Annotated in this window: 60 protein-coding genes, 2 tRNA genes and 1 pseudogene (2 of these 63 running past the window's edge); 32 read left to right on the forward strand and 31 right to left on the reverse strand. The window is 56.2% G+C overall.

Annotated features, from left to right (window positions below; translation table 11 throughout):
• Window positions 1-645, reverse strand: partial view of a hypothetical protein gene (locus DHV10_RS21150; protein WP_109488411.1) — the 5' portion only. 114 nt of this gene lie to the left of the window's left edge; 645 of the gene's 759 nt are visible here — the first part of the coding sequence; the start codon lies at window positions 643-645; its stop codon lies off the left edge, out of view.
• A gap of 120 nt (window positions 646-765) precedes the next feature.
• On the opposite strand from DHV10_RS21150, the gene DHV10_RS21155 reads away from it, so the two are divergent.
• Window positions 766-2223: a hemolysin family protein gene (locus DHV10_RS21155; protein ID WP_109488412.1), complete on the forward strand. Its 1458-nt coding sequence runs from the start codon at window positions 766-768 to the stop codon at window positions 2221-2223.
• 175 nt (window positions 2224-2398) lie between these two features.
• Here DHV10_RS21155 and DHV10_RS21160 read toward each other — a convergent pair whose 3' ends face one another.
• Window positions 2399-2920, reverse strand: a complete 522-nt coding sequence (locus tag DHV10_RS21160) for a hypothetical protein (protein WP_109488413.1) — start codon at window positions 2918-2920, stop codon at window positions 2399-2401.
• Between the two features lie 453 nt (window positions 2921-3373).
• On the reverse strand, window positions 3374-3988 hold the full coding sequence (locus DHV10_RS21165; protein WP_162601733.1) for a hypothetical protein: 615 nt from the start codon (window positions 3986-3988) through the stop codon (window positions 3374-3376).
• 33 nt (window positions 3989-4021) lie between these two features.
• On the opposite strand from DHV10_RS21165, the gene DHV10_RS21170 reads away from it, so the two are divergent.
• Window positions 4022-4957 carry a hypothetical protein gene (locus DHV10_RS21170; RefSeq protein ID WP_162601734.1) on the forward strand — a complete coding sequence of 312 codons (936 nt, stop codon included), beginning with the start codon at window positions 4022-4024 and terminating at the stop codon, window positions 4955-4957.
• An 862-nt stretch (window positions 4958-5819) separates the two neighbouring features.
• Here the strand turns inward: DHV10_RS21170 and DHV10_RS21180 are convergent.
• From DHV10_RS21180 to DHV10_RS21190, 3 genes are read right to left on the reverse strand one after another with little or no spacing between them, the layout of a single operon-like run.
• A complete protein-coding gene (locus DHV10_RS21180) occupies window positions 5820-6482 on the reverse strand; it encodes a hypothetical protein (RefSeq protein WP_109488417.1) in 663 nt (220 codons plus the stop codon).
• 19 nt (window positions 6483-6501) lie between these two features.
• A complete protein-coding gene (locus DHV10_RS21185; RefSeq protein ID WP_109488418.1) occupies window positions 6502-6984 on the reverse strand; it encodes an FG-GAP repeat domain-containing protein in 483 nt (160 codons plus the stop codon).
• A complete protein-coding gene (locus DHV10_RS21190; protein ID WP_109488419.1) occupies window positions 6984-7361 on the reverse strand; it encodes an FG-GAP repeat domain-containing protein in 378 nt (125 codons plus the stop codon). The genes DHV10_RS21185 and DHV10_RS21190 overlap by 1 nt, the downstream gene beginning before the upstream one ends.
• A gap of 388 nt (window positions 7362-7749) precedes the next feature.
• Between DHV10_RS21190 and DHV10_RS21195 the strand changes: the two genes are divergently transcribed.
• From DHV10_RS21195 to DHV10_RS21210, 4 genes are all read left to right on the forward strand, one after another.
• Window positions 7750-8127, forward strand: coding sequence for a hypothetical protein (locus DHV10_RS21195; RefSeq protein WP_109488420.1), 378 nt, complete (start codon window positions 7750-7752; stop codon window positions 8125-8127).
• 6 nt (window positions 8128-8133) lie between these two features.
• The gene (locus DHV10_RS21200) at window positions 8134-8694 is read left to right on the forward strand and encodes an RNA polymerase sigma factor (RefSeq protein ID WP_109488421.1); all 561 of its coding nucleotides are present in this window, start codon (window positions 8134-8136) and stop codon (window positions 8692-8694) included.
• 31 nt (window positions 8695-8725) lie between these two features.
• Window positions 8726-9019: a hypothetical protein gene (locus tag DHV10_RS21205; RefSeq protein ID WP_162601735.1), complete on the forward strand. Its 294-nt coding sequence runs from the start codon at window positions 8726-8728 to the stop codon at window positions 9017-9019.
• Window positions 9020-9132: 113 nt separating this feature from the next.
• On the forward strand, window positions 9133-9738 hold the full coding sequence (locus DHV10_RS21210) for a hypothetical protein (RefSeq protein ID WP_109488423.1): 606 nt from the start codon (window positions 9133-9135) through the stop codon (window positions 9736-9738).
• A 12-nt stretch (window positions 9739-9750) separates the two neighbouring features.
• Here the strand turns inward: DHV10_RS21210 and DHV10_RS21215 are convergent, their stop codons facing one another.
• Both DHV10_RS21215 and trxA read right to left on the reverse strand, forming a co-directional pair.
• Window positions 9751-10122 carry a PilZ domain-containing protein gene (locus tag DHV10_RS21215; protein ID WP_109488424.1) on the reverse strand — a complete coding sequence of 124 codons (372 nt, stop codon included), beginning with the start codon at window positions 10120-10122 and terminating at the stop codon, window positions 9751-9753.
• A 247-nt stretch (window positions 10123-10369) separates the two neighbouring features.
• Window positions 10370-10804, reverse strand: coding sequence for a thioredoxin (trxA, locus tag DHV10_RS21220; RefSeq protein ID WP_109488425.1), 435 nt, complete (start codon window positions 10802-10804; stop codon window positions 10370-10372).
• A 369-nt stretch (window positions 10805-11173) separates the two neighbouring features.
• On the opposite strand from trxA, the gene DHV10_RS21225 reads away from it, so the two are divergent.
• The 3 genes from DHV10_RS21225 to DHV10_RS21235 all read left to right on the forward strand — a co-directional run bounded on the left by DHV10_RS21225 (window position 11174) and on the right by DHV10_RS21235 (window position 12739).
• Window positions 11174-11653: a hypothetical protein gene (locus DHV10_RS21225; protein ID WP_109488426.1), complete on the forward strand. Its 480-nt coding sequence runs from the start codon at window positions 11174-11176 to the stop codon at window positions 11651-11653.
• A 225-nt stretch (window positions 11654-11878) separates the two neighbouring features.
• Entirely contained in the window at window positions 11879-12223 is a 345-nt protein-coding gene (locus DHV10_RS21230; protein ID WP_109488427.1) for a hypothetical protein, read from the forward strand.
• Between the two features lie 171 nt (window positions 12224-12394).
• Window positions 12395-12739: a hypothetical protein gene (locus DHV10_RS21235; RefSeq protein WP_109488428.1), complete on the forward strand. Its 345-nt coding sequence runs from the start codon at window positions 12395-12397 to the stop codon at window positions 12737-12739.
• A gap of 252 nt (window positions 12740-12991) precedes the next feature.
• Here DHV10_RS21235 and DHV10_RS21240 read toward each other — a convergent pair whose 3' ends face one another.
• Together DHV10_RS21240 and DHV10_RS21245 are read right to left on the reverse strand one after the other, a co-directional pair.
• The gene (locus DHV10_RS21240) at window positions 12992-13462 is read right to left on the reverse strand and encodes a metallophosphoesterase family protein (RefSeq protein ID WP_109488429.1); all 471 of its coding nucleotides are present in this window, start codon (window positions 13460-13462) and stop codon (window positions 12992-12994) included.
• A gap of 12 nt (window positions 13463-13474) precedes the next feature.
• Window positions 13475-13966: a hypothetical protein gene (locus tag DHV10_RS21245; RefSeq protein ID WP_109488430.1), complete on the reverse strand. Its 492-nt coding sequence runs from the start codon at window positions 13964-13966 to the stop codon at window positions 13475-13477.
• Between the two features lie 133 nt (window positions 13967-14099).
• Here DHV10_RS21245 and DHV10_RS21250 point away from each other — a divergent pair, with 133 nt between their 5' ends.
• Together DHV10_RS21250 and DHV10_RS21255 are read left to right on the forward strand one after the other, a co-directional pair.
• A complete protein-coding gene (locus DHV10_RS21250) occupies window positions 14100-15569 on the forward strand; it encodes an AmpG family muropeptide MFS transporter (protein WP_204101494.1) in 1470 nt (489 codons plus the stop codon).
• Window positions 15570-15641: 72 nt separating this feature from the next.
• Window positions 15642-16433, forward strand: coding sequence for a CAP domain-containing protein (locus DHV10_RS21255; protein ID WP_162601736.1), 792 nt, complete (start codon window positions 15642-15644; stop codon window positions 16431-16433).
• Here DHV10_RS21255 and DHV10_RS21260 read toward each other — a convergent pair.
• The 4 genes from DHV10_RS21260 to DHV10_RS21275 form a co-directional block, all read right to left on the reverse strand.
• The gene (locus DHV10_RS21260; RefSeq protein WP_162601737.1) at window positions 16430-17374 is read right to left on the reverse strand and encodes a tetratricopeptide repeat protein; all 945 of its coding nucleotides are present in this window, start codon (window positions 17372-17374) and stop codon (window positions 16430-16432) included. The two genes, DHV10_RS21255 and DHV10_RS21260, sit on opposite strands and share 4 nt — an antisense overlap.
• Window positions 17375-17479: 105 nt before the next feature.
• Window positions 17480-18067, reverse strand: coding sequence for an HAD family hydrolase (locus DHV10_RS21265; RefSeq protein ID WP_109488433.1), 588 nt, complete (start codon window positions 18065-18067; stop codon window positions 17480-17482).
• A gap of 57 nt (window positions 18068-18124) precedes the next feature.
• Window positions 18125-18532 carry an OsmC family protein gene (locus DHV10_RS21270; protein WP_109488434.1) on the reverse strand — a complete coding sequence of 136 codons (408 nt, stop codon included), beginning with the start codon at window positions 18530-18532 and terminating at the stop codon, window positions 18125-18127.
• Between the two features lie 78 nt (window positions 18533-18610).
• A complete protein-coding gene (locus DHV10_RS21275; RefSeq protein ID WP_109488435.1) occupies window positions 18611-19675 on the reverse strand; it encodes an SDR family NAD(P)-dependent oxidoreductase in 1065 nt (354 codons plus the stop codon).
• 145 nt (window positions 19676-19820) lie between these two features.
• Here DHV10_RS21275 and DHV10_RS21280 point away from each other — a divergent pair.
• A tRNA-Asn gene (locus DHV10_RS21280) sits at window positions 19821-19895 on the forward strand.
• A gap of 39 nt (window positions 19896-19934) precedes the next feature.
• On the opposite strand, the gene DHV10_RS21285 is transcribed toward DHV10_RS21280, so the two are convergent.
• The 5 genes from DHV10_RS21285 to DHV10_RS21310 form a co-directional block, all read right to left on the reverse strand.
• Window positions 19935-21140 carry a tyrosine-type recombinase/integrase gene (locus tag DHV10_RS21285; RefSeq protein ID WP_162601738.1) on the reverse strand — a complete coding sequence of 402 codons (1206 nt, stop codon included), beginning with the start codon at window positions 21138-21140 and terminating at the stop codon, window positions 19935-19937.
• Complete coding sequence (locus DHV10_RS21290) at window positions 21115-21846, reverse strand: recombinase family protein (protein WP_239461969.1); 732 nt, start codon at window positions 21844-21846, stop codon at window positions 21115-21117. The genes DHV10_RS21285 and DHV10_RS21290 overlap by 26 nt, the downstream gene beginning before the upstream one ends.
• 722 nt (window positions 21847-22568) lie before the next feature.
• Window positions 22569-22829 (reverse strand): hypothetical protein, encoded by a 261-nt coding sequence (locus tag DHV10_RS21300; protein WP_109488438.1) that lies wholly within the window; start codon window positions 22827-22829, stop codon window positions 22569-22571.
• 316 nt (window positions 22830-23145) lie between these two features.
• Window positions 23146-23640, reverse strand: coding sequence for a hypothetical protein (locus tag DHV10_RS21305; protein WP_109488439.1), 495 nt, complete (start codon window positions 23638-23640; stop codon window positions 23146-23148).
• 223 nt (window positions 23641-23863) lie between these two features.
• Window positions 23864-25216, reverse strand: a complete 1353-nt coding sequence (locus DHV10_RS21310; protein ID WP_239461970.1) for a primase-helicase family protein — start codon at window positions 25214-25216, stop codon at window positions 23864-23866.
• 3 nt (window positions 25217-25219) lie between these two features.
• On the opposite strand from DHV10_RS21310, the gene DHV10_RS27855 reads away from it, so the two are divergent.
• On the forward strand, window positions 25220-25438 hold the full coding sequence (locus DHV10_RS27855; RefSeq protein WP_239461971.1) for a hypothetical protein: 219 nt from the start codon (window positions 25220-25222) through the stop codon (window positions 25436-25438).
• Here DHV10_RS27855 and DHV10_RS28370 read toward each other — a convergent pair.
• A pseudogene (locus DHV10_RS28370) lies at window positions 25334-25930 on the reverse strand (DUF3854 domain-containing protein); the annotation flags it as partial. The gene DHV10_RS27855 and the pseudogene DHV10_RS28370 overlap by 105 nt on opposite strands.
• Before the next feature lie 105 nt (window positions 25931-26035).
• Window positions 26036-26299: a helix-turn-helix domain-containing protein gene (locus DHV10_RS28375; RefSeq protein ID WP_109488441.1), complete on the reverse strand. Its 264-nt coding sequence runs from the start codon at window positions 26297-26299 to the stop codon at window positions 26036-26038.
• A gap of 230 nt (window positions 26300-26529) precedes the next feature.
• Here DHV10_RS28375 and DHV10_RS21320 point away from each other — a divergent pair, with 230 nt between their 5' ends.
• Window positions 26530-27021, forward strand: a complete 492-nt coding sequence (locus DHV10_RS21320; protein ID WP_109488442.1) for a hypothetical protein — start codon at window positions 26530-26532, stop codon at window positions 27019-27021.
• A 5-nt stretch (window positions 27022-27026) separates the two neighbouring features.
• On the opposite strand, the gene DHV10_RS21325 is transcribed toward DHV10_RS21320, so the two are convergent.
• Window positions 27027-27731, reverse strand: coding sequence for a HEPN domain-containing protein (locus tag DHV10_RS21325; protein ID WP_109488443.1), 705 nt, complete (start codon window positions 27729-27731; stop codon window positions 27027-27029).
• 3 nt (window positions 27732-27734) lie between these two features.
• Window positions 27735-28847 (reverse strand): DUF262 domain-containing protein, encoded by a 1113-nt coding sequence (locus tag DHV10_RS21330; RefSeq protein ID WP_109488444.1) that lies wholly within the window; start codon window positions 28845-28847, stop codon window positions 27735-27737.
• 193 nt (window positions 28848-29040) lie between these two features.
• On the opposite strand from DHV10_RS21330, the gene DHV10_RS21335 reads away from it, so the two are divergent.
• The 3 genes from DHV10_RS21335 (at window position 29041) to DHV10_RS21340 (ending at window position 30834) form a co-directional block, all read left to right on the forward strand.
• Entirely contained in the window at window positions 29041-29499 is a 459-nt protein-coding gene (locus DHV10_RS21335) for a hypothetical protein (RefSeq protein WP_109488445.1), read from the forward strand.
• A 201-nt stretch (window positions 29500-29700) separates the two neighbouring features.
• Window positions 29701-29768: transfer RNA gene (locus DHV10_RS27325), tRNA-OTHER, on the forward strand.
• Between the two features lie 625 nt (window positions 29769-30393).
• A complete protein-coding gene (locus DHV10_RS21340; protein ID WP_109488446.1) occupies window positions 30394-30834 on the forward strand; it encodes an MGMT family protein in 441 nt (146 codons plus the stop codon).
• Window positions 30835-30880: 46 nt separating this feature from the next.
• On the opposite strand, the gene DHV10_RS21345 is transcribed toward DHV10_RS21340, so the two are convergent.
• Window positions 30881-32380 carry an MFS transporter gene (locus DHV10_RS21345; protein ID WP_109488447.1) on the reverse strand — a complete coding sequence of 500 codons (1500 nt, stop codon included), beginning with the start codon at window positions 32378-32380 and terminating at the stop codon, window positions 30881-30883.
• Window positions 32381-32499: 119 nt separating this feature from the next.
• Here DHV10_RS21345 and DHV10_RS21355 point away from each other — a divergent pair, with 119 nt between their 5' ends.
• The 3 genes from DHV10_RS21355 (at window position 32500) to DHV10_RS28380 (ending at window position 35603) form a co-directional block, all read left to right on the forward strand.
• On the forward strand, window positions 32500-33168 hold the full coding sequence (locus DHV10_RS21355; protein WP_239461972.1) for a methylated-DNA--[protein]-cysteine S-methyltransferase: 669 nt from the start codon (window positions 32500-32502) through the stop codon (window positions 33166-33168).
• 197 nt (window positions 33169-33365) lie between these two features.
• Complete coding sequence (locus DHV10_RS21360) at window positions 33366-34550, forward strand: MFS transporter (RefSeq protein WP_109488450.1); 1185 nt, start codon at window positions 33366-33368, stop codon at window positions 34548-34550.
• Between the two features lie 426 nt (window positions 34551-34976).
• Window positions 34977-35603 (forward strand): RNA polymerase sigma factor, encoded by a 627-nt coding sequence (locus DHV10_RS28380; protein WP_162601740.1) that lies wholly within the window; start codon window positions 34977-34979, stop codon window positions 35601-35603.
• Between the two features lies 1 nt (window position 35604).
• Here the strand turns inward: DHV10_RS28380 and DHV10_RS21370 are convergent, their stop codons facing one another.
• The 3 genes from DHV10_RS21370 to DHV10_RS28390 form a co-directional block, all read right to left on the reverse strand.
• On the reverse strand, window positions 35605-36507 hold the full coding sequence (locus DHV10_RS21370; RefSeq protein WP_109488452.1) for a DNA-3-methyladenine glycosylase family protein: 903 nt from the start codon (window positions 36505-36507) through the stop codon (window positions 35605-35607).
• A 16-nt stretch (window positions 36508-36523) separates the two neighbouring features.
• Window positions 36524-36706, reverse strand: a complete 183-nt coding sequence (locus tag DHV10_RS28385; RefSeq protein WP_109488453.1) for a DUF1272 domain-containing protein — start codon at window positions 36704-36706, stop codon at window positions 36524-36526.
• A gap of 138 nt (window positions 36707-36844) precedes the next feature.
• Entirely contained in the window at window positions 36845-37240 is a 396-nt protein-coding gene (locus DHV10_RS28390; RefSeq protein WP_109488454.1) for an ArsR/SmtB family transcription factor, read from the reverse strand.
• A gap of 149 nt (window positions 37241-37389) precedes the next feature.
• On the opposite strand from DHV10_RS28390, the gene DHV10_RS21385 reads away from it, so the two are divergent.
• The 9 genes from DHV10_RS21385 to DHV10_RS21425 all read left to right on the forward strand — a co-directional run bounded on the left by DHV10_RS21385 (window position 37390) and on the right by DHV10_RS21425 (window position 49512).
• The gene (locus tag DHV10_RS21385) at window positions 37390-38085 is read left to right on the forward strand and encodes a cysteine hydrolase family protein (protein ID WP_109488455.1); all 696 of its coding nucleotides are present in this window, start codon (window positions 37390-37392) and stop codon (window positions 38083-38085) included.
• A gap of 138 nt (window positions 38086-38223) precedes the next feature.
• On the forward strand, window positions 38224-39096 hold the full coding sequence (locus DHV10_RS21390; RefSeq protein WP_109488456.1) for an SDR family oxidoreductase: 873 nt from the start codon (window positions 38224-38226) through the stop codon (window positions 39094-39096).
• 79 nt (window positions 39097-39175) lie between these two features.
• Window positions 39176-39886 carry an SDR family NAD(P)-dependent oxidoreductase gene (locus DHV10_RS21395; protein WP_109488457.1) on the forward strand — a complete coding sequence of 237 codons (711 nt, stop codon included), beginning with the start codon at window positions 39176-39178 and terminating at the stop codon, window positions 39884-39886.
• A gap of 76 nt (window positions 39887-39962) precedes the next feature.
• Window positions 39963-40952 (forward strand): zinc-dependent alcohol dehydrogenase family protein, encoded by a 990-nt coding sequence (locus DHV10_RS21400; RefSeq protein WP_109488458.1) that lies wholly within the window; start codon window positions 39963-39965, stop codon window positions 40950-40952.
• 137 nt (window positions 40953-41089) lie between these two features.
• On the forward strand, window positions 41090-41473 hold the full coding sequence (locus DHV10_RS21405; protein WP_162601742.1) for a putative quinol monooxygenase: 384 nt from the start codon (window positions 41090-41092) through the stop codon (window positions 41471-41473).
• Window positions 41474-41698: 225 nt separating this feature from the next.
• Window positions 41699-42478 (forward strand): isocitrate lyase/PEP mutase family protein, encoded by a 780-nt coding sequence (locus DHV10_RS21410; protein ID WP_109488460.1) that lies wholly within the window; start codon window positions 41699-41701, stop codon window positions 42476-42478.
• A 97-nt stretch (window positions 42479-42575) separates the two neighbouring features.
• Window positions 42576-43808: an efflux RND transporter periplasmic adaptor subunit gene (locus tag DHV10_RS21415; protein WP_109488461.1), complete on the forward strand. Its 1233-nt coding sequence runs from the start codon at window positions 42576-42578 to the stop codon at window positions 43806-43808.
• An 8-nt stretch (window positions 43809-43816) separates the two neighbouring features.
• On the forward strand, window positions 43817-48412 hold the full coding sequence (locus DHV10_RS21420; RefSeq protein WP_109488462.1) for an efflux RND transporter permease subunit: 4596 nt from the start codon (window positions 43817-43819) through the stop codon (window positions 48410-48412).
• Window positions 48413-48483: 71 nt separating this feature from the next.
• Window positions 48484-49512 carry a GlxA family transcriptional regulator gene (locus tag DHV10_RS21425; protein WP_239461985.1) on the forward strand — a complete coding sequence of 343 codons (1029 nt, stop codon included), beginning with the start codon at window positions 48484-48486 and terminating at the stop codon, window positions 49510-49512.
• Window positions 49513-50810: 1298 nt separating this feature from the next.
• On the opposite strand, the gene DHV10_RS21430 is transcribed toward DHV10_RS21425, so the two are convergent.
• From DHV10_RS21430 to DHV10_RS28050, 3 genes are all read right to left on the reverse strand, one after another.
• A complete protein-coding gene (locus DHV10_RS21430; RefSeq protein ID WP_109488464.1) occupies window positions 50811-51407 on the reverse strand; it encodes a YceI family protein in 597 nt (198 codons plus the stop codon).
• Window positions 51407-51892, reverse strand: coding sequence for a dioxygenase family protein (locus DHV10_RS21435; RefSeq protein WP_162601744.1), 486 nt, complete (start codon window positions 51890-51892; stop codon window positions 51407-51409). Before DHV10_RS21435 ends, DHV10_RS21430 begins: the two co-directional genes overlap by 1 nt.
• Window positions 51893-52196: 304 nt before the next feature.
• A complete protein-coding gene (locus tag DHV10_RS28050; RefSeq protein WP_275425934.1) occupies window positions 52197-52328 on the reverse strand; it encodes a hypothetical protein in 132 nt (43 codons plus the stop codon).
• On the opposite strand from DHV10_RS28050, the gene DHV10_RS28395 reads away from it, so the two are divergent.
• The 3 genes from DHV10_RS28395 (at window position 52272) to DHV10_RS21450 (ending at window position 54322) form a co-directional block, all read left to right on the forward strand.
• The gene (locus tag DHV10_RS28395; RefSeq protein WP_420818757.1) at window positions 52272-52673 is read left to right on the forward strand and encodes an RNA polymerase sigma factor; all 402 of its coding nucleotides are present in this window, start codon (window positions 52272-52274) and stop codon (window positions 52671-52673) included. The two genes, DHV10_RS28050 and DHV10_RS28395, sit on opposite strands and share 57 nt — an antisense overlap.
• Window positions 52670-53683 (forward strand): FecR domain-containing protein, encoded by a 1014-nt coding sequence (locus DHV10_RS21445; RefSeq protein ID WP_109488467.1) that lies wholly within the window; start codon window positions 52670-52672, stop codon window positions 53681-53683. Before DHV10_RS28395 ends, DHV10_RS21445 begins: the two co-directional genes overlap by 4 nt.
• 243 nt (window positions 53684-53926) lie before the next feature.
• Complete coding sequence (locus DHV10_RS21450; RefSeq protein WP_162601745.1) at window positions 53927-54322, forward strand: hypothetical protein; 396 nt, start codon at window positions 53927-53929, stop codon at window positions 54320-54322.
• Between the two features lie 82 nt (window positions 54323-54404).
• Here DHV10_RS21450 and DHV10_RS21455 read toward each other — a convergent pair whose 3' ends face one another.
• Window positions 54405-54945, reverse strand: the 3' portion of a protein-coding gene (locus tag DHV10_RS21455) for a methyltransferase (protein ID WP_162601746.1). 497 nt of this gene lie beyond the right edge of the window; 541 of the gene's 1038 nt are visible here — the last part of the coding sequence; its start codon lies off the right edge, out of view — the gene reads right to left on this strand; its stop codon occupies window positions 54405-54407.

Below are 54945 nucleotides of genomic sequence, written 5' to 3' on the forward strand. Positions count from 1 at the left end.
AACGGTGGCCCGAACCTGATAGGGATGATTGAGCTGTAACTCGGGGAATCGCGCCCGGATTTCCGACTGGCGCACGAATATGCGAAGGATGGGGTTCTGGTCCAGGTAGTATCCGTCCGAGTGCAGCAGGATCGGGTCCTTGCGGGCGCCGATGATTTCGAAGCTCAGCGTGTATCCGTGCGAGTAACCGGGTGCGAACTCGGGAAGAATATCGAAGTCGCGACCGTTTCCGTTGCGCTCGATGCGGAAACTGAGGAGCCGCGGTGGACCGGGGAGGTAGGAGCGCCTTTCGGCCTCGATTTCTGCGCGGTCGGTTGCGATGCCCTGGGCAACCAGCTTGCGACATTGTGCGGTGGAGACTCCCCAACTGGAAGAGAGCAGCGAGAAGCGGCGCCGGACGCGGTCGCACATGGAGGCGTCGCGGAACTGTATCGCAGCGTTCTGAAAGCATTCCGACTGTACGTAGAAGGATCTGTACCCGTCCGGGTTAAATGCGAGGCCGGTTTCATACTCGCTGGGGTTGATCGACTCGCAATGCAGAGATGCGGCAGCCTTTCGCTGCGCATAGTCGCTGGCAGCACAATGCGGCAGCGCCCCGAGCAGGGCTGCAAGGCAGACGAAAGATTGGAGCAGTCGGGTCTTCATACGCTTGAGCTTTGATTGATTGTGTACCACAGCGACGATCGCTGGGATCGGGTTTGTGAGAGGTGTTCGCGGGTTGAGCGGTCAGTGGGGGGCAGGGGCGTTTGCTATTCTCACACCGGGATGCACGGTCTGCCCCTTCTCCAGGTTGTCGCGGTCGGGATGCTGATTCTGGCGAACGCCTTTTTTGTGGCTGCGGAGTTCGCGATGGTGAGCACGCGCGACACGCGGATCGAACAGCTGCTTGCGAACAAGGTTCCGGGCGCGCGGGCGGTGCGGCGGCTTCAGCTTGACATCGAATACTTTCTGCCCGCTGTCCAGCTTGGCGTGACGCTTTGTTCGCTGGCGATCGGCTGGATTGGCGAACCGATGGCGGCGGGTGTGGTGCTGGGCTGGATCAACATGCTGCCGCATCCTGTTGCGTACGCGCAGGTGTACGCGCACGCGGCATCGCTGACCGCGGTGGCCCTGGGGTTCTGCGTCATTACGTACTTTCACGTAACGATCGGCGAGCTGGTGCCGAAGTCGCTGGCTCTGCGGCGTGCGGAGGCGCTCGCGGTGGCGGTGGCTCCGCCGATGCTGATGTTCATGAAGATGGCGCGGCCGGCGGTGCGCATGCTGAAAGCTTCGGCTGCGGTGCTGCTGCGCGGGTTCGACATTCCGATGACGGAGCGCGCTGCTGTGCACTCGCCGGAGGAGTTGAAGCTGATTACGACTGCGGCGCGACGGCTGGGGCTGTTTCCCAAGTTCCAGGAGATGCTGATCCATCGCGCGATTGAGCTGGACGATGTGCCGGTGCGGGAGATCATGACGCCGCGGCAGCGCATCTTTTCGCTTCCTTCGAACATGCCTCTGGAAGAGGCCAGCGCGCAGGTGATCGAACATATGAACTCGCGCGTGCCGGTGTACGACGAGACGCGCGGGCCGGAACACATCATTGGCGTGATTTACTCGAAAGATCTTTCGCGGCTGATGTTCTTCCGGCGAAGAGGACAACAGCGCGCTGTTGCGACCGCGCCGACTCAGACTGCGCCGGCGGAAGGAGCGGCTGAATCTACGGCTGGTGCTCAGCGCGCTGGGAATCAACAGCTCGGGCTGCCTTTCATGGAGCTGAGGCTGCGGCAGGTGATGCGCGACGTGCTGGTGGTGCCGGAGACGAAGTCGGCGCTGGCGCTGCTGCGGGAGTTTCAGCAGCGAAGACGGCAGATGGCGATTGTGGTCGACGAGTATGGATCGATTGTCGGGCTGGTGACGGCTGAGGACGCGATCGAGCAGCTTACGGGAGAGCTGGAGGACGAGTTCGACGATCCGGCGCGGCCCGTGCTGGCCAATGCGCAGGGCACGCTGGTGCTGGAAGGCAGCGCGAACCTGCGCGACCTGGAGACGCAGATGCAGTGGAGCCTGCCGCGCGATGGCGGCGTGGAGACGCTGGCGGGATTCATGCTGACGCGGCTGGGGCATATTCCGCGATCGGGCGAGTCGATTGAGTTCGACAATCGCCGGTTAACGGTGCTGGAGATGGAAGGGCGGCGGATCGCGAAGATCCAGGTGGAACCAATCAACCCGGAACCAGCGGGTTGAGGTTCTTTCGCTTCTTAGCTCCCAGCTTCTAGCTTCTAGCGGTTTCATGCGCCATGCGATGGGTACTCCCTTATCCCTGCCTGCGATTTTTATCCGTATGTGTTTTTGTCATGTTCCTCTGCAGGAGCGGCTTGGATATGGATTGATGCTGTTTCCTGCTTGAAGTTCGATCAGTTCATTGCTTCCTCGTCGGGGTGGATGCAGGCGATGATGCCGCGAAGATCCTGCGGTCCATGATGAATTGTGCCGCGTCGGGACGGGTGCAGGTTTCTTGCTGCCGGCACTCGGCGCAGTCGTGCGGGGGTTCGCAGACGGTGTTTTCGGGAGCGAGCATGGTTGCGGCTGAGACGTATGCTTCGTGGAAGTCGAGCGGTTCGCCGTCAACGTTGTGTACGGAGCGAACGGGTACGGCGGGTTTAGCGTGTTCGCGCTGTTTGACCACGGATGCGGCGATCTGAAGGGCGTAGAGCATGCGGCCGGCGTTCCTGGAGCTGATGGTTTCGTCGCGAAGGGCGCGGATGACCTGGCCGAGGGCGAGGAGGATGGAGGTGGAGTCCTCGATGGGCAGGATCTGCGGCGATGGAACCCGGTTAACGCCTTCGAACTTCATATGGAAGTAGCAGTATGGTTTGCCCTTGAGGGCCGGGGAGCCGCAGCGGGCTCCATCGTTCTTGATGTGACGGCATTCGTTGAACATGATTCTCCTATTGCCGCAACTGCCCGCGAGAGGGCTACCCCCCTCCCGGGGTGGATAGTGTTTTCAATGGCTTACGCGAGCAAGCGGCTGTAAATACGTAAATCTGGGAAACTTAGGTACTAAAATCCTTCAAATGAGGGGTTTAGGGTGACTTGGCCGCGCGTGTCCTGACATGCGCAGGGCCGCGTGGCTTGGGCTGTTTTGGATGTGGTGTCGATCTACGTACCTAGTATGCGCCGGGAGAGGTTTATTGACTGCAAAGCCGGGCGGGGAGATTGGCGAGTGGAATCAGGGCTTTAGGGGAGCGGGACGATGAAGGGGGTTGACGGAGGAAGAACATCGTTCAGGGGAGATGCATGGAAGGAGGGTGCAAGAATGTGCTCTCAAGTGTCGCATGGCCGGTAATCCGCCCAGAGTGCTGCATCCAAAGGCCCGTGGACGGTTTTTGGGTGGCTAATGCTGCGACTGACTCTCGCTAGGGAAGGTCGTTGAGGGGTCAAGTTCGACGCGGACAAAAGGGTCGACGCGCTTGATTTCGATGGGCTTCATGTGGGCGGCTTCGCGCTGCGCTTGTTGACAAGGAACTTCTTCCATTTGGCTGTTGAGCCGTTCAAACGGAATCAATTCGAAGTTTGTCATGATTGCGTATAACCGAACGCAGTACTGACCGCCGCCTTCAACGTTGATCAAGAGCTGGTCCTTACCGGGCTTGGTCGAGTGCCACGGGACGGTGAAGGTGTGTGCTCCCGGATCGAGATGAAAGGTCATAAATCGTCCGGGGCTGACGTGGGCTAGGCGCTGTGTGCCGTCAAAGAGCCAACCAGTGAAAGGCTGCTGGCTTCTTGGAAGAAGACCTGCCGACACGCTCTTTACTGAATTGCCCGGAGTGTAGAAAATCACTGTGCCTGTCTGGGCAACACAGGATGCGATAGAGAGCATTGCGACCATAGCAACGCCGAGAAGTGTCTTCATGGCTGAATGATCCCAATATACAAGCTGCTCTAGCCGTATCGTCGGCAATACGGAAACTAGGTTTTGCGACGGAAAAAACAACTGCAGGTTCTCCACTCCGCTACGCTCCGGTCGGAATGACACTCTGTATTGGAGAAGCGAGCTGTTGAGCGCAACTGTCCTATCGTCGGCGATGCTGACATTGGCAACTTCTTGCTCTTAACGCGATGTTTGCCGGTCATCGGCCAGGAATGTACGTCCTGCTATTATCGGCGCGTGGAAGAGCAAGCGCTCAAGTGGTGGCACGTGCGGTGGGGGTTGGCTTGTCGCACGATCGCCAGGTCTGCAATTGTTACTGGAAAGATCATCGGACTGCTGTGTGTGATCGCAGCCGTTGGATGTGGCGTTCTTTACCTGCTTCAGCCTTGGCTGTCCTCGAATCATCTCGGCAAATTTGATCCCCAACTGAGCATTATTCCCGTAAGCCTCTCCAACAAGACTGAAGGTCCTTTGTCCAACTCGAGCGTTGAGCAATTTGGCTTCGAGTTCCGGCTGCCGAATACGGGGATCGCGAGAAGATTCGATAAAACAGGGCTCGTGGTATTCCCCAATGGCTGGCTGGAATTTCCTCGCACATTGAACGACGGGGATTCAGTCATATTCGGACCAGTTCACAGCGACAAAGATGCGAAGAAATTGCTTGACCCGGAGTTGCTCCAGACAAAGTTCAAACTGATACAGGCGGCGATGTCTGTTAAGCCGGAACAGGTGAAATGGTGGAGGTTGCGCTCCTCACAAAACAGGAGAGCAGCACTCTTGCTCTTTTTGAAATTCGTTGCCCTCACGGAATCGGACTCGATGCACTCCTTAACGGTTCGTCCCATCTATATGATTTCCTCCGGTGAGTTTCGCGGGTTTCAACTCGGAAACCCGGACGCTCCGCCCTACAACACGCATATCGATCTGTTCGATGGATCTGATCACCATCTTGCATTTGATATAGGGGGGAGCGAAGGGCATGGACAAGTGCTCACTCAGGAACAACTCAATGCGATGGTGGGATCGATCCGGCCGATCTCGAAGTAATGATCCACTGGCAAATCGACATTCACTGGCAAAGTGCAGGTTGTTGCTTTGAGGCAAAGATCCGGCAAAGTTCCGGGTTGCCGGTTATTCGATCCTAGTGACGGAAGATGTTTCTCGCAAAACGAATGCTGAATACAGCACCAACAGCGCCCATGAAGACCGCAAACGCTCGTATGATCCAATAGTCATTCTTGATCCACACCACTATGGACAAGAACACTACGAACAAGAACATGAGGCTATAGAGAACGAGCGCGGCTCTCTGTATCGGGGTCGCTCTCCGATCTCCGTTCCAGAGGAGCTCGTCAACTGAACGGCTTTTGGGAAGCAGATCGGGTCGCATTGCGTCTCGTTCTTGAGCCTAGCATCTGTCCTTAAGGTCGAGCGGTCGGCCACTCGGAAGTTGAGGAATTTGGTTTGCGACGGAAAAACAACTGCAGGTTCCTCCACTCCGCTACGCTCCGGTCGGAATGACACTCTGTGTCGCAGAAGCGAGCTGTTGAGCGCAACTGTCCTATGGTCGGCCACTCGGAAGTTGAGGAATGTGGTTTTGCTACTGAAAAAAACAACTGCAGGTTCCTCCACTCCGCTGCGCTCCGGTCGGAATGACACTTTGTAATGGAGAAGCGAGCTGTTGAGCGCAACTGTCCTATCGTCGGCAATGTGGACACTGAGGCCAACAACTTGGCCTTAGAGCGACAATCGCTGGTGCTCTCCCGATACGCAAAGAACGCATTCACTCGAGTCGCTTTAATTCGCAGGTGCGGATTTAACCTGTCGCACCAGTCTTGATAACGCCGTCAGCTCACGCACAAGAGGGACCATTCGCAAGGATGGTCCCTCTTTCAGGTAAGAGCGATCGCTACTGCACTGTGACGGTGAAGGATGTGTGCAGCTTCATGGACTCATCCATCGCGACCGCATAGACGGCCACCGTGTGTTTGCCCGCCGACAGGCTCAATGTTGCGTGATCATAACCCTGAGTACCGAAGACGTGATAAGTCTCTCTCTTCTTTACGCCGTCTACCCAGATCTCCAACTTGCGCAACCTGTAAAAGGACGTCGCACTGACAGTGAACGCCACGCTTGTTGTTGCGGCGCTTGTACCGGGCGAACAAACATGAATGCCGAGAGATGGCGGAGAACAGGTTCCAAATGCCTTGGTCCCGGTGTTGAGCACCATAGCAAGACTTTCGGGGTGCTTGACCGCGTTGTCCGTCAACAAGAACCCGGCATCCGGCTTCATATCGCGATTGTAGTCACCGATCATGTCTGCAGTGAAAGGATTCTCTCCAATACTGTCGATGGTGAAATCGTCCAGCTTGTTGTAACCGCCGAGCGTAAACGTGCCCGACGAACTCCGATAGAGCACCCGGACGCCGGTCGAGCCGGTATTGCTCGCTGGATCGAAGGCTGCAAACAGGATGTCCTTTGTGCCGTTTCCATCGAAGTCAGCAACGCGTGGAGGAACGGTCTCGAGCGCGGTCCCGGCGGTAGCGCTGGATGAGATCGTTTGCTCGGACATCACACGATTCGCATGTCCGCTAGAAGATGTGGATCGAATGGTCCAGATCGACGCCCACCAGGTCAGTGCGCCCGTCGTCGTTCAAGTCGGCGGAGTCGAACTGAAGAAAGCTCTCGCGATTTGCAAATACCGTTGTGGGAGTGAACTTGCCGGCGCCGTTTCCATAGAGGATAACGAGGTTCGCATCAGCGGTAGTCGGGTCATTCGCAATGAGGTATCGCAACGCCAGGTCAGCGTGTCCATCCGCGTCGTAGTCTCCGACAAGCAGATCAAATTCCGGCGTCGAATGATAGTTGACACCGCCCTGGGAGCCAGCCAGCATCGCGAACTTCCACACCGTTCCGGCATTCGTGAAACCATTGCCATTATTCAGGTAGAGCACCACGTTGATGCTCACCGGTTGGAAATTCAGGTTTTGCTGATAGGCCATTGCGAGATCCGGCCTGCCATCGCCGTTGAAGTCTCCGGTTTCGGCAACAATCGTCGCGGTCTCTCCGGTCACTATTCCGGGTAGATTCGGCGCCTGCTGAAGGGAACTGAAGCCGCCTTTCCCGTTTCCGTACCAACCACAAATAGCTTGCTTCCACCGGTAGCATCGTAGAAGAACACATCGTTCTTGCCGTCTCCGTTGAAGTCTCCTGACGCCAGAGGCGTGTAGGCGGATTCAGGGGCCGATGGAGTGACTGCGGTGTACGAGGCATTCCCATTCGACAGCAATTCTTTGAGCTGACCGTTGTTTTCAGAAATAAGCACGTCTGGAATTCCGTCGCCGTTGAGATCGGCCTGGAGCCGATGCTGGGGATATTGATTGATAGCGACATACTTTGGGGAGAAGGTGGTTTGTGCTGCAGCCGCGCAGCAAATGGCGCCTAGCCGCAAGCGCGGTGAGTGCTTTCAGGGATCGATACATGGCTGGACCTCGAGCCGATTGGAAGACAGATGGCCGCTAAGGGTTGCATTCTGCTCTCGACGGACGAGCGAGAACACGACTTGTGAACGAAAGCGGCGAATTTAACGTGGTTTGTTGACTCCCCAAGTCTCCAAAGACGGGAGACACATGGACAAGCTCACGGCGGCCTCGGGATCTCCCAGGTCTCAAAATCGAGACCTGGGGCACCCGGCACCCGGATTTGATTCAGGGATCAGAGCTTTCCCCGGTCCCCAAGTGCGAGGGACCGGGGGCACCCGGCTCGGGGCACACCGGCTCTTCTGGCCCGGTGGCTGCAACCGGATCGGGAGTCGCCCTGTCCTAAGGCTGAGGTGGAAGATGAGTGTGACGACGATTGGGGATGGACTGGTTGCGCTGGCGCTGTCGGGCGGCATTGTGAGTTATCTGTTCATCAAGCACGCAACCCGGAAGCAGAGGATGGAGATTATCCATCAGGAACGAATGGCAGCGCTGGAGAAGGGAATACCGCTTCCCGAGTTTCCGCTGGATCTGATGGAGGAGAAGCCGCATGCTCCGGATGTGCCGGTGCTGCCCGTGCTCGGCATCATCCTATCTACGTTGTCGATTGGAACGATGGTCGTGCTTTACTTGACCATGCCTCCGACTTCGCATGCGTGGTGGATTTCGCCGCTGCCGTTTGTGTTCATGGGGGCCGGCCTCATCCTCTTTCATGTTCTGGGAATGGTCAGGCGCTAGCTCCCCGTGCACGACGACGCTCAACTCGTTGCCAGCGCGCAGGACGGAGACCAGAAAGCGTTCGCCGAACTGGTTCGGCGGTACAGGGACCGGGTCTTTCGGCTGGCTGTTTCAATTCTCGGCAGGGAGTTCATTCCTGAAGCCGAGGATGTTGCGCAAGAGGTGTTTCTGAAGATTCACCACTCGCTCAAAACGTTTCGCGGTGAAGCGCAGTTCGGCTCCTGGATCTATCGCGTGACGTTCAACCACGCCGTGAATGTGAAGGAGCGCGCACGCTTTCGGCGTCCACACGAGGACGACACTGCGCTTCACCGGCTTGCGGGCTCGGGGCCTGGGTTGGAGAAGCAGATGGAGTCAGCTCAGCGGGACAAGGCGCTTGAAGAGTGCATTGAGACGCTGCCGGAGTTGTATCAGTCGGCTCTGCGTCAGTACTACTGGTTCGGATCGGCGGTGGGCGAGATTGCAGAGTCGCTGGGCGTACCCGAAAACACGGTCAAGTCGTATCTGCATCGCGCCCGGAAAATGCTTCACGGAATGCTGAAAGAGAGGGGACTCTCCTGTGACTGAAACGGAACATCACGACGCAGAAGATCTGGAGATGGATCGCTTGCTGATGGATCGGATGAGGGCTCCGGTTCCCGCGCTTTCATCAAATTTTGAGCGGAAGATTGTGCGAGCTGCGAAGCGCGACTCCGACCTGCTGGGGCGATACCGCTGGATTGTGTTCGCCGCTTACGTTGTGGCGTCGGCGCTGACATCGCTGGCGATCATGCATAACGCGGGCCTGGGGTGGCTGCCGATTGTGGGCATTCTGGCAGCCGCTACTGTGGGTTCAGCGGCGTTTGTGGCGTGGAAGACGGGACGAGCAGCGGTCGCGCGTTCCGAGGCGTGATCGCATTTCTGAGTTGTTTGGGATGTGGGCTGAGGCCGGCTTGCTTCTCGCGAAATAAAGCAGAGCCGGGCGTATGCTTGATCCGTCAAACGATGCAGGACGGAGGCACCCGGATGAAGCTGGTAACGCCCGTAGTTCTCGCCCTCGCGCTAGCCGCGCCGCTGGCGCTGGCTAAAGATAAGAAGAAGACTGTGCCGGAGATTCTGAATACCGCGCGGTTCGTTTATGTTGCGGCGGAGGATGGGGACATCATGAATCCGCGGCTGTTTCCCGAGGATCGCGAGGCGATCGCGGACGTGCAGGATGAGGTGAAGGACTGGAACAAGTATGCGGTGACGCTGAATCAGCATGAGGCGGAGCTGATGATGGTGGTGCGCAAGGGCCGGCTGGTGGGAGCGCAGGCGCACGGGGGAGTAGGGATCGGGACGGGGCCGGAGCTTGGAGCGGGGTATCCGGGGAGCCGGAGTCCGGCGGACCCGAACAGCCGGTCCGGCGGTGTATCGACGGAGATTGGCGGGCGTGCGGAGGCGGGGCCGGTAGAGGACCTGCTGCGCGTGTATGCCGTGAATCCGGATGGCTCGCGGGGCGGGCTGCTGTGGACGGGCGCGATGCAGGACGGGTTGAGCGCACCGCAGGTTCTGCTGGTGAAGCAGTTGAAGCAGCAGGTGGAGAAGGCGTATCCGCCACAGACGGCGAGCCAGCCGGCAAAGAAGCCGTAGCGATCAGGTTTTTCAGGGCAGGTCTGGAGCTGCGGGCCGGCGGTCTGGACGGACGATCTGGCGGATGCGGTCGATGAAGGCCGGGTCGGTGGCGATGAAGTGCAGGCGGAGCCCGGAGGAGGGCAGGGTTTCGATGACGCGGGCTACGGCATTGTATTCTGCGCGGCCGAGACGGAAGCGGAGTTGAACGCAGGCGCCTGGGGGCAGCCGCAGTGATGCTCTGACGGAAATGAAGCAGCCGGTTTCGCTGATGTTGCGAAGTTCGCCGCGAAAGAGATGGCCGGGCTGATCGGAGACGCCCTCGGCCGCGCCCGAACAGCAGATGCGGATGCTGCGGCGACGGTCGGGGCGGGAGTTGGTGTTGGGTGGCGGCGGGTCGGGCATGGGTGTGCAGGTCTGAAGAACACATCGGCGGAGAGGCTGAGGGGCTTGAGGGTCAGTTGGTCCCCGGTCTCCCAAAAGGCGAGATCTTTCGGCTCGGCTCAGGTATGCTCGTTACTCACTTTTCTCTCCCCGGTCCCCAAATGCGAGGGATCCTTCGGCTCCGCTCAGGAAGGGCACCCGCAGTCGTCAGGTGAGCTTTCTTCTTTCCCATGTCTCTAAAGACGGGAGACATGGGGCACCCGGAGTTTCAGAGGCTGAGTTTGGCGATCCAGCTTTTCATTACGTCGGCGGTGACGAGGCCGGCTTGCTGGAACTGGAGATTTCCTTTGGAGAAGACTGCGAAGTTGGGGATGCTCTGGACGCGAAAGCGCGCGGCGAGGTCGGGGTGAGCCTCGGTGTCGACTTTGAGGACGACGGCGCGTCCGGCGAGATCGCGGGCGGTTTGCGCGACGTGGGGAGCGGCCATGCGGCAGGGGCCGCACCATGAGGCCCAGAAGTCGACGAGCACGGGGACCTTGCTGTCGCGGACGATTTCGTCGAACTCGGCGGTGGTGACTTCGACGGGCTCGGCCATGGCGGTGAGAGGAGCTTTGCATGCGCCGCATCGGCCGACATCGGAGAGGTGTTTTGCGGGGATGCGATTGGGTTTGCCGCAGGCGGGACAGGGTCGGACGATGGGCATGATGGGCTCCTGAAGAGGTGATATCAGAAGTGATTCATTCTGAGCGAGTGCGATGCGAGGTCGGAGGGAAAAGTGGGTCGACCCCGGGAGTGGAGTTTGTCGCTTCCCACCCTAAATCGGCCTGAAGGCCAATTTAGGATGGGGCACCCGCCTTCTAAACATGTCGAGCTTTCTCTACCCGGTCCCCGAAAGCGAGGGATCCTTCGACTTCGCTCAGGACGGGCACCCCGCGAGGCGGTTCCGGAAGGGGAGGGGGACCCGAAAGGGAAATGGCGCATGTTACTTGCGTTACAGGAGTAATTCGACCTTGAGTTACTTAGCTCTTGTTTCGTAACACCTACGTGGGACAGAATCACCCAAGGGTTGACTATGAGACAAGAAACTTACCGATTCGCACTGGATGAAGCCACCAAGGAACTTCACGACATTGTTGCGCAGTTCGACGCTCTCCGCTCGCGCAAGGAGCAGATTGAGGCTGTTGTCGAGGCGCTAAGGCCGTTTATTGGTCTCCACGCGGAGACCGCAACCCCAACCATCGAGGCGAGCGCCCCCATCGCCGAGTTTGTTGCGCCCGCGATCGAGCAACCCGCACCTGAACCCGAACCGCAATTCACTTTCATGCAGGTCTCCGGACCGGGCATGGAGGTTGTCGCAACCGAGCCGGTGCCGGTGGCAGTGGAGCCTGAGCCGGAGCCGGTTCTTGAAACCGTTGCGGTGCACGCGGACGACGCGACTGCGGAACAGATTGCGTATTTCCGGCAGCCGTCGGCGGATCCGTTCCAGCGCCGCATCGACGATGCACTGTGGGGCTGGCAGCAGAGGCCCGAGGGGCTTCTGTCGCCCATCTAGTCTGAGGCGCTGGATTGATTCCGGCGCAGACGAAAACCGAGTCCTTCCCGCTCAAAACGGAGCGGGATAGGTCAACCCAAATCAGGCGCTCCCGGTACGTTTGACGGGAGCGCCTGAGTGCGTCTAAGTAGCAATATAATGTTCTACTTACGTCACCTATTAGTTGCAGAAGGAAGTTGTTGGGGCGCCCGGAAATCGTGCTAAATTCGCGGAGTGGAGATCGATATGAAGCCCAACATCGGAGAAGTCTATCGCGTAGCGTTTGACTCCGCGAGCAGCGAGCTGAAGGACATTGTCGGCGCGTTCGAGGAGCTTCGGGCGCGCAAGGAGCGCATAGAGAAGGTGGTCATGGCGCTCAAACCACTGCTGGGAGCAGAAGAGGCGGCGGCTGCCGCGGCGGCGATGCAGAGCGCGTCGGATGCCGCGGAACAGGCGAGCCAGGCTCTGGAAGAAGCGCCAAGCTACCAGTACCAGAGCACGAATGGCGCAGGTTCGGGAGATCCGTTTGCGAGCCGGTTGAATAGCGCGCTGGGACACGGAGTGGGGCGGAAGTTCAACCGCCAGTTCTGATCGCTGAGGAGTTTTGAAAGTGAGTCGGTGCGCGATGCAACGGAGGCGCGCCGACAATCTTTTGCCAATCCGGTTTCAGTCGATCTCTATGCCGCAGCGCGCGCCGCGATTGCGGTAACTCTTACTATTGACTCTTACTGCTGCCGATTGCGTACGTGCTAGACTCGCGGCATGAAAACGCATGGGGAGATCTATCGCGTCGCGTTCGACGCAGCACAGGCAGAGCTGGCCGAAATCACTGCGGAGTTCGAGCGGCTTCGTGTTCGCAAGGGGCATGTGGAGCAGCTGATCCTGGTGCTGAAACCGATTCTAGGCGAGATTGAAGCGCCGGCTCCTGCACCTGTGAAGGACGAGCCGATGGGCAGGGCTGAGGCGACGCCGTCAAGAGAGGCCGCGAGCGAAGAGGCCGCGCAGCCGCTTGGCGTGGGCGCAGATCCTTTTCAGCGCCGCGTTGAACACGTGCTGGGAATCGGAGCGGGGATCCGCGACGTGCGGCAGTACACGAGGCAGTTCTAGTCCAGCTACATTTCGTTACAGCTTGCTCAAGAGTTATTGCGACTGAGGATCTTCCCTCAACGGCTAAAACCACTTCTTTGACAGCACTCCGTGGCGCGGATCGGCGCCGCAAGTAGAGCTGTGCAGGGGCTAAAGCCCAGGTTCATTCGTACGTTGGCGGCATGGCTGAAAGCTATGCCCTGATACAAATCAGGCATTCATTGAGTTTTTCAGCATGCTGCTTAGTCGCTGAGTCCGCTCCGCGGAGCCGACCTAAGTTGCAGCGATGTCGAGGTGGATGATTTCGGCCGATGGGGCTGAGCCTTCCTCGACGGTGAGCTTGCCGATGGAGACGGGCAGGCTGAAGCGGCGGGGGCCGCAGGAGCCGGGGTTGAAGTAGAGAACGCCTTTGTGGCGGCGAATCTCAGGCTTGTGGGAGTGGCCAAAGAGGACCACTGAAAACTTTGCGGCGGCGGGATCGAGGTGGATGGTCTGTACGTCGTGCAGCAGGTAGAGGTAGTGGCTCTCGAGGAGGACGACTTCGGTTTCGGGAAGCTTGGCGCATTTGCCGGAGCGGTCAACGTTGCCGCGGATGGCGGTGACGGGTGCTATCTGCTCGAGCGATTTGAGAATCGTGAAGTCGCCAACATCGCCGAGGTGGAGTATGTGTTCGGCGCCCTGGAGGGCTGGAATGACTTCAGGCCGCAACAAGCCGTGCGTATCGCTGACGACACCGATGATCATCTGCTTATTTGATCATCTGCCGAAGCTGAAGAGGACGGGCCAGCGGCGTTTGAGCCTGGCGGGCTCTTTTTTCGCGATGGGATCAATGACCTGCATGACGGAGCCGGGGTTGAGCGGGTCGTTCATGGCGATGCAGTAGATGCCGCTCCAAGAGTTCTGCCACCTCCAGCCGCGCGCGCCGAGGGCCTGTGCCTCGATGTGTGCGGCGGCATGGGTTGCGGAGAGCTTTTGATTACACGACGGACAGCGGGGCGATGCGCCTTTGCGAAATTGACCTCCGCACGGGCAGGGCTGAAGCCACGGCTCCCAGGAGGATTCGATCTCGCCGAACTTGTCTGCAGGAGAGGGCAGGGCGGAGACGTATTCGTTGGAGTAGTTGAAGAGAGCGAGCATGCCGCACGTATCGCAATAGGCGTAGGAGTTATCGCCGAAACCGGAGTGCCACAAGGTGTATCGATAGAAGCGCCCGCAGTGTTCGCAGTCGCCTTTTTTGAGCATGACCATCACACAACCTCATTTCAGGATGCGCGCGATGGTCGATCGGGCGTCGCATCTCCCAGGATGTTGAAGCCAAGCACTGCGCCTTCTGTTGCTGCAGCGGGGAAGGGAACGAGAGTAATGGATCCCCGCATTGAAAATGCGAAAGCAGATTGGAGAGTCGCGTAACGTTGACTACATCGACACGCGCAATGACCGCGCCGACACTGCGGAAAGCCTGCTTCCTGCGATCATCAATAAGAAAGTAGTGCACGTTGCCGGATCGGAGTACCTGAAAACCAAGATGAAGGAATCGCTCGGAACCAACGAAGTACACGCGCGAAGGAACTGGCGGGACGCGCTGGCGACGTATACGCAACCGCGGGTGCTGCAGGTGCTGGCGCTGGGGTTCTCGAGCGGGCTGCCGCTGCTGCTGACCTACTCGACTCTGCAGGCGTGGCTGGCGACGGTGGGAGTGAAGCGGGCGGCGCTGGGGGCGATTGCGCTGGTGGGGACTTCGTATTCCTTCAAGTTTGTGTGGGCGCCTTTGATCGACCGGGTGCCTCCGCCCATACCGCTGGGGCGAAGAAGGGGATGGGGGATCACGATCCAGATTCTGCTGATCGCGGCGATTCTGGCGCTTGGGTCGTGCGACCCGAAGCACAACCTGACGCGGATGGCGGTGCTGGCGGTGGCGGTGGCGTTTCTGTCGGCGAGCCAGGACATCGTGATTGACGCGTGGCGCGTGGAGAGTCTGAGCGCGGATCAGCAGGCACCAGGCGCAGCGATGGTGCAATCGGGGTACAGGGTCGCCATGCTGGTTTCAGGAGCGGGCGCATTGTTCATCGCTGCATCGGCAGGGTGGTTTGCGGCATATGCCACGATGGCAGCGCTGCTGGGAGTGGGACTGCTGGTGTTCCTGTTCGGTCCTGAACCGAAGGTGCCAGCCGAGAAGTCGTATGTTGCGCGAACGGTGTGGCAGGCGATGCTTCACTCGCTCTACAAGGCAGTGATCGAGCCGTTTCGCGACTTCGTGCGGCGACCGCTGTGGCCGGTGATTCTGATTGCGATCTTCCTTTACAAGATGGGCGAGGCGATGGCCGGCGTGATGTCGACGCCACTTTACATCTCACTGGGATTCAGACTGCCGGAGATCGCGACGGCGTCGAAGATCTTCGGATTCTTCTCAATCGTGACGGGCGCATTGATTGGCGGCGTGGTGACGACGAAGTTTGGGATTCGGCGGTCGCTGATTGTGTGCGGGATCCTGCAGTCGATTGGGAATCTGTTTTTTGTTCTGCAGGCCACGGGCGGGCACCGGATCGGGTATCTGGCGCTGTGCGTGACGGCGGAGAACTTGACGGGCGCCATGGCCGGGACAGCGTTGATCACCTGGCTCTCGAGTCTCTGCTCGCCGGCGTTTACGGCGACGCAGTTTGCGCTGCTGTCGTCGCTCGCGTCGTTGAGCCGGACTGTGATTGCTTCTTCGGGAGGAGTGTTGTCGGAGAGGATGGGCTGGGTGAAGTTTTTTGTGCTGACAAGCCTGGTGGGATTGCCATCCTTGTTGCTGATTGCGTGGGTAGGGCCGCGCGATGGATCGAACGAGCAAAAGGAGCAAGCGGCGTCGTGAGTGGAGATTGCAGCGGCGATTACGATGGTAAGCGCAACGGATTGCATAAATCGTGTATGGATATAGGTAGTCGTGAATTTATCAATTAAATATTTCCTCCCTTCTGCGGTCTGCATTCTGTTGCTGATGTGCGGGGCAGATCTTCTCAAGGCGCAGAGCGACGAGTATCTGAAGACGGAATCGGAACGGCTGGTGGCACTGGCGAACCAAGCAAGGGCACAGGTGGGAGCGCCTGCGCTGAAGTGGGACCCGGCGCTAGCACAGGCTGCTCTGAGGCACACGCGACGGATGGTGAGCGAGGGCGGCGCGATTCAGCATGACTATCCGGGCGAACTGGTTCTGTCAGAGCGGGCAGGGCTTTCGGGCGCGCATTTCAATTTGATTGAAGAGAACATTGCGGTGGGGCCGACGTCGGAGGAGATTCACGACGCGTGGATGAACTCGAAGCTGCATCGCGAGAACATGCTGAATCCCGAAGTGAATCGGATTGGGATTGCGGTGATTGCGCGGCGCGGAGTGCTGTATGCGACAGCCGATTTTACGCGTGCGGTGGACGCGTATTCGCCGGCGCAGGTGGAAGAGAAGGTGGGCTCGTTGCTGGAGCGGAGCGGCGTAAAGGTGCTGGCCAATCATGCGCTGGCCCGTGAAGCTTGCACTGCGAACCGCGGCTTTCCGCGGGTGGAGAATGGCGCGGAGCCGAGCTTTGTGATGCGATGGCAGGATTCAGACCTGAGTCATCTGCCGCAAAACCTTGTGCAGCAGATTGCGTCGAAGCGGTTTCGCGAGGCTGCAGTTGGGACGTGCGAAGCAAGCGGAGAGGCGGGAACGTTTACGGCGTACAGAGTGGCGGTGTTGCTGTACTAGTGCGAGGCCGCGGCGGCCTGATCTGTTTTGGTTGTGCGCGTGTAGATCAGGTCGTATTCGGTGTGCCAGGTCTTGCCGCTGTCGTTCGATCCCTGCGAGAACTGGCGGACTTTGTCGGGTCCAAGATTGAAGAATTGCAGGTGACGGAGGAAGGTTCCGCCGGTGGATTGCGGGACGTCGTCGGTCCAGTAGTCCATGATGTTGTTCTTGAGTTCGCCGTGGAAGAACATGACGCCAGCTGAGGTGTCGACCCAGTATTGCTCCCAGCGCTTGAGGTTGGGGTTCCAGGTGTTGTAGCTCTTGCCGAAGTAGGGAGAGCCCGCTGAGGTCCAGTTTTCCCAGACAACGCAGCCGGCCATTTCTTTGGAGATATGGCTGGAGCCGCGCGGAGTGCCGTCGGCTGCGGAGGCGACGTTCCAGTCGCCGAGCCAGAAGTCGAATTGCCGGAACTCGGGATCTTCGCAGGGCGCGGCGTTGTGGTGGACTTCTTTTGCGAGGGCGATGAACTGCGAGTCGGCGCGGAGAGAGGTCCATTCGGCGTCGTTGTCGAGGCGCGCGGGTTGCATGAAGCCGGCGTACGCGGATGTTTTCAAAATGGTGAGGGCGCGTTGCGTGTCGCCGATGCCCGCGTAGGTAGTGGCGAGTTCGTAGTCGGCAAGTGGGGCGGGAAGGCCGTGGCCAACGCCGAGTGCTTTCGCCTTTTCCAATGCTGCGAGTGCGGCGTCGAAGTGCTTGTCTGCTCGCGCGGAGACGCCGAGGCGATACCAGAAGCGCGCATTGTCGGGCTGCTGGTCGGTGAGGTCGGAGTACTGGCGCTCGGCTTCGGGCCAGTTCTGGGAGCTGTATGCTTTGTCGGCGGCGTCGGGCGATGCGGGAGACTGGGCCGAGCTTGAGAATGCGAAAAGGGAAGAGACGAACGCCAGAGCAACGAGCAGATGCATGGGATCCTCGCTCAGATCGGTGTGCAGGAGAATCATGCTTTACCGAAAGCACTGGTTGCCCGCTGATTGTGACCAACGTAGCAAGGATGGTGATGAGCGAGGTCTTCAGCCGCGCTTTTGTGCGACGAGGACGGATTTCATGCCGGCGGCGGTGGCTGCCTGGATGCCGAGGTCGGTGTCTTCGAATACGAGGCAGTGTTCGGGAGCCACGTTGAGCTTCTGCGCGGCGAGGAGGAAGCCGTCTGGGGCGGGCTTGCCGTGCTTGTAGTCTTCAGCGCAGACGAGCACATCGAATTTGTCGAGCAGGTTGAGCGCGGTGAGGGAGCCGACGACGGAGTTGCGACGACTGCCGGAGACGACGGCGAAGGGGATGCGGCCGTGCTGGGCCTCGATATGCTCGAGGACTTCGGGGATTCCCTGGAGCTCGGGAAGCTGCGCGTGATAGAGCTTCTCTTTGTGATCGGCGAGTTCGTCGACGGGCATGTTGAGGCCGTGGATCTCGTTGAGATCGGCGATGATCTTGCGGACGGGCTTGCCTCCCCAGGAATAGAAAAGGTCTTCTTCGTAGGTGCATCCGTACTCGGCGAGGGCTTTCTTCCATGCCTTGTAGTGGAGGGGCATGGAGTCGGCGATGGTGCCGTCGCAGTCGAAAAGATAGGCGCGGAAGTCGCCTTCGGGGAGTTGAAGCATCATCGGAATCGGATCCTTGTTTGGCGTGGTTGCGTAGTGACGGCGGACGCAGGGTGCGCATCAGCCCCAGACGAATTCGATTGGCGTCTCGATGTCGGGGTGAATGCTCTTCTTTACGGGACAGGTGTTCGCTGCATTTTCGAGCCGCTGCTGGTTTTCTGGAGTTGTGGTTCGGGGAATGCGGATGGAGATGGGAAGGCGGACGATTCTTCTTGGAGGCGCGCTGCTCATTTCCTTGTCGACGGTCGCGGTTGCCCCGGTGAGATCGAACTCAAGCGTGCGGGCGACGATGCCCATCGTGGTGAGGATGCAGGTGCCGAGAGAGGTAGCGATGAGGTCTGTAGGAGAGAAGCTCTCTCCGCGGCCCTGATTGTCGACGGGTGCGTCGGTGGAGAGCTCAGCTTTGGACGGCGCGTGCACGGAGGTGCAGTGGAGATCGCCCTGATATTCAGACTGGATGCGAACCATGGTGATTCTATCTTCGCATTGGAGCCTGCGAAGTTGTAAGCGCGGTTGAGTTGATGTGCCCTGTTGCGATGGCTATGGTTATGATTCGGCGACAGCGGTCATCTGGTTGTAGCGCTGGGCGGCGGAGGTGCCAATGGTGGAGGCGGGGAAGAGCTCGCGCTCGCGCACTTCTCCGCCGCGATGGGGTGAGTTCTGTCCTTCTTTGGCATCGGGGAGGGCCATGTTCATCGCCATCATGGCAATGCGCTTGGTTTCAGGCGAGAGGTTGCCAAGGCGAGCGGCGATCAAGGCTTGAGGTGTGATCGTAATTTCTGCGCAGCCGGCGGCGATGCCGTTGGCAATCTTCTTGGCGGCATGGCGGGCTGAGGCGGAGGCGCCGGGCGTGTTGGCGGCGAGACTGAACCACTGATACTCGCGCGCGGAGTCGCCGGTGAAGAGGGCGTTGCGATGCGAGCCGGTGCGCATGAGGCCGGGGCAGATGGTGGTAACGCGGATGCCTTTGGAGCGCAACTCCATGCCGAGGCCTTCAGAGAATCCGACGGCGGCGAACTTACTGGCGCAGTAGGGCAGCAGATGCGGAACGGAGATGCGGCCGCCGATGGAGGAGACGGTGGCGATGGAGCCGTCGCCGCGTTCGAGCATTTGCGGCAGGACTGCGAGGGTGCAGTGCAGGCCGGAAAAGAAGTTCGAGTCCATGACTTCGCGGAACTGGTCCAGAGTTTGATTTTCGATCGGGCCGACGGTGATGACGCCGGCGTTGTTGATGAGGATGTCGACGCGGCCGAAGCGGCGGGTAGCTTCGTCGATGAGGCGGGAGGCGTCTTCGGGCTTGCGGAGGTCAGCCGTGACGAGGAGGACATCGTCGGCACTGCGGACGGAGCCGCGATCGAGGAGGAGGCGGCGGGCTTCGGCGAGTTGAGCTTCGTTGCGGGCGGCGAGCACGAGCCTGGCGCCACGGCGACCGAACTCCTCGGCGAGAGCGAGTCCGAGTCCGCGCGAGCCTCCGGTGATGACGACGACTTTGCCTCGGGTCCAGTCGGCCTTGTTCCGGGTGCGGTCGGAGAGGGTGCTGATGATGGTGGAAGCCAGACCGAGTCCGAGATAGGCGGCGTTGCGAAGCAGTGAGCCGTCGCGCGATTTCATAGATCTCCTCCGAAAGAGGGTTGGATGTCCGATGAGGAGGATACGCAGCCTTGAGAGATGGAGTTCGGGTGGTTTTGAGGCGGGCGATTTTGACGCGATCCACTGAGTCTGTTACGTTTATAGAGGACAATTCAACGCCACTCACTCCTCAGTAGCTCAATGGCAGAGCATTCGGCTGTTAACCGAAGGGTTGTAGGTTCGAGTCCTACCTGAGGAGCCAATCATTTAGCCCAATAAACACGCGGCTTCTAATCACAAACTACATAATCTGAATATTTTGAGCACTTTCGGAGTGAGGGCGAAAGTGAGGGTACCCCTGCGGCGTGCTCTGTTTCTGAGCCCGACGCGGCTTCGCAGTGCTGTTGAAGGCTGCGGCGATGGCAGCGCGTTTGCGTTCGTTACCGGAATGGCTGTATCGCCTCAGCATCTTCAGGCTCACATGACCAGCTAGGGCGAGAATATCGGTGTCGCTGGCACCGCTTTCGCCTAGTTTGGAGATGAACGTGTGCCGTGCATCGTGCCAACGGCATTCGACTTTGGCGGTTTCGCGAACACGGTCCCATGAGTCTTTGAACGGGCCAATCGGCTTCGTTGGGTCAATCTTGTACGGCACCGACTTGCCACCCTTGCGGCCGTTCTGACCATCAAGGCCGTACTTCTCAGAGCAAAAGACGTAGTGCACAGGCTTCGCATCACGGAATAGGCTACGCCACTTTTTCAAGCAGAGCAGCGCATCATCAGACAGCGGAACATTGCGCCCCTCGCCTGCCTCAGTCTTCGACTTGCCAACGGTGACCTCACCGCCAACCAGATCGATATTGCGCCACTGGAGATGCCGGAGCTCTGCACTTCGCAGACCAGTGCGCAAGCTAAGAAGAAACGCAGGATACAGCGCCCGCGATCTGCTCTTTTTGCACGCAACCAACAGTCGGTGCTGTTCATCATCGGTCAACGCTCTGCCCACCTCGTTGCTGACCTTGGGCATCTTCACATCGGGTTGGATATTCGCCCATACGCGATGCTTGCGCATGATGGCGCGAAGCGCACCGATTTCGAGATGAATGGTTTTCGCTGATGCTTTGGCGTCCTTGCGTCGAGCCTGATACCGCGCCACGTCATCGCCTTCAATGTCGGTGAGCAGCATCTTGCCGAAGTGGGGAAGTAGATGAGAAACGTTCGTAGTCTCGATTCGGTGGTTACTTTTGCTCCACTGCGATTGCTTGGTGTCGAGCCAGTCTCTTGCTGCGATGCTGAAGGTCTTCGGCTTCGCAACTTCCTTAACGCCAGCAGAGCCCATTTCAAGCTTGCGACGCCGCTCACGCATGATGCGCTCCGCTACCTCTTTGTTGTTGGTCCGAGCACTCTCCCGGATTCTGACGCCCTGAAAAGAGAACTCGTACCACCAGACATTGAAGGCAGCGCCTCCGTTCTGGCCCTTGCTACCCTTTCGTTTGAATAGACCCATTAGGTGTCTCCTCTTCTGTTGAAGTGTGTTGTTGAAGAAGCCTGCGGACCGTATTTGCATGCCACAGCCCGCCTCGTGGTGCTGTGTATTCCAATTCGTTTAGCGTCATTGCGATCTTCTGCAATTGGGTCACACCCGATTTCTGAAGTTCCTCGATCACAGGAAGCAGATCAGCCCGCCGTGATTCGATTTTTCGGCGTCGCGCTGCGGCACTTGCTTTTGCACCACGCGATGCCTGCGTTGCGATTGAACCGCGATCTCCACCGAGCTTCACGCCGCGCGTTTTTGCTGCACCTAGCGCGGCTTTCGTTCGGTCGGAAATCATCTTGGCTTCGTGCTCAGCTACGGCCGCAAGAATGTGCACAGTGAGCCGATTCGCTTGTGGGAAGTCAACGGCTACGAAATCGACCTGGCTTTCCATCAAGCCCGAGATGAAGTGAACGTTACGTGCGAGTCTGTCGAGCTTGGCAATGATGAGAGTTGCTTTCTGAGTGCGGCAGAGGCGCAGAGCTTTTTCCAATTCGGGTCGGTCTTTGCGCTTGCCACTCTCGATCTCTGTGAACTCGCCAATGAGCTTCCACTTGCCGCCGTTCAAGTAATCGGCGACTGCTTTCTGTTGTGCTTCGAGTCCGAGGCCACTCTTACCCTGCCGCTCCGTGCTGACGCGGTAGTAAGCAACGAACCTTGGTACCCTCAAACCTGTCATTTGCACCCCCTTTACCAATGCCTCAATGGTGGTTGAGGTAATTGTAAATACCTGAGCTTGGCCGTTACAAGGGTCTGTAAACGGCTCAAATTAGGGGTGATAATCGGCCAGAAAGGCCCTATGGCGCGTTCGCGGGGCCTGAGGGTGGCCTAGGTACCAGCTAGATCGCCCTCAGGGCCTACGGGGTCAGTCGGTTACCTTGGGCAGCGCCAATGGCTCATCAGCTAAGAAGCCATCAACGGTCGTAGGCAAGGTACGCAGACGGCCATCGCCGTCACTCTCTTGGAATATGATCTCGACCCGGCGGGGCTGTTGGTCATCAGTTACATCATCGAAAGTAAGGTGCTGCTTCGGTGCACCCTCTGTGTACTGGAGAACCAAGTTCGCAGCCTGCAAATCGCCCCCTAGACTGCGCCTGATCAGACTGTATGAGAGACATTGGGCAATGCTGGAGTGCGAACTGAGGCCGAGGGCCCGAGTCCACCTGCGAGGCGCTCGATTAGCGAGTTGCAGTTTCAATGCACGGCTGACGAGATGCATCTTGTGTGGACCACCAGCCTTATTCGCAGGTTCGTTTCCTGGCTGAAAAGCGTGCGGGTTTGGGCCACCCTTCTTGAACGCAGTACGCGGCGGATTCTTCTTTCGCTCTGAAGGTACGGCTTCGTACGTCTGTTTCTTCTTCATCTCTGTCCCACTTCGCCGAAAAGGCGCGATGTCTGTGCTCAGTTGATGTTGTCGCTATTGCCGGGGTTCTCAATTCCAAGAACCTCGCGCCTGTCATCGGGATGCATCTGACGTAGCAGTTCAGCCCGAGTTGCAACATTTCTGATCAGACGTGCCCGTCTCGCACTGCTGGACTCATTGGCTGGTGCGCGTCGGAACGTTCTTCTGGCGAAGCGGCTGAAGCGTAGGTAAGCCTTGATCTGGCGAAGGCTGCGAATCACGCCTACCGCGAATTGATAACCAAATGTGTCGTCACTCATTGCTTTTCTCCAATCCCTTAAAAATGCCCAAACGACGGGAGTCGCATGCAGGCGGTGAACTGCATCTCTCACCGTCGCTCGGGGTTTGCAATCGAGTGCGCTGCGCGTGCCCCACTCGATGGCGTTCAACGGGCGAAGAATCTCACACGGTCCGAAAGGAAGAAACGCGACTGGGTGAGAAAGAAACCCGTTGAATGAAGCACTCACAAAGTTGCGGCCCTATGAGCACTTCATCTTGGAAACGGGCGGTGACAACGCAGAAGCACCGCCCGTCGAGCCACCGCTGGCAACCAAGAAAACGGCGGCTCAATGCGAATTAACGAACGCTGTAAATTCCTCCCTCGATCTTGGTGAGCGACCCGCCGAGCGAGTTCAAGAGATTGATCTTCACTTGGCGTAGGTATTGAATACGTTCGCCAAGCTGCACTGTGGCTACGCGGTCGAGCACGGGAAGTGAATTACGCTGCTGCACAAGTTCGGCAAGCTTGGCTTCGTGCTGCTCGTGGGCACGCGTCCAGTTTGCGACCTCTTTTGATTCTTGAGGAGTGAGATACAAAGCGGCTTCGGGCCGCACCGACAACGAGGCACCAACGACTGCTTGTTGATTCACGATTTCCCGATTGAATGCGAGCAATAGCGCGTCTGTCTGCTGAATCAACTGCTTCTGTTGTGTAAACAAATCTTCGATCTTTTCTAGCTCACAGGTTACCGTTCGAAGCTGCTCTAACTGTTCGGCCTGTGCCTGTTTCTGTTCTTCGCGTCGAATGTTTGCGATTTCGGATTCCAGTTGCTGAATTCGGCTGTTCGTCATTTCTGATCTCCCCTAACCTTTCTGTGCTGTCTCACCGTGGCTCACCTGACAATGGAGTGAGTCAGGTAGAGGTGATGCACGTTCTAATCCGCATGAAAACTGGCCACTTCTGTCGTCTGTCTCACCTGCCTCACCTAAATTGATCTAAAGAAAACAAGTAGAGAAAAGCCTGTAGGGGTTAATAGACACATGGGGTGAGACCGAGACAGGCGAGACAGACAATTCACCGTTTTCTCTGCCCTCCTCTCTCAGAGTGCTTTGGCTTTAGCGATGACCGATACTTCAAAAACTCCTCACCGATCTCGCGCGGAGTGATGTTCGCAGCAAAAAGTTCGTTAATGATCCATAAGCGAAGCTTCAGATTTGTGGTCGGCACGCGTATTTGTCGCCCGCCGTTTGCCTGTCTGAAGCCCGCTCGTGCAAGCTCGTTGGCAAGTTGCTGTGAATTTACCTTCGAGTCGGAATTCAGACGTGCATACACCTTCAGCAGCTCATCTGCGGTTGCGTATGGCGACTTGGCCCACTTCACATCGTCAAGAACCGTCTCACGACTGTCTCTCAGTTCGTGGCAGAAATTCTGAAGCGGTGAGCGCCCAAGTCTCACCATGCTGTGAAATGAATCGGTTTTGGGTGGCGGGGCCATGGCGTTGAATTCCGTTAGGTCAATCTCGTGCAGCAGTTTGTAAAGCAGGGCAGACTTACCCTTCTCACTCTTCGCCCATCTCCAGAACTCTTGAAAGAATGTTGCGTTCGGGGCGATCTCATTTGCGTGAACGATGAAGTATCTGCGCTCCTTGTCATCAGTGAGCATTGCTACAGGCTCGTTTGACGTTAGGTAGTAGTTCACCGTGTTGCGGATCGTGAACTCACGAACAAATTTCTGATTGATCGAAATGTTTTTCTGCGTGATGAGATTCTTCATCTTGTTCGCAAACGCTTTCGAGTCCTTGACCGACCCGGCGTGAACCTCGTCTACAACAACGAGCGTTTTGTAAAGCTGCCACTCGGTGAAGCTAGATTCAAGCTGCTCCTGTCGTACCTGGGACCAGTTACTTTCGCCGTGCAACGAAGCAATCACTTCTCCCAGCGCAGTCTTACCAACACCACGGTTGAGCGACCACAGCAAGACGGCATGGTTCAATCGCTCGCCCCGATTCTGTAGTGGATGTGCAAACCACCTCCAGAGATGACGGCGTTCAGTCTCGTCTTGCACGAGATGAGCCATCAATTCATCAAATGGTTTGGTATTGCCTTTTAGAGGCTCAATGCCGGGGTTAGTCCAAGCGTTGTAACCGTTGTTACTGGTTCTCACTCCCTGATTCGGCTCGTAGTCGATGTGGTCGAATACGCTGCGACCGGGCCACTTCAAGAACGCATCCGCAACCGAGACCGCCTTAGTATTCGCAGAGACATCTTCATCTACCTCGCCTGTATCCTTGTTGACCTTCATGGTCTTATCGGCAGCGATGACCTTTATAAACTTTTCTGCGGACTGCACTCGAAGGGCTTCGTGATCGCTGGTCGGATACTCAAGAACAGCACCTAGGCTTTTCACTACTGCGAAGGATTCATTCATCTCGTGCAGCTTGCACGAGAGTGCGTATCGCTTCGCCTCACGAAGAAGCTTTTCGAACGCCTCGGCGCCATGCCTCTTGATGTAGTCATCGAGACCAACCTTTTGCTGAGAATTGTCGTCACGGGGAATTCGAACGATGAAGACAAGAGCGCCGAGATCAGTCAGGGCTCGCGCCAGTCTGTTCTCCGCAATGATGATCTGCCGATTAAACTGCGCGTCTGAGTCGTAGCAGATGAATGCGGTACGACCGCGCCAGTTCCAGCCATCAACGAGAGCAGGTATGATGTCGTGACCCTTTCTGCTCTGCGTCCAGTTCCAAACGCCAGTCAAGCCGATACACGGCATAATGTGCTTCGTGGCACATGCGGCTTTCTTGAAGCCTTCAGTTACCATCACTGGCTGTTCAGGGTTCTTTTTGAGGGCGCTCCAAGACTTGTCACCAACTGGCGGCAGATCGATACATGGGTCTGATCCGAATGGCTGATCGTACTTTCGCAGCTTCGCACCCTTAAGAAATCCGGTGCCCTCCGTTTCGAAGAACCTGAATTGAAAACCGGTCGTTACGTTCCCATGTTCATCGTGAGCAGGCAGAATGTAGCCGTCGCCTTGACGGGACAGGTTCAGAGCCGCTGATTGATTCGCGGCTTTGGGGTTGTAGTCGAGATCTCTGGCATCCTTTGAATCGAGACACGATCCATCCAAATCAGCCAACATTCTTTGTCTAGGTGATGCCGATTGTGTTTTCGGTTTGAGCGTTGTCTTCTTGCGCGTCTTCACTGACCTGCCCCTTCCCTGTACGCAGTCTTGTGCTGCTTCCGGTCATGCAACTGCGACACGGCGATCTGCTGGCACCGTGCTGCGGGCGATCAGTGCGTCCAGTGATGCGCGACTTAGGCGCACGCTGCGACCGATGCGCACAACCTCAATGCGACGACCCGAAATCCAATGACGAATCGTGACTTCACTGAGACCGACGTATTGGGCAGATTGTGAAACCGTCAGAAGTTTTGCGCTCGCAGCGGCAGGGCGGCGAACGTGAAGACGCACCCGTATCGGGGCCTTTTTAGAGGCTCTTCGAGACATGAGATTTGCTCCGATTCAGTAGTGCCTCAAACTGAGGTCACTGGGCGAGGGGTATTGCATCCTTCTGGGGCGGGTGAAAGAGCCGTTCTTTCACGCACCACACAGAATCAAATCTAACTATATCTAGCTTACCATAACGTGTTTAAAATGAACATGTTATATAACATGCTGAACGCCAAAACCCGCGCCAAGACTGCTCAGTTCGTCGATTCAGGTAATAGCATGGCAGCATGGTCAACAGGCAAGTTTGGATCACTCTACTGTTCGTCAGTGTTCTATGTGGTGGTGCGCAATCGGCTGCCGCTCAGATGTCGGAAAATGAACTGAATCACCTCCTGGATACCACTGAGCGCCTATTGCCTAGATGGGAACTGGCTCTCAGACAAATCGACCCGTCAAAGAATTCCTCTATTAGTTACCAGGTTGGTAAAGTGTTCGAGATCAATTACCGCATGGGAAGAGAGCAAGTACGCGGTGCCCACGAGACGATAGACCGACTTCGGCATCATCGCACGGTATCTGACGAGCTTGCTCTTCGTGACAACCTCTGGACCTTGCGAGAAGTGGCCAGCGCGGTTGTCGATGCTCCAGAGAGCAGTTCGAGCGTTGTTGACGACTTTGTCTATCTGATGAGAGAGACATCCCCAGTAGAGAACAGGCTTGTTTCCGAAGTGATGACTAGAATTGGCGAATTGGAGTCATCCTGCGGTGCATCGAAGTAGTTGACTCAGACCGTCCACGACGCTTCTCCAGTCTGTTTACGAACGTGGGCATAGAAAACGCGATCAATATATCCGATCACCGATTTCGCGTCAGATATTCGAGCTCTTACGTCGGTGGCGCTCAAGCCGACTGGCATTCCATCATGCGCCATCTCAGTTCGAACATCATTGAACGACGTGAGCAGATTCTCGACGTTCTTCTGCGCCACTGCGGCCAACTTAGCGAACACAGAATCTATTCCGCACCGTCTGAATAGGCGCTTTATGTTGTTGGGGGACGGATACTTGCAATCAGAGTACAGGCGGCGCGGCTGGAAGGCTGGTATCACTTCCCCATTCTTCGCGAATAGAAAGATGTCATTCCCAACCAGACCTCCAATTTCAGGAAGGAAGTCGGACTCGTTCTGTCGAAGAATGAACTTCTTGTATGCGCCTTCAATTGCCGGGTCGTTTAGCAGAAATGCTCTGGTATTCAATGGCAACAGATCGGTGTTGATACCGTTCGCCAGCAATGCTCTGCACCAGTCGGAGACAAGGGTCTCTAAGTACGATTCGAATCCTGCGCTTGTGAGAATGACTGCACTGCAAAGTGCATAATTCTGAACACTTGTCGAGGTACACGCGGGTGAGAAGGCATCTTTCAATGTCGTCAGAACGACACCGACATCCGCGATGAACTGCTTGCGCGCCCGGCTGTAGCGGTATGGCATGGTCTAGAAGTGTTGGGAGATGAGCTGCCGCATTGATGTTATGCGCGTTCTGACACGTTCTTCGTCGCTCGTCGCCCTTGAAATCGTTCGCTGAAACTCTTCATCGTAGAAAAGCTCCCCAAGGTCAGAGTGAAATGCGGCGCGGTTAGGCTCGCGAATGTTCTGAGCAGTCAGCCCTGATCTACTCACTGCAACCATCTCAGCGTCGAATAAAGCCGCGTTGAAAGAGCTGACGATTCTGTTGTTGTGATGAACGTCGAAGATAGCGAATGCTGCGCCTCCTAAGAGTGCTTCGACCGCAGCAGTAGTTCGGTCAAATACTGCTAGGAAATCTTGCAACTGATCTTGCGAGGCATCACGATTGCGCTCAGTGAAACTGTTCAGATACCCAGCCAGAGGCTTCTCGTAGTGTTCGAAGTCTGTTTGAAGAGCAAGAAAACGGATCAGAAACTCTTCGGCTTTCATTCGTTTGTTGTTGCCAGCGTGCACCAGTCTTCGCCATTCCTCGCGTCTTGCCGTTCTACCCACCCATTCAACAAAGGGGCCGTGAAAAATGCCGTGCCGAAGTTCCTGAGGAGACAACTCGATGGCCCCGCTGTTTAGCCGCTCAAAGACATCGAACTTCACCTGCGGGTGCGTGTCCTTCATGATTACGATGCATCGCAACGTGCGATTCAGTATGTGTCTTTGAAAACGTGGATCCAACTCCTCAAACTTCAAGCCGTCGAGTTCAGGGTATGCTGTCAATCCTGAAAGCTCGAACTCGTTATTCAGAAATTTTCGTATCGACTGAAGACGTTGATTTCCGTCTATTACGGAAAGCCTCTCGTCACGCTCTTGGCTGAGATAAATCACCGGAATAGGGCACTGAATTATGAGCGATTCGATCAGTCGAGACGCTTGAGGCTTTTTCCAGACATATCCTCGCTGGAACTCCGGTATGAAAAGACTTTTTTCTCTACTATTGAGCTTGTCGTAAATAGTTGCTATCGAGAAGTCATACGTCTCAGTGTGAAGTCGTCGCTGCTCGGGCGGAATCGACAGAATCGAATCTGCATGTGGTTCTTCTGACGGAAAGAGCTTATCTGCCAGTGCGCCTTCGGGAGTTTTAGGCATTGCGGGCAATATCCCCCATTGCAAAACAATCTGTGGCTGAACAACCTACCTTATCATGCGAGATTTCACATTCACATCAGAGCAATGGCTCAGGAATCTTCAAAGACGTGAAATGGCGTGGTACAATCGAACCGGTCGATGCGGAAGCAGCGGCTAAAATCCAATGACCGGAAGGTCGGGGAGGAATCCCATCATGCAGGAAACACTAAATCAGCTTTCTGAACTGTCCCGCCTAGCTGAAACCCTCAACAAAGAGACTGATCTGTACTCTGAGGCACTCGCCCAGCTTGAAGATAAGCTGAAGCGAATAAACCTCGGCGTTCAATCATGGGTAATTCTGAATGAAACTGCTGACTCTGGCTCAGCAAGTAGAAGTTCTGCGCTTCGAAACATGTTTGGATTCGCAAAGACTCAGGACGGGTGGGGATTTGCAATCAAGCAGGTGAGAGTTGAGCGGGGATTTTACCAAAACGATGAAGAATGTCCTTGGGAGAATCTCTACGACGAGAGCGAGCCGAAGTTGCTTCTGAAGAGCTCAAGGGAGATGAGAATTCTGGCCTCTGGAAGGCTGGAGCTTCTCCTTCAAACTCTGCATGAAGACACTAAAGCTACCATCAAATCTCTTCAAACTGCGCGCAAACTAGCTGAGTGACCAGAGACCTTTTAGGGCAGGCGGCACTCTGTAGATCGTCTGCCCCAAAAGGGTCAAAAATGAGGGCGAAAGTGAGGGTAGTCAGGGTACAAAACCGTACCAAAACGTACCACTCAGCCCATGTCGGTTTTCAGGGGTAGGGAAGCGCGAAACCCTTATAGATATTGAAGAAGCCGCATGTTCATTGACTAACGTGACTGGCCCTCAGTTTTCGCCCGTACCGGCTGTTAACCGAAGGGTTGTAGGTTCGAGTCCTACCTGAGGAGCCAGTTTATTATCAACAACTTACAGGTTAGACAGAATTCTTTATGTTGCAGTTTTCGGTATTAGCGTTCGGCTAAGTGCTTGATTTTACACATCAGTGATCATCAGCTAGCAAATCACCGAATGATCGTAAAACGCGCTTGCCGTGAATCTCCCGCAAACTCAACGACTTTCGCGCGTGCTGATCAGGTTTACGATAGGTCGCTGTGGGTAGTTCTGTGGGTGGTCGCATTTAGTCTCGCGATCAAAACGGACCTGGCGAGAGCGGCACAGGCGCGCGAGTGAATCAATGTATGTAGAGGCGATTCAGAATTGGACCTAGAGCCAACGATCTGAACTCCGGTAAACGCCCAGCGATTACGCCGCCGACCTGCTATCTCGCAATGCTTCAAGAGCTACTCAGAATCGCACGGTCTTATCGCTAGCGATTGCTCGACAACCCCTCGAAAGTTGTTCTGTTCCAATCGGGGACTTGAGAGCGGCCATTGCCTTCGTGACTTCGCTTGCGATCAAGATTTCGCTGGCGAAGTTTAGGCAGACTTCACAGGGACTCGTTGAACGGCGCTCTATGTGATCGATACTTTTGCGAAACGCCTTGTCGTCGTAAAGCTGATGGAGGATGCTAGAGGGATGAGACTTGACGGAAGCTCAAGCCACAAGTTTGGAAAGAGTCGTATCCCGGCAGATCAGCTTTCAAGGGGAAAGGCCAAGCGGAGCATTATTCGCGCTTCGTTACACACGGATGAACCCCGCGATATTGCGTTTCGTCGGATCATTCTCTCAATTCCGCCAGGGAAGGTGAGCACATACGGTGGCGTCGCTGCTGCAGCCGGCTATCCACGCCTCCATCGAGCCGTTGCGAGGCTGCTGAGAACTGATCCACCTGATCAGCTGCCGTGGCATCGAGTGCTCGGCGCAGGCGGCGAGATCAAGCTCAAAGGAGCAGCTGCACGTGAGCAGCGAGCAAGACTCAAATTAGAGGGAGTTCGGTTCCGCGGTGAGCGCGTCGACATGGTCCGGTTCGAACATGCTCTTAAGCCTTGGGAAGTTTATAAGGATCTCCAGATCTGACCAAAACGAATTCGAGAACAGCCTTTTCTCGATGCGCTCGTTCTCTTTAGCGTGACGTGGGCTTGATGAAAAGCCAACCGGCAACTGTTCCGGTGAATACAGAGCAGGCCCCAATCCATATCACCGCCCGATATGCCTCGACAAACGATTCGGCGATTGCGCGGGCTGCTTCCGGACTCGAGGTCTTGACCGCTGCAAGTTGTAATCGGCCGGCAAGAATCTGCGCTGCTTCCGCACTTGGCAAGCTGAGTTGCGCCAACCTCTGATCAAGAGTGTGCGTGAAAATCATTACCAGAATTGCTCCGAAAGCCGCGACTGCAATCAAGGAAGCAAGGCGCGACACGGCGTTGTTAATTCCGGATGCTACTCCCGCGTGTGACTCAGGAACGGCGTTCATGACTGTTGTGGTGAGTGGAGCCACGGTGATCGCCATTCCGAGCGACGTAACGAGTACGGCAGGCAAAAAGGATTTCCAGTAATGCCCATCTTGCGGCGCCAAAGCGAACGCGACATAGCCGCCGGTTGTGATGAACGGGCCAATAGTGAGCGGCAACCGAGCTCCGTAGCGCTCTACCAATCGGCCAGCCCAGCGAGACAAAACGAGCATGATCAATACAAACGGCGAGAAGGCCGCGCCCGCTTTCGTGGCGGAGTAATGTTGAATCTGAATCAGATCTAGAGGGAAGAAAAACAGTAGAGCACCCAGAGGTGCATAAACGAGAAACGTTAATAGATTCGCGCCGGTGAAGTTGCGGGAGCGGAATAGACCGAACGGAACCATCGGCGATTCAGCACGTTGTTCGATGAAGCTGAATGCAGCTAGTGCCATCACCCCGCCAACCGCAACGGCTGCCAAAATGGCGTGGCTGTTCATCGAAGGCCACTCGATCAGCGCATAAGTGATTCCCACCAATCCGATGGTTGTGAAAGCTGCACCCGGCCAATCCAGACGGCCCTTCGCGCCTTCATCCCGTGCCTCTGGCACAGAAGAGCAGAGGATGACAACGATTGCCGCAAGTGGCAAATTCAGAAGAAACACCCAGCGCCAGCTGAAATGCTCGATCAGCCAGCCGCCTGCTACTGGTCCGACAGCCGCGGTGATTGCGGAGAACCCAGACCAGGTTCCAATCGCCCGTCCTCGTTCGCTTTCGGGAAATGCAGCAGTAATCAATGCAAGACTGCCTGGGACTAGGAGAGCCGCTCCAGCGCCTTGGATCGTTCGCGCGACGATCAGCCAATGAGGACTCTGTGCCAGACCACACGCCACTGAGGAAACCGCAAAGAGAAGGATTCCGCAGATGTAGACCCTTTTCCGACCATAGCGATCTCCAAGCGAACCACCAACGAGAAGAAGTGAGGCTAGCGTGAGCGCATAAGCCTCTACGACCCACTGCACGACCGATATATCGACTTTGTAGTCCCTTTGCAGGGCTGGCAAGGCAAGGTTGACTACCGTGCCGTCCAGAAATGCCATGCTTGAACCGAGAATTGTCGCAGCAAGAACGATGGTCGCTGTCTTGGTCGTCACTATGGTGCTGTCCTGCATGGAGGATCTCCAGTGGTGTCGACGGTGCGCAAACAACCGATTCTGATCTCAGTAAATAGGATGGATGCACGAAAGGTTCTCTGCAACTCAATGCTGGATGAATTCCGGCTAGAGAACATTTGGCCGGATATGCATCTTTATTGGCAGTGCCTGGAGGGTCGTCGGTACATCCACTGGCTGGACATCCAGGAAGATCTGATGCCCTAAATCCATATTCAAATGGGTGGCCGCCAATGAAACGGAAGGATAATACGACGAATCTGTCATTCAAAGTTGTTCCATCGCCTATCGGAAAGCTCAAGCTGGTCGCCAGTGATAGCGGGCTGCTCGCCATTCTTTGGGAGAACGACAATCCTCGCCGTGTTCGTCTTTCTGAATTGGTCGAGCGCACCGACCATCCGATACTGCTCCGCGCTGAGAAGCAACTTGAAGAGTATTTTGCTGGCGATCGAGACTGCTTCACCATACCACTCGATATGAGGGGCACAAACTTTCAGAAGCAGGTGTGGAAGGCATTGCTCGGAATCCCTTTCGGACAGACCAGTACTTATGGACAACTAGCAAATCAACTCGGAAACCCAAGAGCCACCCGTGCCGTTGGTGCCGCGAACGGCCGGAATCCGTTAGCGATCCTCGTACCCTGCCATCGCGTAGTTGGTTTTTCGGGTAAGCTCACCGGTTTCGCAGGTGGTCTCGATGCAAAGGCACATCTGCTCAAGCTGGAAAGACGCGAAGGCACGCTGTTCACTCCGCGAAATTTTCAATTGTCACGGAACGCCGCAAAATAAGGCCCGACCGTTAGCTGAGTCGCGTCCACTATCAAGAAAACGTTGAAGTCCGCATTCAGGTAAGTTACCCAATCTAAAAATCGGTGCGATGGCCTCGCGCCCAGCAATTCCAAGAGTTTGGCAGAATTTGCCCTCTATTTGTCAGAGTTCCGACTGACCTCCAAACATCCAAAATCTGTTTTCAATGGGAGGTTTCGATGGATCGGCGTTTGCTTGTTTTAGCTCTCGGAATGTTCGCACTCGGAACGGACAGCTTTGTTGTAGCAGGAGTTCTTCCTGAAATCTCCAGAGCATTCGGCGTAAGTATCGGGGCAGCCGGGCAAATGACGACCGCATATGCCATCACCTACGCTCTGATGGCGCCACTGATTGCGGCTGTAGCCGCTCACGTTCCACGCAAGCGCATGCTATTGGCTGCCCTTGGTGTTTTCGCGGTAGCCAATCTACTCACCGCGAGCGCCCCGAACTTTGCTATCGCAATGGCCAGCCGCATTCTCGCAGGTATCGGTGCGGCAATGTTCGCCCCTACTGCAACGGGAGCTGCCGCTACGATTGTCGCACCAGAAAGGCGGGGCCACGCACTCTCAATCGTGATCGCAGGATTGACGGTCGCGACCGCCCTAGGATCCCCAATCGGGGCTGTCATCGGAGGATTGGGCGATTGGCGGTGGACGATGGCCTTTGTCTCCGCACTCGCTGTGGGTGCTCTTATTGGCGTGGGTCTATTGCTGGCGGAAATACCCCTACCTCCGAAGATCACTCTCAGACAGCGGGTTGCGCCTGTGGCAGATCCGCGCGTTGCGCTCACACTTCTATGCACGTGGGTATATCAGAGCGGTCATTTCATCATCTATACGTACTTCACCGTGGTCTTCGACAGAGCTATCGGCCACAACGCGCTGTTGACCGGCGCACTCTTGGTCATCTGGGGCGTGAGCGGTACAGTGAGCAACTTGGTTTCTGGTCGGCTGGCTGACTCCATAGGTGACCGAAAACTGATTCTTGCAATGCTGGTTGTGCTGACTCTAGTCGTCGCGACGTTCTCCTGGACTGCAGCAAGCCTCTGGACGACCGTACCTGCACTGATTGTCTACGGGGCCGTCAGTTGGGGACTACTCGCGCCCCAACAACGCCGCCTGGTCCATCTTGCTCCGCAAACGGCGCCGGTTGTATTGGGGCTGAATACTTCTTTCACGTACCTTGGGGTTACAGTCGCTGGCGTAATCGGCGCACTTGGCATCCCTGCATTTGGCGCGCATCATCTCGGCTATCTTGGCGCGTCAATAGTTGCTGTATCTTTGGTTGTCGCTGAAATGGCCAGCTGGAGGATTAGTATGGCAAACACCGCAAAACCAGTCGTCAAGCTAGCAGAGGCTCAATAGCCCGAAGCATCGGCTGATCAGTTCGACTGAAATGGTGTCCTCGTTGGCTGGCCAGCGGGGACTCTCTGCTTCTAGGGCCGATGCGAGAAAGCGAGACTTACTCATCAGCCAACAGGCGAAGCCGAGCCGTCGCGTGCGCCGGATTCGCGAGCTTTCTTCTATAGTTCGTCTCTCGCGTCGTTGCAACGGTTTGCGTGGCACGAAATGAAGGTTTTTTGGCAACACTTGCAGATTACGAATGAGCAATATGAGTGAAGGAGAATTCGATGAGGGTCGAACTCATCCAATCGGATTCTCTTCCTGGAAGACCTGGACAACCCCTGCTTCGTAGCCTTCGAGTGTCACGGAGCATTCAGGTACAAGCGGGCCCATTGCGCTCACACATCAAGGCGTTTGCGAATTCACACAATCGGGAGGGAAGCGTCAGTGCAAGACGCGAGGTCAAATCACGCCCGTTCGGAAGAAGTCTTCGATGGAGTCGTATCAACTGATCTGCTGCAATCAGCTCAGGCCGGCTCTCATCCCGCGTTTGAGACTCTACACAGAACGTATTCACGCCGTCTTTTTAAACAGATCATTGCGATTACAAGGCACCCCGAGGATGCCGAGGACGCACTTCAAGACGCCCTTTGCAAAGCATACATCGCTCTGCCTCTGTTCGAGAGGCGGTGCCATGTCTATTCGTGGTTGAGCAGGATTGCGATTAACGCGGCCCTGATGAAAGTTCGACAGCGGCGTACATCAAGGGAATCCTCATTCGACGGACAAGACGATGAGGATGGGCGCGAACACGCGTTCGAAGTCCCCGATCAAGGATGGTCTCCTGAGGACTTATACGGGGCCAAAGAGAGTCTCCGACATATCGGCACTGCGATCTCGTCCCTCGATTCTTCGTCGCAGCAAATAATTCGTCTTCGTGTAAATCATGGATATTCCATGGAGGAGATCGCGAACGCGCTCAATGTGTCTGAGTCAGCAGTTAAGGCGCGATTGTATCGAGCCAGACTTCTTCTCCGAGATCTCTATCCTGCCGCCCGCTGCAAAGGACGGTAAATTAAAGCTGCTGAAGGAGGCTACCGTTCAGCGGAACTTTCCTCGATTCGGCGAAGCTCTTCCATAGTGCAATAGCAGCATATCCACGGAATGGTTGAACGGAATCCAGCCTTATCTCAGGATGACGTTTCAGTTCCTGCTTCAATGCGTAGTCCGTGGATGGGAATGCATTGTCATCCCCGAAAGCTCGCAGGGCCAGGTATTCCGTTGTCCATGCCCCAACTCCGGGGATACTCGATAGCACCTTTCTGAGCACCTCGGGGATGAGAAGGGTGGTCAGGTTGAGAGTACCGTCATCGATGACCTGGGCGACCGATCGAATTGTGGCTCTTCGTGCACGCGAGGTTCGAACCTTCGAGAGATCGGCCTCGAGTATCTGTCTTGCGGACGGGAAAAGTGAGATCGGCTGAGTTGTCTTAGGGTGGACAGCCGGAGACCCCGCAGCCTGCATCAGTTCGTCAATCAATAAGCGCCCGAAACTCACTGAGACGACTTGGCCGAGCACGGTGGTGAATATCGACTCAAATGCATCCCAGGAGCGCGCGAGGCGCAATCCGGGATGCTGAGCCCAGAAGGCCGACAAGAGATTGTCCGCGGTCATTGCCCTGAGAACTGTGGCTGGATTCGCATCGAGGTCGAACATCCGCCGAACCGATTGGGAGACTCGAGCAGCGTCTTTTTCCGAGCCATTCCAAAGTGAAAGCAAGAGGGCGTCTCGATTTTTCTGCTGCTCGACGCGGAACCATCCCAAACCTCGTCCAGCGCGGATGACACGCTCGTAGCCGGAATCGTCCACCACCTCAATATGCGGAAGTCGATGCGCACGAAAGAATGCAAGCACATTCTCCCAGTCGTAGGGTGGGGAATAGGGCAACTCAAGAGTGTGGGCCGGAAATCTCAGCATCGAACGTGTCCGCAGCCTAACGGGATGGACGGATCGGGCGTCGAACGAGTTCGCCTTGGCAATTCGGGCAAATGTCTTTCAATGTGTCATTGGCGCAGCGTGCACAGAACGTGCACTCATAGGAACAGATCATCGCATCACCCGAGTCCATCGGCAAGCTGGCCTCGCATGTCTCGCATTTGCTTTTCATCTCCAACATTGGTCCGCACCTCCTATGATTATGAATCTCTGCAGTGAAGTCGCCTCTCCTATACCCAACCACTTGCGCAAGGGTACGTTCAGCGAGGCAAACTACTTGTAGTGGCGCCACCGAGACAGCCGTTGTGAATTGACTTTCTTATAACCATCCATGAGGCGGTAACCTTGCGGACGAGCTGCGCTGTGCTGACTGTTCCGCTTGACCGACCTTTCGCAGGTATTTCAGATAAACTCTCAATCTTTCCGGTACCGCACGGTAGTACACCCCTTGGCCTTCCCTCCGGGATTCAATCAGTCCAGCCTCAGACAAGACCTTAAGGTGATGGGAAACCGTGGGCGCTCGGACCGGAGTATCGAGGCAAATATCGCCGCAGCGTATTTCCTTTGCCTCCGCCAGGTGTTTGTAGATGGCAAAGCGAGTGGGATCTCCCAGCGCTCTCGCAATTTGTTGGGCATCAAGTTCCCCAATCGAATCCATTGCGGCTCCTTCGAACCTCAGATTCGCGGCGTTCCGTCTCTGCTCGCAGTGAGCCATTCGATGCTAGCTGCGGTGAAAAGTGTCACTGTCAGCTCAATAGCTATAAATGCTGGCTACCTTGGCGGGATTTGCCTCTTTTTTGTCACATCTCAGGTATTCGGTGTTCATCGAACAAGCGCACACTAATGGACCAGAGGAGATCCACAATGTTCACTTTCACCCATCGCAACCCGGAGATGCAGATCGACAAGCAGCACACCGCGTTGGTGCTGGCAGACATGCAGAATGAATTTCTCGAAGAAAAGTCCGGGACCTATTACGAGCTGATCGCAGACGCTCTCAAGGAGCGGAACGTGATTGCGAATCTGGAACAGCTTCTCAAGACTGCCCAGGAACTTGGCTATTACGTCATCCACTCACCACACTGGTACTACCCGACCGATCTCCAGTGGAACGTGCCTCCCGGCGCGATCGCTCACTATCTGATTGGCATCGGTTTCTGCGGCCGCAAGGATCCGGTGGACCTCGAGGGCTTTCAGGGCTCTAGAGCCGATTATTACGAGCCGTTCAAGAAGTATTTGATGGATGGTCACACCTGCAACACATCGCCGCACAAGCACTTTGGGTGCGAAGCGAACGACGTGATCAAGCAGTTGCATATGCGCGGGGTCCAGAAGGTAATCATGGCAGGACCTGTAGCGAACATCTGCCTCGAATCCCATATGCGCGACATCATCGAGGGTGGGTTCGAGGTGGCGATGGTTCGAGATGCGGTTGCCGCTGGCGTGAACGAAGAAGGCGATGGTTATGAAGCCGCAATGGTGAATTGGCGCTTCATGGCAAACGCCGTATGGACGACCGAACAGACGGTCGGGAAGATGAAGGCCGCCGCATCTGCTTGAGTCTCGCGATTTGGTGCCGCCAAGCCTTACCTCCGGCAACACTTGGGGCTTGTTAAAGACCCTGCGTGACGGTGGCTCTTTGGTCAGCGTCAATCCAGAACCGTAACTCTGCACGATCAAACAGCAAAGGAACAATCCATGAAGAAGACAGTCCTCATCACCGGTGCTTCGGCCGGTTTCGGAGCTGATTCCGCCAAATCTTTGGCGCGGGCGGGCCACCGCGTTTTTGCGACAATGCGCAACATCACGGAGAAGAGTGCACCCAAAACCGCCGCCGAATTGCGCGGGGCGGGTATCGAAGTGCTCGAACTCGATGTCACCAGTGACGCAAGCGTGGGTAGGGCTTTCGACGAAATCTATGCGAAGACCGGCGGCACGCTCGATGTTCTGGTGAACAATGCCGGCCAATTCTTTGCGGGTATCTCTGAGGCTTTCACAGCTGACCAGGTCATGGCCATGTTCGACGTCAACGTGTTCGGTGTGCAACGCGTGACGCGCGCTGCGTTGCCTTCGATGCGCAAAAGCGGCACGGGCCTGATCATAAACATCGGTTCAATCCTCGGCCGCGTGACAATCCCATTTGTTGGCATTTACGGCGCGTCGAAGCATGCGCTGGAAGCCTTGACCGAAAGCTACCGATACGAGCTTTCGCAACTGGGTGTGGACGTCGTTCTGGTTCAGCCTGGCCCCTTCGCTACGAGTTTGTACGCAGCTCCGCAACAGCCCGGAGATCCAGGACGGGTAAGCGAGTACGGAGAAGTCGCTGGCCTTACCGGAAAGATCGGCGAGGTCTTAGCTGGCTTCTTTCAAAGTGGAAACGCGCCGCAGCCCCACGAGGTCGCCGTAACACTTGAGCAACTGATTGCAACGCCCGCCGGCCAGCGCCCTGCTCGCGTGGTGGTTGGCGCTGGCTTCGGCGCAGCAGAGGCGAATATTGCAATGCAGCCGCTTCAGGCCCAGTTGCTTCATGGATTTGATTATGACCACCTGGCTACGTTGAAGGCCGAGTAACGATCGCCCAAGCAGTGCAAAGCACCCGTCTCGTGCGAACACGATTCGACGGGTGCAACAACATCAGAAAGAGGAGTGCATGACCACAGAGCGTAAAGTTGTCGTTATCACCGGGTCCTCCTCCGGAATCGGTGCCGCATTTGTTGAGGCTTATCTCGAGCGGGGGTGGAGGGTCATCGGAAACGCGCGCAATATCGCGGCTTCTGACAACCCGGATTACATCACAGTTTCAGGGGACATCGGGGACCCCATCATCGCTCGCAAAGTGGTGCAAACGGCGATCGACCGCTTCGGGCGAGTAGATACCTTGATCAACAATGCAGGCATTTGGCGGCCAGGCAGAATCGAGGACATTTCGGAAGAGGTGTTCCGGCAAGTGATGAGAACGAATCTCGAGAGCGTCTTCTTTGCAACCCAAGTTGCAGTTCCGGCAATGAAGAAGCAAGGCGGTGGGCATATCGTTCAGATCTCCACCAGCTTGGTCGAGCATGCTCTGCAGACCGTTCCGGCCGTGGTCGCGTCTCTCTCGAAGGGAGCCTGTGTCGCAGCGACACGCGGTTTGGCCATGGAGTTGGCATCAAGCAATATCCGCGTCAACGCGATATCGCTTGGCATCGTCATTACGCCTCTTCACACCGGTTCGAACCCAGAGGACCTGAAATCGTTCTCTCCACTCAACCGAAATGGAAAGATCGAAGATGTGGTTCGTGCGATGAATTATCTCGAAGACGCAGACTACGTCACGGGCGAAATCCACTACGTCGACGGCGGTCGCACTGCAGGTCACTAGTTAGGGCCGCTTCGGCGCCTGAAACGACGCAGTGAAGGCGACACCTTTAGACCGGAATAGCACTGGAGAAATTGCCATGAAAGCACTTCAACTTACCTGTTACGGCGATCCGCGAAACGTGATCAAACTCATCGAGCAACCTGAGTTCGGCCCGCTGGCAGCCGATGAATGGACGATCGACATTGAAGCCGCGCCCGTCTCGCCTACCGATCAGTACATTATTGCTGGCATTTACGGTGAGCTTCCGCCTCTGCCGCACGGTTTGGGATGTGAAGGGGTTGGACGAGTTTCTGCGATCGGCAGCGGTGTGAAGCACGTGAAGGTGGGTGATCGGGTGATCGCACCACTGCTTCAGAATACGACATGGGCGACACGCATCAAGACTAAAGAAACATGGCAGCGCGCGTTACCCGAAGGTGACCTGAGTCAGATGGCCCAAGTAGGAATGAACCCGGCAACTGCACTCTTGATTCTGACTGAGTTCAAGACATTGAAAGCCGGCGATTGGGTGATCTCGACGGCTGCGAATTCGGCGGTAGGTCGCTCCGTCATCCCGATCGCAAAAGCACGGGGTATCAAGACGGTCAACATCGTCCGCACTGCCAATTTAATCGACGAGATCAAGGCGATAGGTGGGGACGTCGTGATCGCCGACGGCCCAGATCTCGTGAAGCAGATCAAAGAAGCTACAGGTGGCGCAAACATCCCACTTGCGCTTGACGGTGTGGGTGGCCCGCTGACTCAGCAGCTGATAGAAGCAATCGGTCTGTACGGTGCCGTCGTCCTCTGGAGTCGTATGGGAGGGGTCGATCCCACGATTGCGACCATCCCTGTGCTTTTCACAGGGAAATCGTTGCATGGATTCTGGATCGTGAACTGGCTGAAGATCCCCGGCAATCGAGAACGGCTGACAGCAGCTTTCGAAGAGATTGCGCCACTCGTAGCGTCAGGCAAGATCGTCATCCCGGTGGCTGGAGAGTTCGAGCTTGATCAATATGTGGACGCTATCACGCTGGCGTCGAAATATAGCGGCAAGGCGATTCTGTATCCGAACGGCAAGCGCTGATCGACGTTGTTACTCGGAGCCTAAGCAGGCTAGAGATATCAGAAAGCACTCACTGGAAGCAGCCTATGCGGCAACGCATTTCTGTGCTCCTGCTTGTGAACTCAAGACGCCGAATAAAAGCAAAGGATGGATTGTGTATGAAGAACAGCACTCGTATTGCGATGCGACTTCATGAGGTCTTTTGGCGAATTGAAGTAGAAGTTCTCGCGGGCAAGCAAGAAGAGTTCCAGGCGGTTGTGAGCGACCTCATCCCTTCGAGCAAGAAAGAACCGGGAACGCTGGATTACGACTGGTACTTCGACGGCGAGCGCAGAGTCTGCCATACCTACGAGCGCTACCGTGACTCTGATGCTGTAATTGCGCACGCTACTACGTTCGGAGCGCAGTTCGCAGAAAGATTTCGGCGTTGCTGTCGGCAGATCAGCTTAGACGTCTACGGTTCACCTAGTGAAGCGGCGAGAGGTCTGCTGAGCAAGTATGACGCATCGTTTTTCGAAAGATGGCAGGGATTTGAGGACTAATTGCTCCCCGGATGACCAGGCGAGCACTGAATCTGAAGCAGTGAGCCAGCGACAGGAGAACCGTAAATCCACGTTTGCCGCTGCAGATTCATAAGCCGCGGTGCGTTGGCAGAAGATGCCTTCTTTATGTCACATCTTTCATTTTCGATGGGTATCTAAAGATCCACATGAGCTCATTTCAAGTCTTCCGCTCATGAGCGGAAGCCCCGGCAAAGGAGATTCGTAATGGCCGCATCAACAGGACCGGATCAGACCAAGAAAGCTGAAGCCTTTAAGGGATTGCATGTGCCTGGTAATCCTCTCGTCCTGTACAACGTATGGGACGCAGGTAGCGCCGCTGCGGTCGCAAAGTCCGGAGCAAAGGCCATCGCGACGAGTAGCTGGGCGGTCGCAAAAGCTCACGGGTTCAAGGATGGTGAACAGTATCCCTACGAACGAGCCATTCCGAATCTTCGAGAGATAGTTAATTCGGTCGAACTCCCAGTCACCTTCGATATCGAAAGTGGTTACGGCGAAGAAGCGAGTGCAGTCGGTGAAAATGTTGCACATGCAATCAGCGCAGGCGCGGTCGGCTGCAACTTTGAAGATAGCGTTCCCGGCAAAGGGAGCATTCGCGATGCCGCAACGCAAGCCGCTCGGATCCGAGCTATACGTGAAGCTTCAGATGAAGCGCACCTTCCGTTCTTCATCAATGCCAGATGCGACCTATTCTTCCAAGGGCCTTCGGTAAAGCATGACGAGGCCCTGTTGGCCGCACTCGTTGATCGCGCCTCTGCATATGCGGAGGCTGGTGCGGACGGGCTATTTGTGCCGGGGCTCGCCACAATCTCCTTGATCGCTCAACTCGTGAAGAAATCGCCAATCCCTATAAACATTCTGGCCGATTCATCAACCTCGCTTCAGATGCTGGCTGATAATGGTGTATCTCGAATCAGCTACGGAGCGACACCGTACATCGATGCGCTGAATGCGCTGGAACAAGCAGCGCGTGCAGTGAACGCATAGCAGCGAACTCTTCAGTCTCGCAAGAGTTTCCAGAGCGGAGCAGCACGTAGCGAAACCCTAAGAGATCGATTCAAAACGACCCTCGAACGGAGGAAACATGGACAGCGCAACTGTCGAAACAAGAACCAATTCCACAAAAGAGAAAGACCCGGTTAAGCGCGGTCCAAAGGTATACGTCGGAATCGCTGCCCTGATCGTGATCGTCGTGGCGGCTGTAATCGTAGGGCCCAGGTTTTCGGGCGGAGCAGTTGCCAAAGCTACGGCACCAGCACCGGTCGTCAGTGTCAGCCAGCCGCTCGAACGAGAGGTTCACGGAAGAATTCAGTTCCTTGGGCAGTTTTCGCCCGTCGACCAGGTAGAGCTCCGGGCGCAGGTAGGCGGGACGCTGACGTTTATCGGATTCAAGGATGGCGATATTGTGCGAAAAGGAGCCCTGCTATTCATCATTGATCCGACTCCCTATCAGATCAAATTCGATGAGAGTTCGGCTCAGGTCGCGAAAGCGCGGGCCAGGCTCGAACTGGCCACGACGGAACTCGCCCGAGCCCAGACGTTGCAAAAGACAGACGCCGGCACGGCTGAAAACGTGGAACAACGTTCCGCAGATCTCAAGTCCGCACAGGCCGCGCTTGATGAGGCAGAGGCTCTTGTCCGGGACGCAAAATTCGATCTTGATCGCACCCACGTGTATGCACCATTCTCCGGGCGTATGGGAACCCATCTGGTGTCGATCGGGAATCTGATTTCCGGAAACCGAGGAGGAGGTAACGACACAACTCTTCTCGCGACTGTCGTCTCAATCGACCCGATCTACCTCAATTTCGACATGAGCGAGGCCGACTACCTCAGTTTCGAGCGCGGACGGACGTCTGAAAAGGCTGGGCTTGCCAACAAAGTAGACATCGCCCTGGGAGACGAGAATAGGTTTGATCGTCATGGAACATTGAACTTTCTCGACAATCGCCTTGATCGTTCAAGCGGCACGATTCATGCTCGCGCCACCGTGCCGAATTCTGACTCTCTCCTGACTCCAGGCGAATTTGGTCGCGTGCGGGTGAACCTCTCCTCCTTCAGACAGGTTCTGCTTGTTCCCGATGCTGCCGTATCGGCGGACCAGACTGACCGCATGGTCCTGGTTGTCGGATCGGACGGGGCAGTGAAGGAGAAAAAGGTGCAGGCCGGCGATCTTCGTTATGGCTTGCGCGTGATTTACTCCGGAATTGCTGCCTCGGATCGAGTGATTATCGGTGGACCGCCCGTCGTCCCGGGGGCAAAGGTATCGACGAAGGATGACACGATCGTTGCGGGTTCCGATGAAGGGACCAACTGAGGCAGGACATGAAACTCACCCATTTCTTCATCGAACACCCACGTTTCGCGATTGTTCTCAATGTGTTCATTGTGCTCGCGGGAGTGGCTACCATGTTGACGTTGCCAATTGCGCAGTACCCGAACATCGTGCCCCCGACGATCAAGGTCACAACGTTGTACCCCGGAGCCTCGGCGGATGTCATTGCTCGCACGGTCGCAACCCCGCTGGAACAGGCGATCAACGGCGTCGAAGGCATGGAGTACATCAGCAGCCAATCGACCGGCAACGGACAACTCACGATCACGGTCATCTTCAAAATCGGAAGCAATGCCGATACAGACCTGTTACTGACGCAGACTCGCGTTCAGAACACTCTTTCCCGACTGCCGGGAGAAGTTCAGCTTCAGGGGGTACAGGTAAAGAAAACGATCGACGATCTCCTGTTGGGCGTGCACGTTTATTCGCCGGATGGCTCTCGATCACCCGAGTACCTTTCGAATTACATGATCCATGTACGCGATGAGCTTGCTCGTCTGCCAGGCGTGGCTGATTTTCAGTTGTTTGGAGATAGGCAATACGCGATGCGCATCTGGATCGATCCGGATAAGGCGGCAGCTTACAACATTAGCGCGCCTGATATTCTCGCGGCGCTTCGCGCACAAAATGCGCAGGTCTCCGCTGGCGTCTTGAATCAACCTCCGGTAACGACGAAGGGCGCTTATCAACTGAACATCGAAGCCCTGGGCCGTCTCAGCACACCACAGCAGTTTGAGGACGTGATTGTGAAGACGGACAGTCAAGGCCGTGTCACCAGAATTCGCGACATCGGCCGCGCCGAACTCGGGTCAGCGGACTATAGCTCGCTTGCTTACGCGGACAGGTATCCGGGGGCTCCGTTTTTCGTGGTTCCGACACCCGACGCTAACGTCGTAGAGCTTGAGCACCAGATCTGGAAGCGGATGGCAGAACTGAAAAAGACCTTCCCGCCGGGTGTGGACTACCTGAAGATCTACGATCCAGCCACGTTTGTCAGTCAATCGATCCACGAGGTCACCACAACCGTATTTATCGCTGTGCTGCTCGTGGTCCTGGTGGTCTATCTCTTTCTCCAGAGTTGGCGCGCGACAATCATTCCCGTCGTTGCAATTCCAGTGTCATTGATCGGCACCTTTTCGATCCTGACAATGTTGGGCGGTTCAATCAATAACCTGTCCCTGTTTGGGCTCGTTCTTGCTGTCGGTATAGTCGTCGATGACGCAATCGTCGTGGTTGAGAATGTGGAACGCAACATGGCAAGAGGACTGTCACCTCTTGAAGCTGCACACGAGACAATGACCGAGGTCTCGACAGCCCTGATTGCGATCGCTCTCACGCTATGCGCCGTTTTCGTGCCCGTCGCATTCATCTCGGGAATCCCCGGACTGTTTTTCAAACAATTCGCGATCACGATCGCTGGATCGACGATTATTTCGTGTTTCGTGTCGCTCACTCTCAGCCCGGCTCTTTGTGCGATCCTTCTCAAACCGCACGACGCCGGCTGCCTGCACTGCGAGCCCACCGGACTGGCCCTTCTGCTGCGCCCGTTTTTCAATGTCTTCAACCGATCGTTTGAATGGTTGTCCAATAAATATGGTGCAATGACCAGTCGCTTCGTCAGGGTCACTGGCGTCATCTTTGCCGTTTACCTCGCCCTCATCGGCTTGACCGGTTTGCAAATGTCCCGGATTGCTACCGGATTCATTCCACAACAAGATATCGGGTACCTGGCCATCGTCTGTCAGCTCCCCCCAGGATCAAGTCTTGCCAGGACGGATGAAGTTGTTCGCCGGGTGAACGATATCACTCTCAATACGCGGGGAAGCAAGCACACGTCCCCGGTCAGCGGACTGGATGTGACGACGAATACCGTCGCGCCTAATGTCGGGACGGTATTCACATCCTTGCCATCGCTCTATGGGGAACATCTCGATGGGGTCAACGCCGCATCAATGGTCGCGACTCTTCGCAAGAAGTTTGCTGGCTTCAAAGGCGCTAATATCCTCGTGGTGAACCCGCCTGCGGTAAAGGGACTTGGCTCGGCTGGTGGGTTCAAGATGATGCTCGAAGATCGAGCCGAACTTGGGCCGCAAGCTCTTGCGGATGCGACAAACAAACTCGTAGCGGCAGCCAGGAAAGATCCGGCCTTTGCCTCGATCTTTACCCTCTACAACGCGGGATCTCCAAGTGTTTACGCGGACATTGATCGTGAGAAGGCCGAGAAGGTGGGTCTTTCAACTGCCGATGTCTTTCCGACGCTCGAACTCTACATGGGATCTCAATATGTGAACGACTTCAATCTTCTGGGGCGCACATACCCGGTCTTCGTGCAAGGGGATCAGCAGTTTCGTCAAACAACGGATGAGATCGGGAGACTGAAGGTTCGCAACGCAAACGGTGAGATGGTGCCGATTAGTACAGTTGCAACTTTCAAAGAAAAGGCCGCTCCTTACCGCGTACCTCGGTATAACCTCTATCCTGCCTCCGAAGTGATGGGTGAGCCCGCTCCGGGCGTCTCGTCCGGCGCTGCGCTCAAGCGGATCGAAGAGCTCGCACTGGAAACACTTCCTCCAGGTATCACCTTCGAGTGGACGGATCTCGCCTACCAGCAGGCAAAGAAGGGTATTCCGACGGTTGCAATTTTCGGCGCCTCAGCTCTCTTTGTGTTCCTGGTGCTCACTGCGCAGTACGAAAGTTGGAAGATTCCTCTGGCAATCGTGCTGATCGTGCCAATGTGCTTGCTCGCAGCGACGACCGGACTCAACATCCGGACGATGCCGATTGACATCCTCGCGCAGATTGGTTTCGTCGTCCTCCTCGGCCTTGCCGCCAAAAATGCGATTTTGATTGTCGAATTCGCCAAGCAACGCCAGGACCACGATGGCGTGGATGCTAAGGAAGCGGCTGTGCACTCGGCACATGTGCGACTGCGGCCAATCCTGATGACATCTCTCGCTTTCATCGCAGGTGTGGGGCCGCTCGCCGTCGCACATGGAGCAGGCGCGGAGATGCGGCAATCGCTCGGGACTACAGTATTCTTCGGAATGCTTGGCGTGACGATCTTTGGGCTTCTGTTCACACCGGCGTTCTACGCCCTCGTGCGGAAAGGTAAGGTTACGGCGGATCGACCGACTCGTGCATCAGCCCTAACCACAACCGCGGCTAGCCTGACCATTTTGTTGCTTACGATGTTCCTCCAGGGCTGCTCGGTAGGCCCGAAGTACAAAGCACCGCTACCAGGGACGGCGCTCGCTCCTTTTCACAACAAATTGGAGGTTTCAACATCCAGCGAAACGCCTGCTCCATCGCTCGATGAATGGTGGGCTGGGTTTCACGACCCGATGCTCTTGAAGATTGTGGAGCGAGCGCTGAATCAGAATCTGGATCTCGCTGCATCGCTCGAGCGTGTTAACCAAGCGCGTGCCGCTGCCGCCGGGGCGGGGGCGAGACTCTTTCCGACTGGAGAACTCGAAGCGTCGGCAACTGCCGAACACCAGAGTCTGGAAGGGAACCTTGGCACGATCTCAAGGGACGCGCCAGGCTTCAGGAGAAACATTCACGAATACACAGTGGGTCCGGCTGCGAGCTGGGAACTGGATGTGGCGGGTGGCATTCGTCATAACGCAGCAGCCGCACGCGATGAGCTGCAGGCGGCGGAAGCGAGTCGCATCGGTACGCGTATCGTCGTCGCTTCGGATGCAGCGGACGCCTATTTTCAGATCCGAGGGTATCAAGACCGTATCGCAATCGCGAAGAGCCAAATCGAAACGGACGAACACCTGCTCAAACTTGTGCAGAATCGCTACGATGCCGGCGCCGCCACGAAGCGGGAGATCTCGCAGGCACAAGCTCTTCTCCAGCAGGCTAGATCTACGCTTCCGCCACTCCAACTGGCTCTCGAAAAGCAATTGAATCGCTTGGACGTGTTGCTGGGTGCGCAGCCGGGTAACTACGCACGCGAGCTCGATACAGTTATGCCGGTGCCGTCGATCCCCAGCATTCCAAATCAGGAGCCCGTCGATGTGCTGCGTCGTCGGCCAGACATTATTGCGGCTGAAAGACAACTCGCGGCGTCGAACGAGCGGATCGGAGTGGCCATCGCCGAGTACTATCCGAAGATCTCTCTGGCGGGAGTTCTCGGTTTCGATAGCTTGAATTCGGGAAGTCTGCTCACTTCGGGCGGGTTTCAGCCCGCCGCTGTCGCTGGGTTAAGGTGGCGGCTCTTTGATTTTGGCCGGGTAAACGCAGAAGTCAAGCAGGCCCAGGGAGCAAATGCAGAGGCACTCATCGAGTATCGTCAGGCTGTGCTGAAGGCCACAGAAGATGTGGAGAACGCGCTCGCATCGCTCTCCGAAACGGAAGCCTACAGCGTCGAGGTTCAGGCCGAAGTCGAATCGCTGACGCGCGCCCGCGACCTCTCGCAAGAGGCCTATCGGGCTGGATCCATCACTCTGACTGACGTGTTGGATGCAGACCGCCAGTTGCTTACCGCCCAGGATCAGTTGGCTTCAAATCGAGTCGATACCGCGCGCGCTTCGGTGGTGGTATTCCGCTCGTTCGGGGGCGGCTGGAAAGCGCCGAAGTAGCGTCCGTCTCAATGGCCGCTCATTAACCCTCGACGGAGCATGCCAAATGTATGACGTGCGATACTTACGAAATGACGGAGCGCCACCATCCCGTAATCGCTTTCCTTGTCGCGTCTCCGTTTGAAGTCCTTGATTTGACTGGCCCTTCGTCGGTATTCGAGCGTTCAACGCTCAATGGAGAGCGGCATTATTCGATCCAAATCCTGTCTACGGGATCGGATGGCACCGTCAAGACAGCCGGCGGAATGACCATCGCTAACGCCTGCAAGTTCTCTGACTATTCGGGGCCAATCGACACCTTGATTGCGATTGGTGGGGATGGAGCGGTGGTTCCGCAGCCACCTGAACTAGCGAATTGGTTGGCAGAGCGTGCTCCGTACATTCGTCGTATAGCGTCAATATGTACCGGCGCTTTCATTCTTGCCGGCGCAGGACTACTCGACGGGCTCCGTGTCGCTACACATTGGGCCTGGTGCGACGCCCTTCAGAACCGGTACAAGGACCTCAGAGTGGAACGCGATCCCATTTTTATCAAAGAGGGAAAGTTCTACACCACCGCGGGCGTAACTGCCGGCATTGATCTGTCTCTTGCTCTTGTCGAGGAGGATCTCGGACATGCCATGGCGGCTGCGATTGCCCGGACCTTGGTGCTGTTCTTGAGGCGCCCCGGAGGGCAGTCCCAATACAGCTCTCTGCTGGCGCAGCAGGAGGGGATAGAGAACGCGCGAATGCGTGATCTTCCTGTCTGGGTCAAAGCACATCTGAATCGAAAACTGGACGTGGAAGATCTTGCGAAGGCCGCCGCAATGAGTTCCCGCACATTCATGCGTCAGTTCAAGGCCCAATTCAGCACGACGCCTGCACGCTGGGTGCAATCGCTTCGCGTCGAAGCTGCGATGCAATATCTCGAAGACCGCAATGCTTCATTGAGCAAGATTGCTCGAAACACCGGGTTTCGCGACGAACAAGCTCTACGCCGAGCATTCCTCCAACAGGTTGGGGTAACGCCCAAACAGTACCGGGAGCGTTTCGGTGAATTGGCACGTGTCCGTGGACCGCACCGGGAGCCGAACGTGGAAGTGAGTCCAAGCCTGGCCTAAGGGCCTGGGCAGAGGTCGCGGGTTCGGTGGCGAAGCTACGGTCGCTTGCGCCAAAGCGCGGAATTGCTGCGATCGCATAAAGAGGCCATGCAGGTGCTAGCCGGCGGCTTGAACTCAGGAGTGCATCATGAACCTGGCGGCCCAGAAGTGATCCTTGCTGTGGGGAGATTTGTGGGTAGACTGTTTCAAAATGTCGGGTATTTGTGGTCAATCCCCACAGCTGTGCCGGGAGGCAAAGTCGCTCCAAACTACTTAGAATAGGCAACATAGATTAGTCACGAGCAACGTTGAAATCTGAAAAGACCTAGCTGTTAACCGAGAGGTTGGGGGTTCGAGTCCCTCCTGAGGAGCCAATTTATTTTCAACGACTTACGTAAACGTTCAGTTTGTTTCTCGCGGCGATCTTCGGCTGTCACCCTGTCGTAAGTGATTGAATCCACATGTCAGGGATCTTGATCGGAAATGAACCGAATGCTTTCAGCGATAGGTTTGCCGTAAATCTTCGCAGGTTCAAATGACTTAGGCGCGGGTCGATCGAGCTTCATCCAGGTCGCTGTGGGTGGTTTTGTGGGTCATCGCATTACTACCTGGACCTCGCCGGAACGGCTGCGCGGTCCGATTCAAATTCCTAATGTGTACGATTCCGGAATGTCAGAGATCTGAAATAGCTTCCGCGATCTAATCGCCCTTCAGGCGATGCTCGCAACGTACGGAATCGCTTCTTGCGAGTCCTTCGTATTACGCTTCCGTTTTGCATGCTCACCTCCGCCCGCAGCAGCAAGAAGTTTCAACGTTGCGGAAACCGCTTGGGTAAGGGAATTAGCACTAGGGTCAGAACAAGTTGCTGCTTGCGGCGGATCCCAGAGACACACCTCCAAATCCTTAAATGGCATCGTCTGTACAGTCCCTCCCTGGGCCGAAAGGCCCGGTGAAGTGTCTCTCATCCAGCGCTCAACCGCGCCATCCTGTCCGGGCAAAGGCCAGTTGCACGCTTTCTAGTACAAAACAGATTTGGGAAACCGAAATTCCTGAAACGTCCGTCTCGTTTGAGCGTTTCGAATCGAGGATGAGCGCGAGGTGGATACAAAGCTGAACTCAGCGGGCAACCTGAATCAGGGAACAACCTCGCAGGTATCAGACTGGATTCACAACACGACTATGAGCAATTGCGTGAAGGGCGCGGCTGATTGTGTGCACTGAGGCAAGACCGGTTCGAACCGGCGCGAGCGGCTTTCACCTAACTGCAGGCTAACTCGTACTACCCGGCCAAGCAACTACTTAGGGTTTTCAGGTTTCTGTTAGCGGTGAGCTGGTTCCATCGCCCCGATTAGCAAATGAATCTCGACCTCATCGCTGAGCGCAGCTGGCACAGCTCCCCATCTCGCTCCCAGCACCCCGTAATCCCGTCGATTGATCGTGAAGGTTGTTTCGAAACCTGCCAGGTTTCCGATCTTTGGAAGTTGGTGAACGCCGCGGACGGTTACCGGAAAAGAGATTCGCTTGGTCACACCGTGCACGGTGAAATCACCTGTAACCAGCAACGTGTTCGGTCCGTTTGAATGGACAGAGGTGCTCTTAAAAGTGAGCACAGGGAAACGAGCCACGTCAAAAAAATCATCCGAGCGCAGTACACCGTCTCTGGTCGGGTCCTTTGTATCGATACTTGAAGCCTGCACTGTCATGGTGATGTTCGACTGGTCCGGGTGCGCGGGATCGTAGTTCATTGTCCCGTCAAATTCTCGAAACTGACCCTGTTCAGGTAAAACCATCCATTTTGTAATCTTGAATTGGACGGTTGTGTACACGGGTCTTATCAGATACGTTTCAGCCGCAGACGAAACAGAGGCATGGATTAGTGATCCGAACAGAAGGAGACATTTGAGAGCGCGGTACATCAATCCTCCTGCTCGTGCTTGTGGAAGTCGAGATGTAGCCGCTGCATGTTGCCGTCTGTGATTACGTGCTGGATGGACGAGAAGTTTAGCGTGCTGGCATTCTGCCGAAACTGGCTAGGACCGAGAAGCGGATCGCCCACAAAATAGGCGATATCTCCTTGACGGTGACCGTCAGGCCACCACAGTACAAAATGCACATGTGCAGGATTGTTGTGCTCGGGGTAAGGCGCCGGCCGAATGGTCTGAAACTCGTACATGCCGTCTGCTCCGGTACGTACCGTACCTTCCAATCGCGGTCTCCGCGATTGCCAATCGGGCATGTAGTGGTCAAAGCGGTAAAAGCCGTTTGCATCGGTGTGGTAGGAGTAGACTGTCACACCGGCTGCGAGTGTATGACAATCGGCTTCGAACACCTTACCAGTAATGATGAGCTGAGCACCTGGTTCGATCGACGGCGCGATGCGCCCTTTGAAAGTGCCAGGCACCTCCCTCGGAGGCATCGGCCATTGCGCGCGTGCGGCCACGGGGGCCCGAAACAATGTAGCTCCGGCGGCTAGTGAAGTAGACAAGATGAACCGGCGTCGATCCAGTGAGTGTTCCATGTTTGGACTCCTTCGAGCGAAGGACGGTAATAGCTTCTGAGGTGTTAACAAGCAGGCGATGAAAGATGCTATGGAGGGCCTGTTAACACTCGACCTACAATTTACGTCCTACAGCTAGGAATAATCTCGACGGATCTAACCAATGGATGCTGACGCCAAAGACGCTGAACTCGCCAGACGGGCGCAGTTAGGCGACCGCAACGCCTTCGGGACGCTCTATCAGCGCTACGCCCGTGTTGTGCACGGCATCCTGCTGGCTCGTTTGCCCTTTGCCGTAGTTGAGGATCAATCGCAAGAAGTATTCATCACTGCCTTTCATCGACTTCGAGGGTTGCGAGATCCGGCTGCGTTCGGAGGATGGCTCTGTGCGATAGCCCGCACTCGTGCGAAAGAATTCTACCGAGGGGTCGTTATCGAAGAAGAGCTCAAAGAAGAGTTCGGAGCGACATGTGTCAACAGTTCAGCAGAATCGTCAGAGGCCCTATCTGCACTCCGCTCGCTTCCGGAGACTTACCGTGAAACGTTAATGTTGCGTCTCGTCGAGGGTCTCACGGGACCAGAGATCGCCGCTCGCACCGGTATGACGCACGGTTCCGTTCGTGTGAACCTTCACCGCGGAATGGAGCTGCTTCGTCGAGCGCTTCGCAAGGAGTTGCACTCATGAACGACTATCTTTGGGATCGGACCGGGCGCGACGCCGAGGTTGAGCAGATCGAGAACCTGCTCGCGCCCTACCGGCATATTGACCAGCAGTTGGAGTTCCGCGAACCACCTCTCAGTCCCGCGAAGTGGGCGTCTCGACGATACTATTTTGCCTCTGCAACAGCGGCGGTATTGATAATTGTTGCCGTGATCTCCTGGCACACTACATCTTCGAAGCAAAGGATCACAGCAACTGCGATCATAGGAGCACCACGCATCGACGAAGTCCCAATGGCTTCTGCGTCTCTTGATGTAGGGAGTCGAATAGAGACCGGTTTCCTGGACCGGGTACGTATTCAGGTAGGCGATATGGGGTGGGTCCAGGTCGAGCCCGATTCGATACTCAGGCTGATCGAGAATCGACCTGAGCGTCGGCGCTTTCGGCTTGAGCATGGCGAGATACTCGCTCGTATCAGCGCCCCACCAGCCGCGTTTATCGTAGAAACGCCTGTCGCGCGGGCGATCGATCTAGGGTGCACCTATCATCTTCGATTTTCGCAGAGCGGCGAGGGTGCCATCGAGGTAACCGAAGGTTGGGTGGAAGTGGATCGAGGTTTTGAGCAAACGCTGGTCCCGGCCGGTGCATCAGCGAACTTTCGCCCTCGAGGGATCTCGCCATCATATATGCAGAAAACAAGTCCTGAATTTCGTGATGCGATGCTCGAATGGTGGGATTCCCCAAATCCGAGCCTCCGGAGCACGGCGCTTGCTCGCCTGCTGTCGAGCGCAACCAAACAGGATGCTTATACTTTGCTCAACATGCTGCATCGTTCTCCGCCAGAGGACCGAGCGGGAATTTATGACCGACTCAATCAACTCGTTCCTGCTCCGCGTGAGGTCTCGCGAGCCGCCGTACTCGCGGGAGAAGCGAGGGCAGAAGACGCATGGTGGACTGTGGTCGAACGCGAACTTGGCCTCGGAAACATAAAGAAGAAAGGTCCTCTGCAGCTCAACCCCTACTGGCCTCAGTAGCGTCGAAGTGCTCTCCGGAACTGTCTGCAGTTCTGTCGCACGGAACGAGACAAGTTAACTGGTTCAGAGTCGGAGCCGTTGCGGGGTGAGACTTCCTGCATGTCTAACAATGTGATTTAGAGTCAGACCTCGGGCGTTGCATGCTTGTACGTGAGCACCGTTCTCGGTTTGAACGCATGTCGATCGTCCAGCCAGCTTGATTTTACAGAGAAGGTACGGAGAAGCCTCGGGCGAAAAAGGACTATGCGCCTGCGCGAACATGCTCATAGAATTCGTAGCAAACGCATATCAATGCTGAGGGGGGTTGAGGTGGCAAAGAAAACGATCGTGGAGAAAGCCGCGGAGAAGGTCGGATATGGAATGGCAATGGCAGAAGACCTGGCAGGCTCTGTCAAGGCAGCTGTGAGTGCCGCTGTGACGACTCTTACAGAATCGCCTGATAAGGGACATGCGAACAAAGCTTCGGAAAAGCCTGCTAAGCGAGCAGTCGCGCAAAGAGGCAGGAAGAGACCGTTCACGAAGCCCTCCGCTAAGAAGGCTTCCGCGAAGAAGACGTCGCCAGCCAAAAAGACATCGGCAAAGAAAGCGACCAAGAAATCCGTGAAGACTTCTGCAAAGAAGGCTGTTAAGCGGCGGTAAGTCGAAGGTCGGCAATTCGCTTCCTATAAATCCCTCGGAAGTTCTCGCTCCGCAAGTCCCCCCTTTCCGCGCGTTGCTGCTCTCAGCTACGTGCTGTCGCTTCGACGATTGAATAAGGACTGTAAGTAGGAATCAGGCGGGAGAGCGACCACCCGGATGCCGAGAACAGGCGCTCAAATTCTGCTGGTGTCCTTTCGCGTCCGCCAGTGAGGACCATCATGTTAATGTCGATGTGATTGCCGAAATGATTGCCCTTTCCGTTGGCCCAGGCATTCTCATCCGGTAAAACGGTCTCAATCACCAACAACTTGGCCGAATCTGGCGCGGCTTGGCGGATTTGCTGCAGAATCTGCGTTGAGTGCGCATCGGTCCAGTCGTGCAGAACCTCCATCAGCAGATATCCGTCGCAGCGCGGCAAAGGACCCCGAAAGAAGTCGCCCCCCTGTGCACTTAACCTGTGTGCGATTGACTCATCCAGCTTCACACGTTCGATCACATGCGGTTGGTCAAAGAGAATACCGCGAGTCTGCTCTGACGACCTGAGAATCGCTTCTACCAGGTGCCCCTGGCCGCCGCCTATGTCGGCAATCGCGCGAAAAACTGAAAAATCGTAGGCCGCAACC

It is taken from the genome of Occallatibacter savannae (assembly GCF_003131205.1).
GTDB classification, from domain to species: Bacteria; Acidobacteriota; Terriglobia; order Terriglobales; family Acidobacteriaceae; genus Telmatobacter; species Telmatobacter savannae.

Coding starts and splice junctions, on each gene's coding strand:
- DHV10_RS21285 (WP_162601738.1), bottom strand. CDS start 21,140: ATGGGTCTATTCAAACGAAAGGGTAGCAAGGGCCAGAACGGAGGCGCT.
- DHV10_RS21290 (WP_239461969.1), bottom strand. CDS start 21,846: ATGACAGGTTTGAGGGTACCAAGGTTCGTTGCTTACTACCGCGTCAGC.
- DHV10_RS21340 (WP_109488446.1), top strand. CDS start 30,394: ATGAGACTTGACGGAAGCTCAAGCCACAAGTTTGGAAAGAGTCGTATC.
- DHV10_RS21325 (WP_109488443.1), bottom strand. CDS start 27,731: ATGCCATACCGCTACAGCCGGGCGCGCAAGCAGTTCATCGCGGATGTC.
- DHV10_RS21240 (WP_109488429.1), bottom strand. CDS start 13,462: ATGATCATCGGTGTCGTCAGCGATACGCACGGCTTGTTGCGGCCTGAA.
- trxA (WP_109488425.1), bottom strand. CDS start 10,804: ATGCCCATCGTCCGACCCTGTCCCGCCTGCGGCAAACCCAATCGCATC.
- DHV10_RS21415 (WP_109488461.1), top strand. CDS start 42,576: ATGGACAGCGCAACTGTCGAAACAAGAACCAATTCCACAAAAGAGAAA.
- DHV10_RS21230 (WP_109488427.1), top strand. CDS start 11,879: ATGAAGCCCAACATCGGAGAAGTCTATCGCGTAGCGTTTGACTCCGCG.
- DHV10_RS21330 (WP_109488444.1), bottom strand. CDS start 28,847: ATGCCTAAAACTCCCGAAGGCGCACTGGCAGATAAGCTCTTTCCGTCA.
- DHV10_RS21275 (WP_109488435.1), bottom strand. CDS start 19,675: ATGAAATCGCGCGACGGCTCACTGCTTCGCAACGCCGCCTATCTCGGA.
- DHV10_RS21410 (WP_109488460.1), top strand. CDS start 41,699: ATGGCCGCATCAACAGGACCGGATCAGACCAAGAAAGCTGAAGCCTTT.
- DHV10_RS21235 (WP_109488428.1), top strand. CDS start 12,395: ATGAAAACGCATGGGGAGATCTATCGCGTCGCGTTCGACGCAGCACAG.
- DHV10_RS21210 (WP_109488423.1), top strand. CDS start 9,133: ATGAAGCTGGTAACGCCCGTAGTTCTCGCCCTCGCGCTAGCCGCGCCG.
- DHV10_RS21360 (WP_109488450.1), top strand. CDS start 33,366: ATGGATCGGCGTTTGCTTGTTTTAGCTCTCGGAATGTTCGCACTCGGA.
- DHV10_RS21245 (WP_109488430.1), bottom strand. CDS start 13,966: ATGGTCATGCTCAAAAAAGGCGACTGCGAACACTGCGGGCGCTTCTAT.
- DHV10_RS21215 (WP_109488424.1), bottom strand. CDS start 10,122: ATGCCCGACCCGCCGCCACCCAACACCAACTCCCGCCCCGACCGTCGC.
- DHV10_RS21450 (WP_162601745.1), top strand. CDS start 53,927: ATGCGCCTGCGCGAACATGCTCATAGAATTCGTAGCAAACGCATATCA.
- DHV10_RS21300 (WP_109488438.1), bottom strand. CDS start 22,829: ATGAGTGACGACACATTTGGTTATCAATTCGCGGTAGGCGTGATTCGC.
- DHV10_RS21390 (WP_109488456.1), top strand. CDS start 38,224: ATGAAGAAGACAGTCCTCATCACCGGTGCTTCGGCCGGTTTCGGAGCT.
- DHV10_RS21180 (WP_109488417.1), bottom strand. CDS start 6,482: ATGTCCGAGCAAACGATCTCATCCAGCGCTACCGCCGGGACCGCGCTC.
- DHV10_RS21370 (WP_109488452.1), bottom strand. CDS start 36,507: ATGCTGAGATTTCCGGCCCACACTCTTGAGTTGCCCTATTCCCCACCC.
- DHV10_RS21205 (WP_162601735.1), top strand. CDS start 8,726: ATGGATCGCTTGCTGATGGATCGGATGAGGGCTCCGGTTCCCGCGCTT.
- DHV10_RS21225 (WP_109488426.1), top strand. CDS start 11,174: ATGAGACAAGAAACTTACCGATTCGCACTGGATGAAGCCACCAAGGAA.
- DHV10_RS21305 (WP_109488439.1), bottom strand. CDS start 23,640: ATGACGAACAGCCGAATTCAGCAACTGGAATCCGAAATCGCAAACATT.
- DHV10_RS21160 (WP_109488413.1), bottom strand. CDS start 2,920: ATGTTCAACGAATGCCGTCACATCAAGAACGATGGAGCCCGCTGCGGC.
- DHV10_RS21430 (WP_109488464.1), bottom strand. CDS start 51,407: ATGTACCGCGCTCTCAAATGTCTCCTTCTGTTCGGATCACTAATCCAT.
- DHV10_RS21260 (WP_162601737.1), bottom strand. CDS start 17,374: ATGCATCTGCTCGTTGCTCTGGCGTTCGTCTCTTCCCTTTTCGCATTC.
- DHV10_RS28050 (WP_275425934.1), bottom strand. CDS start 52,328: ATGAAAGGCAGTGATGAATACTTCTTGCGATTGATCCTCAACTACGGC.
- DHV10_RS21265 (WP_109488433.1), bottom strand. CDS start 18,067: ATGATGCTTCAACTCCCCGAAGGCGACTTCCGCGCCTATCTTTTCGAC.
- DHV10_RS21195 (WP_109488420.1), top strand. CDS start 7,750: ATGAGTGTGACGACGATTGGGGATGGACTGGTTGCGCTGGCGCTGTCG.
- DHV10_RS21400 (WP_109488458.1), top strand. CDS start 39,963: ATGAAAGCACTTCAACTTACCTGTTACGGCGATCCGCGAAACGTGATC.
- DHV10_RS21420 (WP_109488462.1), top strand. CDS start 43,817: ATGAAACTCACCCATTTCTTCATCGAACACCCACGTTTCGCGATTGTT.
- DHV10_RS21395 (WP_109488457.1), top strand. CDS start 39,176: ATGACCACAGAGCGTAAAGTTGTCGTTATCACCGGGTCCTCCTCCGGA.
- DHV10_RS28390 (WP_109488454.1), bottom strand. CDS start 37,240: ATGGCTCACTGCGAGCAGAGACGGAACGCCGCGAATCTGAGGTTCGAA.
- DHV10_RS21155 (WP_109488412.1), top strand. CDS start 766: ATGCACGGTCTGCCCCTTCTCCAGGTTGTCGCGGTCGGGATGCTGATT.
- DHV10_RS21425 (WP_239461985.1), top strand. CDS start 48,484: ATGACGGAGCGCCACCATCCCGTAATCGCTTTCCTTGTCGCGTCTCCG.
- DHV10_RS21405 (WP_162601742.1), top strand. CDS start 41,090: ATGAAGAACAGCACTCGTATTGCGATGCGACTTCATGAGGTCTTTTGG.
- DHV10_RS21335 (WP_109488445.1), top strand. CDS start 29,041: ATGCAGGAAACACTAAATCAGCTTTCTGAACTGTCCCGCCTAGCTGAA.
- DHV10_RS21310 (WP_239461970.1), bottom strand. CDS start 25,216: ATGAATGAATCCTTCGCAGTAGTGAAAAGCCTAGGTGCTGTTCTTGAG.
- DHV10_RS21320 (WP_109488442.1), top strand. CDS start 26,530: ATGGTCAACAGGCAAGTTTGGATCACTCTACTGTTCGTCAGTGTTCTA.
- DHV10_RS21345 (WP_109488447.1), bottom strand. CDS start 32,380: ATGCAGGACAGCACCATAGTGACGACCAAGACAGCGACCATCGTTCTT.
- DHV10_RS28385 (WP_109488453.1), bottom strand. CDS start 36,706: ATGTTGGAGATGAAAAGCAAATGCGAGACATGCGAGGCCAGCTTGCCG.
- DHV10_RS21445 (WP_109488467.1), top strand. CDS start 52,670: ATGAACGACTATCTTTGGGATCGGACCGGGCGCGACGCCGAGGTTGAG.
- DHV10_RS21270 (WP_109488434.1), bottom strand. CDS start 18,532: ATGGTTCGCATCCAGTCTGAATATCAGGGCGATCTCCACTGCACCTCC.
- DHV10_RS21385 (WP_109488455.1), top strand. CDS start 37,390: ATGTTCACTTTCACCCATCGCAACCCGGAGATGCAGATCGACAAGCAG.
- DHV10_RS21250 (WP_204101494.1), top strand. CDS start 14,100: ATGCGAAAGCAGATTGGAGAGTCGCGTAACGTTGACTACATCGACACG.
- DHV10_RS28375 (WP_109488441.1), bottom strand. CDS start 26,299: ATGTCTCGAAGAGCCTCTAAAAAGGCCCCGATACGGGTGCGTCTTCAC.